At 68.4% G+C, this 55,593-nt stretch carries 52 protein-coding genes (2 of these 52 cut by a window edge); 21 read left to right on the top strand and 31 right to left on the bottom strand.

Annotation, left to right across the window (positions count from 1 at the left end; translation table 11 throughout):
- The 3 genes from M5C98_RS16745 to M5C98_RS16755 all read left to right on the top strand — a co-directional run.
- Positions 1–61, top strand: the end of a protein-coding gene (locus M5C98_RS16745) for a DUF1272 domain-containing protein (protein WP_272548582.1). It extends 248 nt beyond the left edge of the window; 61 of the gene's 309 nt are visible here — the last part of the coding sequence; the start codon falls outside the window, past its left edge; it ends in the stop codon at positions 59–61.
- Positions 58–1,053, top strand: coding sequence for a GlxA family transcriptional regulator (locus tag M5C98_RS16750; RefSeq protein ID WP_272548583.1), 996 nt, complete (start codon positions 58–60; stop codon positions 1,051–1,053). Before M5C98_RS16745 ends, M5C98_RS16750 begins: the two co-directional genes overlap by 4 nt.
- A 180-nt stretch (positions 1,054–1,233) precedes the next feature.
- Complete coding sequence (locus tag M5C98_RS16755) at positions 1,234–1,866, top strand: LysE family translocator (RefSeq protein WP_272548584.1); 633 nt, start codon at positions 1,234–1,236, stop codon at positions 1,864–1,866.
- Positions 1,867–1,935: 69 nt separating this feature from the next.
- On the opposite strand, the gene argC is transcribed toward M5C98_RS16755, so the two are convergent.
- Positions 1,936–2,865, bottom strand: a complete 930-nt coding sequence (argC, locus tag M5C98_RS16760) for an N-acetyl-gamma-glutamyl-phosphate reductase (protein ID WP_272548585.1) — start codon at positions 2,863–2,865, stop codon at positions 1,936–1,938.
- 82 nt (positions 2,866–2,947) lie between these two features.
- Here argC and M5C98_RS16765 point away from each other — a divergent pair, with 82 nt between their 5' ends.
- Entirely contained in the window at positions 2,948–3,838 is an 891-nt protein-coding gene (locus M5C98_RS16765; RefSeq protein ID WP_272548586.1) for a LysR family transcriptional regulator, read from the top strand.
- 148 nt (positions 3,839–3,986) lie between these two features.
- Complete coding sequence (locus M5C98_RS16770; protein WP_272548587.1) at positions 3,987–4,463, top strand: ribosomal maturation YjgA family protein; 477 nt, start codon at positions 3,987–3,989, stop codon at positions 4,461–4,463.
- A 57-nt stretch (positions 4,464–4,520) separates the two neighbouring features.
- Here the strand turns inward: M5C98_RS16770 and M5C98_RS16775 are convergent, their stop codons facing one another.
- The 6 genes from M5C98_RS16775 to M5C98_RS16800 form a co-directional block, all read right to left on the bottom strand.
- A complete protein-coding gene (locus M5C98_RS16775; RefSeq protein WP_272548588.1) occupies positions 4,521–5,753 on the bottom strand; it encodes a Y-family DNA polymerase in 1,233 nt (410 codons plus the stop codon).
- 80 nt (positions 5,754–5,833) lie between these two features.
- On the bottom strand, positions 5,834–7,780 hold the full coding sequence (locus M5C98_RS16780) for a methyl-accepting chemotaxis protein (RefSeq protein ID WP_272548589.1): 1,947 nt from the start codon (positions 7,778–7,780) through the stop codon (positions 5,834–5,836).
- 264 nt (positions 7,781–8,044) lie between these two features.
- Positions 8,045–8,587: a group I truncated hemoglobin gene (locus M5C98_RS16785; protein ID WP_272548590.1), complete on the bottom strand. Its 543-nt coding sequence runs from the start codon at positions 8,585–8,587 to the stop codon at positions 8,045–8,047.
- A 31-nt stretch (positions 8,588–8,618) separates the two neighbouring features.
- Positions 8,619–9,569 (bottom strand): DUF3034 family protein, encoded by a 951-nt coding sequence (locus tag M5C98_RS16790; RefSeq protein ID WP_442867190.1) that lies wholly within the window; start codon positions 9,567–9,569, stop codon positions 8,619–8,621.
- A 107-nt stretch (positions 9,570–9,676) separates the two neighbouring features.
- Positions 9,677–10,483 (bottom strand): anti-sigma factor, encoded by an 807-nt coding sequence (locus M5C98_RS16795; protein WP_272548592.1) that lies wholly within the window; start codon positions 10,481–10,483, stop codon positions 9,677–9,679.
- 9 nt (positions 10,484–10,492) lie between these two features.
- On the bottom strand, positions 10,493–11,068 hold the full coding sequence (locus M5C98_RS16800) for an RNA polymerase sigma factor (RefSeq protein WP_272548593.1): 576 nt from the start codon (positions 11,066–11,068) through the stop codon (positions 10,493–10,495).
- A 176-nt stretch (positions 11,069–11,244) separates the two neighbouring features.
- Here M5C98_RS16800 and M5C98_RS16805 point away from each other — a divergent pair, with 176 nt between their 5' ends.
- A complete protein-coding gene (locus tag M5C98_RS16805) occupies positions 11,245–11,421 on the top strand; it encodes a hypothetical protein (protein WP_272548595.1) in 177 nt (58 codons plus the stop codon).
- A 145-nt stretch (positions 11,422–11,566) separates the two neighbouring features.
- Here the strand turns inward: M5C98_RS16805 and M5C98_RS16810 are convergent, their stop codons facing one another.
- The 10 genes from M5C98_RS16810 to M5C98_RS16855 form a co-directional block, all read right to left on the bottom strand.
- Positions 11,567–12,214 (bottom strand): MlaA family lipoprotein, encoded by a 648-nt coding sequence (locus M5C98_RS16810; RefSeq protein WP_272548597.1) that lies wholly within the window; start codon positions 12,212–12,214, stop codon positions 11,567–11,569.
- 199 nt (positions 12,215–12,413) lie between these two features.
- Positions 12,414–13,832 carry a sensor histidine kinase gene (locus M5C98_RS16815; protein WP_272548599.1) on the bottom strand — a complete coding sequence of 473 codons (1,419 nt, stop codon included), beginning with the start codon at positions 13,830–13,832 and terminating at the stop codon, positions 12,414–12,416.
- Positions 13,795–14,481: a response regulator transcription factor gene (locus M5C98_RS16820; RefSeq protein WP_272548601.1), complete on the bottom strand. Its 687-nt coding sequence runs from the start codon at positions 14,479–14,481 to the stop codon at positions 13,795–13,797. The genes M5C98_RS16815 and M5C98_RS16820 overlap by 38 nt, the downstream gene beginning before the upstream one ends.
- 49 nt (positions 14,482–14,530) lie before the next feature.
- Complete coding sequence (locus M5C98_RS16825) at positions 14,531–14,875, bottom strand: hypothetical protein (protein ID WP_272548603.1); 345 nt, start codon at positions 14,873–14,875, stop codon at positions 14,531–14,533.
- A gap of 163 nt (positions 14,876–15,038) precedes the next feature.
- A complete protein-coding gene (locus M5C98_RS16830; protein ID WP_272548604.1) occupies positions 15,039–15,872 on the bottom strand; it encodes a MipA/OmpV family protein in 834 nt (277 codons plus the stop codon).
- A 297-nt stretch (positions 15,873–16,169) separates the two neighbouring features.
- A complete protein-coding gene (locus tag M5C98_RS16835) occupies positions 16,170–17,330 on the bottom strand; it encodes an alpha-hydroxy acid oxidase (protein WP_272548605.1) in 1,161 nt (386 codons plus the stop codon).
- Between the two features lie 156 nt (positions 17,331–17,486).
- On the bottom strand, positions 17,487–18,347 hold the full coding sequence (locus M5C98_RS16840) for a DMT family transporter (RefSeq protein ID WP_272548606.1): 861 nt from the start codon (positions 18,345–18,347) through the stop codon (positions 17,487–17,489).
- Between the two features lie 94 nt (positions 18,348–18,441).
- The gene (gene pbpC, locus M5C98_RS16845) at positions 18,442–20,688 is read right to left on the bottom strand and encodes a penicillin-binding protein 1C (protein WP_272553312.1); all 2,247 of its coding nucleotides are present in this window, start codon (positions 20,686–20,688) and stop codon (positions 18,442–18,444) included.
- Between the two features lie 652 nt (positions 20,689–21,340).
- The gene (locus M5C98_RS16850; RefSeq protein ID WP_272548607.1) at positions 21,341–21,829 is read right to left on the bottom strand and encodes a nuclear transport factor 2 family protein; all 489 of its coding nucleotides are present in this window, start codon (positions 21,827–21,829) and stop codon (positions 21,341–21,343) included.
- 186 nt (positions 21,830–22,015) lie between these two features.
- A complete protein-coding gene (locus tag M5C98_RS16855; RefSeq protein WP_272548608.1) occupies positions 22,016–22,357 on the bottom strand; it encodes an HPF/RaiA family ribosome-associated protein in 342 nt (113 codons plus the stop codon).
- Between the two features lie 501 nt (positions 22,358–22,858).
- Here M5C98_RS16855 and M5C98_RS16860 point away from each other — a divergent pair.
- Positions 22,859–23,290, top strand: a complete 432-nt coding sequence (locus M5C98_RS16860) for a TerB family tellurite resistance protein (RefSeq protein WP_272548611.1) — start codon at positions 22,859–22,861, stop codon at positions 23,288–23,290.
- A 76-nt stretch (positions 23,291–23,366) separates the two neighbouring features.
- Here M5C98_RS16860 and M5C98_RS16865 read toward each other — a convergent pair whose 3' ends face one another.
- Entirely contained in the window at positions 23,367–24,260 is an 894-nt protein-coding gene (locus M5C98_RS16865) for a LysR substrate-binding domain-containing protein (protein WP_272548613.1), read from the bottom strand.
- A gap of 108 nt (positions 24,261–24,368) precedes the next feature.
- Between M5C98_RS16865 and M5C98_RS16870 the strand changes: the two genes are divergently transcribed.
- A complete protein-coding gene (locus M5C98_RS16870; RefSeq protein ID WP_272548615.1) occupies positions 24,369–24,779 on the top strand; it encodes a hypothetical protein in 411 nt (136 codons plus the stop codon).
- Between the two features lie 118 nt (positions 24,780–24,897).
- On the opposite strand, the gene M5C98_RS16875 is transcribed toward M5C98_RS16870, so the two are convergent.
- From M5C98_RS16875 to M5C98_RS16885, 3 genes are all read right to left on the bottom strand, one after another.
- Positions 24,898–25,872, bottom strand: a complete 975-nt coding sequence (locus M5C98_RS16875) for a TRAP transporter substrate-binding protein (RefSeq protein ID WP_442867291.1) — start codon at positions 25,870–25,872, stop codon at positions 24,898–24,900.
- A 79-nt stretch (positions 25,873–25,951) separates the two neighbouring features.
- Entirely contained in the window at positions 25,952–26,485 is a 534-nt protein-coding gene (locus M5C98_RS16880) for an STY0301 family protein (RefSeq protein ID WP_272548616.1), read from the bottom strand.
- A gap of 28 nt (positions 26,486–26,513) precedes the next feature.
- Positions 26,514–32,483 (bottom strand): alpha-2-macroglobulin family protein, encoded by a 5,970-nt coding sequence (locus tag M5C98_RS16885; protein WP_272548618.1) that lies wholly within the window; start codon positions 32,481–32,483, stop codon positions 26,514–26,516.
- A 185-nt stretch (positions 32,484–32,668) separates the two neighbouring features.
- Here M5C98_RS16885 and M5C98_RS16890 point away from each other — a divergent pair, with 185 nt between their 5' ends.
- On the top strand, positions 32,669–33,868 hold the full coding sequence (locus M5C98_RS16890; protein ID WP_272548620.1) for an OpgC domain-containing protein: 1,200 nt from the start codon (positions 32,669–32,671) through the stop codon (positions 33,866–33,868).
- A 39-nt stretch (positions 33,869–33,907) separates the two neighbouring features.
- Here M5C98_RS16890 and M5C98_RS16895 read toward each other — a convergent pair whose 3' ends face one another.
- Complete coding sequence (locus tag M5C98_RS16895; RefSeq protein WP_272548622.1) at positions 33,908–34,750, bottom strand: SGNH/GDSL hydrolase family protein; 843 nt, start codon at positions 34,748–34,750, stop codon at positions 33,908–33,910.
- 113 nt (positions 34,751–34,863) lie between these two features.
- On the opposite strand from M5C98_RS16895, the gene M5C98_RS16900 reads away from it, so the two are divergent.
- Positions 34,864–36,204 (top strand): tetratricopeptide repeat protein, encoded by a 1,341-nt coding sequence (locus M5C98_RS16900; protein ID WP_272548624.1) that lies wholly within the window; start codon positions 34,864–34,866, stop codon positions 36,202–36,204.
- A 118-nt stretch (positions 36,205–36,322) separates the two neighbouring features.
- On the opposite strand, the gene M5C98_RS16905 is transcribed toward M5C98_RS16900, so the two are convergent.
- The 3 genes from M5C98_RS16905 to argH form a co-directional block, all read right to left on the bottom strand.
- Complete coding sequence (locus tag M5C98_RS16905; protein WP_272548625.1) at positions 36,323–37,798, bottom strand: rhomboid family protein; 1,476 nt, start codon at positions 37,796–37,798, stop codon at positions 36,323–36,325.
- 83 nt (positions 37,799–37,881) lie between these two features.
- Positions 37,882–38,847 (bottom strand): Bug family tripartite tricarboxylate transporter substrate binding protein, encoded by a 966-nt coding sequence (locus M5C98_RS16910; RefSeq protein ID WP_442867292.1) that lies wholly within the window; start codon positions 38,845–38,847, stop codon positions 37,882–37,884.
- Positions 38,848–38,931: 84 nt separating this feature from the next.
- Positions 38,932–40,401 carry an argininosuccinate lyase gene (argH, locus tag M5C98_RS16915; protein WP_272548627.1) on the bottom strand — a complete coding sequence of 490 codons (1,470 nt, stop codon included), beginning with the start codon at positions 40,399–40,401 and terminating at the stop codon, positions 38,932–38,934.
- A gap of 50 nt (positions 40,402–40,451) precedes the next feature.
- Between argH and M5C98_RS16920 the strand changes: the two genes are divergently transcribed.
- Both M5C98_RS16920 and M5C98_RS16925 read left to right on the top strand, forming a co-directional pair.
- Complete coding sequence (locus M5C98_RS16920; protein WP_272548628.1) at positions 40,452–41,513, top strand: sensor histidine kinase; 1,062 nt, start codon at positions 40,452–40,454, stop codon at positions 41,511–41,513.
- A gap of 17 nt (positions 41,514–41,530) precedes the next feature.
- Positions 41,531–42,277, top strand: a complete 747-nt coding sequence (locus M5C98_RS16925; RefSeq protein ID WP_272548629.1) for a LytR/AlgR family response regulator transcription factor — start codon at positions 41,531–41,533, stop codon at positions 42,275–42,277.
- A 112-nt stretch (positions 42,278–42,389) separates the two neighbouring features.
- Here the strand turns inward: M5C98_RS16925 and M5C98_RS16930 are convergent, their stop codons facing one another.
- Both M5C98_RS16930 and M5C98_RS16935 read right to left on the bottom strand, forming a co-directional pair.
- Complete coding sequence (locus tag M5C98_RS16930; protein WP_272548630.1) at positions 42,390–43,235, bottom strand: ZIP family metal transporter; 846 nt, start codon at positions 43,233–43,235, stop codon at positions 42,390–42,392.
- 138 nt (positions 43,236–43,373) lie between these two features.
- On the bottom strand, positions 43,374–44,282 hold the full coding sequence (locus M5C98_RS16935; protein ID WP_092740739.1) for a dienelactone hydrolase family protein: 909 nt from the start codon (positions 44,280–44,282) through the stop codon (positions 43,374–43,376).
- Positions 44,283–44,471: 189 nt separating this feature from the next.
- On the opposite strand from M5C98_RS16935, the gene M5C98_RS16940 reads away from it, so the two are divergent.
- From M5C98_RS16940 to M5C98_RS16960, 5 genes are read left to right on the top strand one after another with little or no spacing between them, the layout of a single operon-like run.
- Entirely contained in the window at positions 44,472–45,038 is a 567-nt protein-coding gene (locus tag M5C98_RS16940; RefSeq protein ID WP_272548631.1) for a GbsR/MarR family transcriptional regulator, read from the top strand.
- 55 nt (positions 45,039–45,093) lie between these two features.
- Positions 45,094–45,564, top strand: coding sequence for a thiol-disulfide oxidoreductase DCC family protein (locus M5C98_RS16945; protein ID WP_272548632.1), 471 nt, complete (start codon positions 45,094–45,096; stop codon positions 45,562–45,564).
- A 31-nt stretch (positions 45,565–45,595) separates the two neighbouring features.
- Positions 45,596–46,495, top strand: coding sequence for an NAD-dependent epimerase/dehydratase family protein (locus M5C98_RS16950; RefSeq protein WP_272548633.1), 900 nt, complete (start codon positions 45,596–45,598; stop codon positions 46,493–46,495).
- On the top strand, positions 46,492–46,860 hold the full coding sequence (locus M5C98_RS16955; RefSeq protein ID WP_272548634.1) for a DoxX-like family protein: 369 nt from the start codon (positions 46,492–46,494) through the stop codon (positions 46,858–46,860). The genes M5C98_RS16950 and M5C98_RS16955 overlap by 4 nt, the downstream gene beginning before the upstream one ends.
- The gene (locus M5C98_RS16960; RefSeq protein WP_272548635.1) at positions 46,857–47,333 is read left to right on the top strand and encodes a DUF2269 family protein; all 477 of its coding nucleotides are present in this window, start codon (positions 46,857–46,859) and stop codon (positions 47,331–47,333) included. The genes M5C98_RS16955 and M5C98_RS16960 overlap by 4 nt, the downstream gene beginning before the upstream one ends.
- A 7-nt stretch (positions 47,334–47,340) precedes the next feature.
- Here the strand turns inward: M5C98_RS16960 and M5C98_RS16965 are convergent, their stop codons facing one another.
- Both M5C98_RS16965 and M5C98_RS16970 read right to left on the bottom strand, forming a co-directional pair.
- A complete protein-coding gene (locus M5C98_RS16965) occupies positions 47,341–48,138 on the bottom strand; it encodes an aspartate/glutamate racemase family protein (RefSeq protein WP_442867191.1) in 798 nt (265 codons plus the stop codon).
- A gap of 26 nt (positions 48,139–48,164) precedes the next feature.
- Positions 48,165–49,052 carry an amino acid ABC transporter substrate-binding protein gene (locus M5C98_RS16970; RefSeq protein WP_272548637.1) on the bottom strand — a complete coding sequence of 296 codons (888 nt, stop codon included), beginning with the start codon at positions 49,050–49,052 and terminating at the stop codon, positions 48,165–48,167.
- A gap of 273 nt (positions 49,053–49,325) precedes the next feature.
- On the opposite strand from M5C98_RS16970, the gene M5C98_RS16975 reads away from it, so the two are divergent.
- Positions 49,326–50,549: a D-amino acid dehydrogenase gene (locus M5C98_RS16975; RefSeq protein WP_272548638.1), complete on the top strand. Its 1,224-nt coding sequence runs from the start codon at positions 49,326–49,328 to the stop codon at positions 50,547–50,549.
- 48 nt (positions 50,550–50,597) lie between these two features.
- On the opposite strand, the gene M5C98_RS16980 is transcribed toward M5C98_RS16975, so the two are convergent.
- On the bottom strand, positions 50,598–51,524 hold the full coding sequence (locus M5C98_RS16980) for a LysR substrate-binding domain-containing protein (RefSeq protein ID WP_272548639.1): 927 nt from the start codon (positions 51,522–51,524) through the stop codon (positions 50,598–50,600).
- Between the two features lie 196 nt (positions 51,525–51,720).
- Between M5C98_RS16980 and M5C98_RS16985 the strand changes: the two genes are divergently transcribed.
- From M5C98_RS16985 to M5C98_RS16995, 3 genes are read left to right on the top strand one after another with little or no spacing between them, the layout of a single operon-like run.
- On the top strand, positions 51,721–52,263 hold the full coding sequence (locus M5C98_RS16985; RefSeq protein WP_272548640.1) for a hypothetical protein: 543 nt from the start codon (positions 51,721–51,723) through the stop codon (positions 52,261–52,263).
- A complete protein-coding gene (locus M5C98_RS16990; RefSeq protein WP_272548641.1) occupies positions 52,250–52,909 on the top strand; it encodes a hypothetical protein in 660 nt (219 codons plus the stop codon). The genes M5C98_RS16985 and M5C98_RS16990 overlap by 14 nt, the downstream gene beginning before the upstream one ends.
- Positions 52,910–52,955: 46 nt before the next feature.
- Positions 52,956–53,387 (top strand): hypothetical protein, encoded by a 432-nt coding sequence (locus M5C98_RS16995; RefSeq protein ID WP_272548642.1) that lies wholly within the window; start codon positions 52,956–52,958, stop codon positions 53,385–53,387.
- A gap of 42 nt (positions 53,388–53,429) precedes the next feature.
- Here the strand turns inward: M5C98_RS16995 and polA are convergent, their stop codons facing one another.
- On the bottom strand, positions 53,430–55,593 hold the 3' portion of the coding sequence (gene polA / locus M5C98_RS17000; protein ID WP_272548643.1) for a DNA polymerase I. It continues 656 nt past the right edge of the window; only the last 2,164 of its 2,820 coding nucleotides appear in the window; its start codon lies off the right edge, out of view — the gene reads right to left on this strand; the stop codon is at positions 53,430–53,432.

Genomic DNA, 55,593 nt, shown 5'->3' on the forward strand with positions numbered 1-55,593 from the left:
CCCGGCTGCCCACGCGGCGTTCGCCGCCACCCTGCGGCAGATCCCACCCGCGCAGCGATGAGCAGCGCCGGCGCGCGCCCCATCCACGTCTTCTTCGCGCTGCTGCCCGGCAGCCTGGTGCTGGACTGGGCCGGCCCGGCCGAGGCGCTGCGCATCGCCAACCAGGTGCTGCAGGCACGGGGTGCGCCACCGGGCTTCGTGCTGCACTTCGTCAACCCGGCGCCCGAATCGGTCACCTCGGTCGGCGTCTCGCTGACAGGGCTGGCCCCGCTGCCGGCGACGCTGCCGCAGCCCGCCTGGGTGGTGCTGGTGGGCCTGCCCGGGCAGCGCATCGACGTGCAGCGCAGCGAGGCGCGCGAACTGCTGCACTGGCTGCGCGGCCTGCGGCTGGCCACGGGGCGGCTGGAACTGGTGACGGTGTGCGCCGGCGCCGTGCTGGCCGCGCACGCCGGGCTGCTGGCCGGCCGGCGCGCGACCACGCACCACCAGCACCTGGCCGAACTGGCCGAGGTGGAACCCCGCTGCGACGTGGCGGCCAACCGCGTCTTCGTGGCCGATGGCGCCCTGCACACCAGCGCGGGCGTGACCACCGGCATCGACCTGGTGCTGCACCGCATCGCCGACACCTGCGGCCCGGCCATCGCCGCCGAAGTGGCGCAGACCATGGTGGTGGCCCTGCGGCGCGGTCCGCACGACCCGGAAATGTCGCCTTTCCTGCACCACCGCAACCACCTGCACGGCGCGCTGCACCGCGTGCAGGACGCCGTTGCCCAGCAGCCCCAGGCCGACTGGAACGTGCCTGCCATGGCCGAGGTGGCGCACGCCTCGCCACGCCACCTGACCCGCCTGTTCCTGGACCATGCCGGCATCGCGCCACTGCAGTACCTGCGCCGCATCCGCCTGGCCACCGCCGAGGCCGCGCTGCGCGCCGGGCGCAATGTGACCGAGGCGGCGGAGATGGCGGGGTTCAGTTCGGACACGCAGCTGCGACGCGCATGGAAACAGTTCGGGCAGGGCGGGACACCGTCGCAGGCGGGGCCCGCGGGCGGGTGATCGGGACGGCCTGGCATGCGGGGCGGAACCGGCCAACGCCCTCCCCATCGCTCGACGCATTCCAGGTTGTTACGCCTGCATTGAGGGAGATCTGTATCTGTCCAGACGGCGCGGGCTTGCCTATTCTTGCGTTTCCCCCCAGCGCGGCGATTGAGTGCTCTTCGAAACAGGACCCAGCCCATGCCAGAAATATCCAGTCTGTTCGCCTTCGGGCTCGTCTCGCTCGGCATGGTGCTCACGCCCGGCCCCAACATGGTGTACCTCATTTCGCGCTCCATCTGCCAGGGAAAGGCGGCCGGGCTGATCTCTCTGGGCGGCGTGGCGCTGGGTTTTGTCTTTTACATGGTGTGCGCCGCTTTCGGCATCACGGCCCTGGTCATGGCGGTTCCGTATGCCTACGACGCGCTGCGGATTGCCGGTGCGGCCTATCTCTTGTATCTGGCCTGGCAAGCGGTCAAGCCGGGCGGGCGCTCACCCTTCGCGGTGCGCGACCTGCCGAAAGACAGCGCAGCCAAGCTATTCGCCATGGGCTTCGTGACCAACCTGCTCAATCCCAAGATCGCGGTGATGTATCTGTCCCTGCTACCGCAATTCATCAGTCCCGAACGTGGCAGTGTCCTTGCGCAATCCCTGGTCTTGGGCATGACCCAGATTGCCGTGAGCGTCAGTGTCAACGCCATGATCGCCTTGCTGGCTGGCTCCATCGCCGCTTTTCTCGCAGCGCATCCGACCTGGCAATGGCTGCAGCGCTGGCTGATGGGAACCGTGTTGGCCGGACTCGCCGCGCGCATGGCCCTGCAAAGCCGGACCTGATCACCCTCCGCTGGCCGCGCGCCCCCCGAGCGCGCCCCCGTTCGCCCGACTTCCCCTTTCCGCTTCGAATCACGGCGTGGGCCGTAAAGCACCCGCCATCCATCGCAGGTTCTGCACCGCCGCGCCCGCGGCCCCTTTACCCAGGTTGTCCAGCACCGCGCTCAAGACGACCTGGCCTGTGCGTTCATTGCAGGCAACGGCCAGGCTCATGTCGTTCGAGCCGTTGTGGACTTGCGGGTCCAGTTCGATCACCGGCTCGGCAGGCGACATCGGCCGAACGTGCACATGCGCCGCACCGCGGTACCGCTCCGCAAGGCATTCGTGGATGCGCAGGCCCGAAACACCCGAAGGCAACATTCGCAGATGCAACCCGATGGTGAGCACGATGCCCTGCCGGTAACTGCCATAGGCCGGCACGAAGATGGGCCGCGCCGCCAGGCGGGCGTAGGTCTCGATTTCAGGCACGTGCTTGTGTTCCAGTGCCAGTCCATAGACCTGGAGCGAATGCGCGCCCGCGCCGGCCTCGTGCGCTTGCGCTCCAGCACGGCCCATGCCCGAATAGCCGGAAACGGCATGGATGGCCAGCGGATAGTCGGCGGGCAACAGGCCCGCGTCCGTCAAGGGCCGCAGCAGGGCCACCGCAGCGGTGGGATAGCAGCCGGGGTTGGTGACCCGCGAGGCCGAGGCGATGCGTTCGCCTTGCTGCGCATCCAGCTCCGGCAGGCCATAGACCCAGCCCGGACTGGTGCGGTGGGCAGAGCTCGCGTCGATGACGCGCACCGACGGGTTCTCGATCATCGCCACCGCATCGCGCGCCGCGGCATCGGGCAGGCAAAGGATGGCAATGTCGCACGCGTTGAGAGCGGCCCTTCGGGCGGCCGCATTCTTGCGTTCGTGCGCCGGCAAGGTATGGATGCGAAATTCGCTGCCTCGCAGCCGGTTCTGCAGGTCCAGGCCAGTGGTTCCCTGATCGCCGTCGATGAAGATTTGGTGGTTCATGGGGCGCGATCGTAGGGAGACTGCGGCAATGGCTCCAGCTAAATATAAGCAACCTCGAATTAAGAAAATTTAAACTGGCGGCATGCGAGAACTGAGCCTTGACCATCTGCGCACCCTCGTCGCCATCGCCGACCTCGGCTCCCTGGCCAATGCCGCGCGCGCCCTTCACCTGGCGGCGCCCACCGTCACCGTCCAGATCGCGGAGCTGGAGTCGCGCCTGGGCGGGCAGTTGCTCGTTCGCGGGCGGGGCCCCGCGCAAGCGACCGCTTTGGGAGAACGCTTCATCGCGCGTGCGCGCAGGCTGCTGGCCGATGCAGACGACGCCGTGGAGGATGTTCGACGCCAGCTCGCCGGCCAAACCGGCCGCGTGCGCGTGGGTGCCTCGACAGGCGCCATCGCGCACCTGCTGCCGCCGGCGCTTGAACGCCTGGCGCAGCACCATCCCCGTGTCGATGTGAACGTGCAGGTGCTGACGTCCAACGAAAGCATGGCCCGGCTTGCCGCAGGAAGCCTGGACCTGGCGATCGTGGCGCTGCCGCAAATGCCCCTGCGCGGCGTCCATGTCACGCCCCTCAAGCGCGAGGCGGTGGTCGCCTTCCTGCCTGCGGCCTGGAAAGCGCCCAAACGGCTGACCCCGCAATGGCTGGCGCAAAAGCCGCTGATCATGAACGACGCCTCTACCCGTCTCTACCGGCTGACGGCGGAGTGGTTCTCCGCAGCGGGCGTCCATTGCCGGCCACGCATCGAGCTCAACTACAACGATGCGATCCGAACGCTGATCGCCGCCGGCTACGGAGCGGCGCTGTTGCCACAGGAATCGTATGAGCCGGCGCTCGATCCGCGCATTGCCGTTCGCCCGCTCCGCCCCGCTTTGTGGCGGCAACTCGGCCTCGCGGTCAGTGAGCGGGGTGCCAGCGGGCCGACACGCTTTGTGCTCGATGCTCTGCTGCCTGAAAAGGATCTGCCTGCGTGAGTTGGCTAAGGGCACTGGGCAGCGCGCTAGCCGGCGACCGGGCGAAACAGCGGGTGGCCGCCTGGCGCCAGGGCGAACTCGCCGTTGGATACTGTGCACCGCGGTCTTTCGCTTAGCCCTTCATCTGCCCTCTTCTTTCAGCCTTCGCATGGTCCATCCGTCCGTCCCGCCTGCGGCCTTTCAGCCCAGCCTCTCCGCCCCACGCCATCGCGCCGTGCTGGTAGCGGGCATCGCCATCTCCATCGCCCTGGGGCTGGCATCGCGCCGATGGCCCGGCGTACTGTTTCCCGAAGCGCTCGGCAAGTACCCCGGCGATGCGCTGTGGGCGCTGATGGTGATGTTCGGCTGGGCCTGTCTGCGGCCGCGCATGGCTGCGGGGCGGCTGGCCTTGCTGGCACTGGCGACGTCGTTCGCGGTGGAGTTTTCGCAGCTGTACCAGGCGCCATGGATCAACGCGATCCGAAGCACCACGCCGGGCCATCTGGTGTTGGGGTCTCGGTTCGGCGCGATGGATCTGGTGGCCTATGCCGTGGGGGTGGCGTTCGGCCTGGGTCTGGACGGGCTCTACGGGGCCTGGCTGCGCCGAAGGAATGGAAACCAGGCTTCGGCCGCACGCGCCAATTGAGCGGCCAGTCGGCCCTGCGCGAAGGCCCTGCCCATCTGGACGCCCGCCAAGCCTGGCTCAGTCGAAAAGCCCCGGCGTCATCGGGCTTTTGCGCGCCGCAGCGGGCTCCCGCGCGGCTTGCTCGGTCAGCAAATTTCCCACCCGCACGCCCAGCAGCCGCAGGCGCTTATCCAGTGGAACTCGCTTGAGGCACTGCCCGGCTGCCCGGCGGATGGTGGCCGCGTCCTGCGTGGGGTGGTCGATGGTGAGGTCGCGCGTGGCGATCTTGAAGTCGTCGTAGCGCAGCTTGATGCCGATGGTCTTGCCCACGTAGCCCTTGCGCTGCAGATCGCCGGCCACGCGCTCGCACAGGTCGGTGAAGATGCGGCCCAGCTCGGCACGGTCGCGCACGGCGTGCAGGTCGCGGTCGAACGTGGTCTCGCGGCTCATGGAGACGGGCTCGCTTTCGGTGACCACGGGGCGGTCGTCGCGGCCCCAGGCGGCCTCGTGAAGCCAGGCGCCGCTGGCCTTGCCGAAGTGGCGCACCAGCCACTCGCGCGGGCGCGCGGCCAGCTCGCCCACCGTGTGGATGCCATGCGACTGCAGCTTGGCGTCGGCCTTGGGGCCGATGCCGTTGATCTTGCGGCAGGCCAGCGGCCAGACCATGGCTTGCAGATCGCCCTCGTGCACGATGGAAATCCCGTTGGGCTTGTTGAACTCGCTGGCCATCTTGGCCAGGAGCTTGTTGGGTGCCACGCCGATCGAGCAAGTGAGGCCCGTGGCGTCGAGGATGCTTTTCTGGATGAGCCGCGCGAGCGACCGGCCACCGTCGCGCTGGCCGCCCGGCACGTGCGTGAAGTCGATGTACACCTCGTCCACGCCGCGGTCTTCCATGACCGGTGCAATGGACAGGATCACTTCCTTGAACATGCGCGAAAAGCGCCGGTACGAGGGAAAGTCCACCGGCAGCAGGATGGCCTGGGGGCACAGGCGCGCGGCCTTCATGAGCCCCATGGCCGAGCCCACGCCGAACTGCCGCGCGGGGTAGGTGGCGGTGGTGATGACGCCCCGCCCCACATAGTCCTTGAGCCGCGGGAAGGCCGCGACGGGAATCTCCGCCTCGCGGCCGGCGTACTCGGCCACCAGTGCTTCGTCCTGCGCCCGCCGGCCGCCGCCGATGACGGCGGGTAGCCCTTTGAGCTGCGGGTAGCGCAGCCACTCCACCGAGGCATAGAACGCGTCCATGTCCAGGTGGGCGATGCGGCGTGGCAGGGGTGCGGCGGGCTCTTCGGGGGCGGTCACGTCCGCCATTGTCCACGCGCTATCCACCAGCTGCGCGCGCCCGGCGGGATGACCCTGGCAGCGGCTGCCAGCGCCTGCCCGATGGCTGATCAGCGAACGCGCAGCGCGCCTGACTGGCCCGCCAGGCGGAACACGGCCACCGTGTCCACCAGTTGCTGCGCCTGGGCCTTGAGGCTTTCGGCCGCGGCGGCGCTTTCTTCCACCAGCGCCGCATTCTGCTGCGTGACCTGGTCCATCTGGCTGACGGCCTCGCCGACCTGGGACACGCCAGAGCTTTGCTCGGCAGTGGCGGCGCTGATCTCGCTCACGATGTCGCTCACGCGCTGGATCGACGACACGATCTCGCTCATCGTGGTGCCAGCCTCGTCCACCAGCGCGGTGCCGCGCTCGACGCGCTCCACGCTGTCGGTGATGAGGGCCTTGATCTCCTTGGCGGCGTCGGCCGAGCGTCCGGCCAGGCTGCGCACTTCGCTGGCCACCACGGCAAAGCCCCGGCCCTGCTCGCCGGCGCGGGCGGCTTCCACGGCGGCGTTCAGCGCCAGGATATTGGTCTGGAAGGCGATGGAGTCGATCACGCTGATGATGTCGGCAATGCGGCGCGAACTGTCGTTGATGCCCTTCATGGTCTGCACGACCTGGCCCACGACTTCGCCGCCGCGCACCGCCACGCCGGACGCGCTGCGCGCCAGCTGGTTGGCCTGCTGCGCGCTGTCGGCGTTGTGCTGCACTGTGGAGCCCAGCTCTTCCATCGACGCGGCGGTCTCTTCCAGCGAGCTGGCCTGCTCTTCGGTGCGCTGGCTCAGGTCGGCATTGCCCTGCGCGATCTGCACGCTGGCGTTGGCCACGCTTTCGGCGTTGCCACGCACCGAATCCACCACGGCGCTCAGGCGGTCATTCATGGTGCCGAGGGCCTGGAGCAGGCGCGCGATCTCGTCGCGGCCCTCGGTGCGCACGCTGGTGCTCAGGTCGCCCTGCGCCACCGCTTCGGCCAGTTGAACGGCCACGGCCACCGAACGCGTGGTGGCGCGGGTGACGATCCACATCACCCAGGCCGCCAGCGCGGCCAGCAGGGCCACGGCGCCCACCATCAGCAGCATGTCGCGGCGCAGCGCCTCGATCCGGTTGCCCAGCGTATCGCTCAGCACGTCGAACGACACGGCCACGAGCGCGAACTGGGTGTCGATGATGCGGGTCATCTGCGCCACCCACTGCGTGGAAGGCATCGACAAGGTGGCCGCCTGCACGATGTTGTCGTCCGCGAGCTTGAAGCCCTCTTCGGCGGCGGCCAGCGCGGCCTTGCGTGCGGCTTCCACTTGCGGCGGCAGTTTGCCGCCCGAGGCCAGTTCGAGCGTCTTGCGGGCATCGCCATAGTGCTGGCGGGCCCGGTCGGCCAGGGTTTCGATGCGCGCGCGCTCTTCGGGCGACGCATCGCCCCGTGCGAGCACCAAGGCCCCGCGCGCCCGCATCTGGCCCAGGGATTCGGTGAGGTGCGGCAGATGGGCCAGCGCGGCCCGCTGAAGAAAATAGCTGGCCGGCTCCGAATCCAGGGAGATGCCCGAGCTGTTGGCCACATCGTCGATCAACCCCAGTTCGCCGGCCACCAGGGCGGCGTGGCGGGCATTGCTTTGGGCACCGGTGATGGATTTGGCCCCGACGCCCGCGACCAGGGTGCGCCACTCGCCGGACAGCGCGTCCAGCTTGGCGGAAAGCTCCCGATCCTGCAGTACCGCAGCGGCGCCCTGCGCCCGCACGATCGCGGCTTCAACCTCGGACTGCTTGGCCTGGCGCGGCGTGTTCAAGGAGGCATCGCCGCCCAGGAAGGCCGCCGACAAACCGCGGTGCTGCTGCGTGAGCTGCACCAGCTTGAGCAGTTCCTTGGCGGGGGCGATGCCCAGGTTTTCGCGCTCCACCGTGCGCAGGGTGTTCCAGTTCAGTTGCACCAAAAGGGTGGTCGGAATGGCGAACATGAAGAATGCCAGCGCGCCGATCAGCAAGAACTTGCGCGAAATCCGGAGGTTGTTGATCCAGTGGGTCATAGGTCAATCTCACTGGCAAACGGCGTCACCAGTTGTAAAAATTAAAACACCACGGATTTGATAGAAATATCCAATTCGAGGCCGTAGGAGAACGCCTTATTTTGCCGATTGGCAGCTAAATTTAGCGATTCCATCATTTTATTGATGCGGCCGGCCGAACGCTGGAATCTGACGCATTGGGCGTACAGATACACAAAGATACCAAAAAATTTGACTTTTCACCACATCGGTGCATACGCATCGATCGCACCGCGTTGGTGCTTTTCAACGCACAGTGATGATGTCCCGGTGCATGGGGGCCAGCAGCGCCAGCAAACGGCTTTGCTGGGTGAACGCAATGCCCTGTTCGTCCATGGAATCCTGAAGCAGCTCCACCAGTACGTTGAAGTCGCGCTTTCGGATTGGTAAATCGGCATGCGCCGACTTCATGTCGGCCCCTTCGTAGCGGCACGGGCCGCCGGAGAGCACGCAGATCTGGTCTGTCAGGCTGTCCTTGAGTGCCTGGGGCTTGGTTTCCTTGAACAACGGGCCGATGCGCTCGTCCTTGAACGCCCGGTCCACCAAGCCATTCATGATGCGGGCGATGCCGGGCTTGCCGCCCAGCGCGTCGTAGAGGCCTTCCGGCGCGGCGGTGGCCGGCACCGCAACGGATGCAGCAGCACCGGGTGGCGTGGCGGCGGCGGCAGGCTGTTGCGCCGCAGCGGGCAAGGCCGTGGCGAGGGCCGCGGCCAGCGCAAGCGCCAGGGCGGCGGCACGCGGCGCACGGCAAGACAGCAACGCGGAGCGGGGGGTGGCATGGATGGGCATGGGGCCTCCTCTCGTATTTGGACCCGGCGGTTCAGTAGGCTGCCTGCACTGAAAGGTACAAGCCGTTCTGCCGGCGGTAGCCCGTCACTCCCGGCACGATGAGGCCCAGGTTGACGTAGGCCAGGGTGATCGACATGTGCTTGTTGGGCGCCCAGGCGATGAACAGGTCGCGCCAGTCGTCTTCGCGCAGCGCGGCGCCCAGGCCCGCCGAGGCGCCGATGGCCTGCAGGTTGTTGGGCTTGAAGCGGTATTCGGCACCGATCGCCAGGTCACGTCGCAGCAGATAGGCCACCGAGAATTCGGGCTGCAGGCTGCGGCGGCTGCGCCCCGGGGCCGAGCCGCCGAAGCCCAGCAGGCCGTTCTGATTGGCGTTGGTGGAGCGCAGCGTGGCGCTCAGCACCAGGTTGCGGTCCAGCAGCAGCTTGGTGGCGGTCACATAAACATCGGTGCCGCTGGTGTCGGCGCCCAGAAAATCGAGGACCCTGCCGGCCGAGGCGGGGTCGAGCCGTTTGTGCTCCACGCCGACGGCCACCTGCGGCATGGCGTTGTCGGCGTCCAGCACGGCATCGCCGAGCAGGCGAACCTTGACCCCGACGATGTCCATCTTGAGGTGCAGATCGGGCTCGACGCCGAAGGCCGCGATGCCGTTCAGCGCGACGGCGGGTGCGGCATCGAAGTTTTGGCGTGCCACCGACACCTCCACCCGCTCGTTCCAGCCCATCGCAGCGCCGTAGCTGCTGAGGCCGTAGTCCCGGGTGCGGGTGCGGGTGGTGAAGACGCTCATGCCGATTTCGCCTTCGGTGGCATTCGAGCCCACCACCGCCCAGGGGGTGAGCCCGCCGCCGGCCGAGCCCGAGATGTTGCTCACACCGCCGGTCAGCAGCAGCTTTCCGGTTTCCGCCCGCGCGGTGCCTGCAGCAGCTGCCAGCATGCAAAGTCCGGTGGTCCATGCCACCGTGGAGATCCAGTGAGTTGAGTACATGAAGGGTCCCGTCGCAAAGGAGCGCCACCTGCGCTGTAGCAGAGTGTTACTCAAATCCGCGTCAAACGAAACCCCCATTCCGCAACGCAGAATCCACGGCGCTTCCGCTACAGCATGCGTTCGATCAGCGCACCCGTGAACAGCACGGGTCCGGTCGGGCCCTTGTCACCCGGCACCCCGCCCTGCGGCTCCAGGCTGATGGCCAGCGTGGGGACGTTCTTCACCGCGCTCTCGGGCGTGGCCAGCGTGAGCAGCGCCTGTGGGCCCAGCACGCCCAGCGAGCGCGGACCGCCCCCCGGCGGCAGCGCCCACAACTGCAGGGATTTGTCGCTGCCTTCCTGAAAACCGCCCACGCGCTGCAGCACCAGTGCGTTCTTCTGGGCATCGAAGGTGACCAGCATCGAGGGCGCCGCCTTCGCATCGGCCAGCACTGCCACGTAGCGCACCTGCGGCGTCGCGGCCAGTTGCTGGCGCAGTTGGGCAATCTGCGCCCCGCTTTCCTGCTGCAGCCGCTGGTGCGTCTGCAGCCCCACGACCACCGCCGCCACGGTGGCCAGCGCGCCCAACGCCGCAGCGCCGCGCCACAGCAGCACGCTGCTCAGCCATCCGCCGGAGCCAGGGCTGACAGCGGGCGCGGTCGCGGCGCCTTGCCGCGCCGCACGCATGGCCTCGCGTTCCTTCTCGGCCTGCACGAGGTTGTGAATGCGCAGCCACACTTCGGGCGGCGGGGCATGCTCGGCCTGCAGCTCGGTCAGGCCGGACCAGCGCGATTGCCAGACCAGCGCAGCCGCCCGCACACCGGCATGCTCGCGCGCCAGGGTTTCGAAGCGGCGCCGCGCACCGCCACGCAGCGTGCCCAGGGCATAGGCCGCCGCCAGGCGGTCCACCAGTTCAGGGGATTTCAAAAGATTCATGGCAGCACCTCACGCATAGCGCGACAGGCAATCGCGCAACTGGCCCAGGCCCCGGCGGATCCAGGTCTTCACCGTGCCGAGCGGCAGCTTCAGTTGCTCGGCCAGTTCGCTGTGGCTCAGATCGCGCAAATACGCCAGGCTGACCACTTCGCGGTGGCGGTGCTCCAGGCGGCCCAGGCACTGGTGCAGCGCGGTGGCTTGCTCGCTGGCATGCGCGATGTCCGCTGGCGAAGGCTGGTCGGCCTGCAGTGTCTGCGCCATTTCGTCGTCGAACTCCTGCGTGAGCTGTGCCCGGTCGGCCGTGCGCCGGCGCAGAAAATCCAGTGCCCGGCTGCGCACGATGAGCCCCATCCAGGCCATGGGCGGGCTCAGGGTTTCGCGGTAGCTGCCGGCCACGCGCCAGATGGTGAGGTAGGCCTCTTGCAGCACGTCCTCGGCCCACTCCCGGTTGCGCAGCACACGCAGGGCCACGCCGAAGAGGCGCGACGACGTGTGGTCGTACAAACGCTTGAGGGCAGCATCGTCACGCCCCGCGACTTGGTCAATGAGGGCCATCAGTTGGGTGTCCGTGAGGGAGGTGCTCATGCACGCATTGTGTGTGAGAAAGATCGGTTTCAGTCATGCAGCGGGGTACGGTGGGTGTGGGTTGGCGGATACAAGCCCCTCACGCCGACACGGGCTCTGAATCCAATCCGCCACCATCGGCGTATGAAGAAAACCTGCGGAGCGCAGCCTTCTTTCCCCATCCACCAGGAGACAGCATGCGAGACAACCGACCCAAGGCCCTTCCCCTCGGCGACCTGCGTTCCATGAAGCGCCGCGCCACCTTCGCTGCCGGCGCGCTGCTGCTGGCGGCCGGCGCGTTCTACGCTGCCAAGAGCGCGGTCGCGCAAGAGCTGCCGGCCGCGGGCGTGGCCGCACAGGCCGTGACAGGCTGACCCAGCGCCTTTGCTTTGTAGTGGCGGCCTTGAGCCGCAATGCCCTGCGCTGCGGGCATGCCTGCAGTGCGGCGCATGAAATGGCCCGACGCACCGTTTGACGCGCCGGCCGCCCGTGCGCTCGATCAAAACGAGGGAGCATCCTTCATGGCGTTGCCGGCCCTTCCATCGCCACCTGACCGACGTTGTCCTTCGCCTGGGCCGCCCGGTTGCGCTTTTTGAGATGCGTGTCCCGCATCAGCAAATACTTGTCCAGCGCCACCTGATCCGCCAGTTCGCCGGCACCGAGATAATTCGCGCGCTGGCTGACTACCTGGATGGCGGTCATGCTGTTCTTCACAGAGACGCTGGAAATCTGGTTTTTCGGGTTGCCCAGGCCATCGACCTGGGACGCGAACACATCCCTGGCATTGGACGGCCCGAACAGCGGCATCACCAGATAAGGCCCCGTTCCCACGCCCCAGGTGTCCAGCGTCAGTCCGAAATCCTCCTTGCGGTTGGGCATGCCCCAGCCGCTGGCCACGTCCACGAAACCGAGCGCGCCCACCGTGGTGTTGGTGCCAAAGCGCGCCAGGGTCGTCATGCCTTCGCCCACCCGCCCTTGGAGCATGAGGTTGACCGACGACCACGGGTTCTGCCAATTGGAAAAGAAATTGTTCACGCCGGTCTGGGCCACGTCAGGAACCACGGTTTTGTAGGCCTTGGCGGCCGGCTGTAGAACGACCTTGTCCACGCCTTCGTTGAAGGAAAAGATCTTGCGGTTGACGGGCTCCAGCGGGTCCGGCTGCGCCAAGGAGGCGCATCCGGTGCTGAGGACCGCCAAGGCGCAGACGGCATACCGGACATTCGACATGCGGCGGTTCAAGGGTTCTGAGGGGTGCAGGCAAGAGGGCATTCGTACCTCCGTTGAAAGTGAGTGATGGGGACCTAAGGGATGGAATGCATCGCATCCCACGGGCCGCCATCGTCACCGGGCCTGCATTGCTGAATCCTTACTGTGCGGGGTCGGGAATCGATGCGTGCGTGACGCGCACTTCCAGCCCCACGGCCCCGTTGCGCGCTTCGATGGTCCAGCCGTGGGCGGTGACGATCTCCTGGCAGATCGACAGGCCCAGCCCGGCCCCTTCATCGCGCCGTGAGGCGCCACGCCAAAAGCGCTCGAAGAGTTTGCCCAGGTGTTCCTGCGCAACCCCCGGGCCTTCATCGGACACCACGAACCCACGGCCGTGCACCTGCAGCCGCACCGTGCGATGGGGCGGGCAGTGCTGGATGGCGTTTTCCAGCAGGTTCTTGAGCAGGGTGAAGAGCGCCCCCCGATCGACGTGCCAGGGACCGACGCCCTCGTCGAAAAGAAGTGCGATCTGGACCTGGCCGCGCTCAGCCACGCGGTCCATGAAATCGCTGGCCTCCAGGATCGTGGAGCGCGGGTCGCACCGCTCGATCCGGTAGTTTCTCGGCTCGCTGGCCTCGGCCAGGTGCAGCAGCTGCTGCACCTGGCGAGCCATGCGGTCGATGTCCTGGAGCAGGTACGGACTTTGGCCGCTGCCGCTGCCGCTGCCGTTGTCACTGGCATGCCCCCCCATCTCCACCTGCGCACGGATCAACGAAAGCGGTGTTTTCAATTCATGCGCGGCGTTGGCCAGAAACTCCTGCTGCGTCTGAAACCCCAGCTGCACGCGGTCCAGCGCCCGGTTGAAGGCATCGACCAGCGGAACCAGTTCGCTGGGCAGGTCCTGCAGCTCCAGCCGGTCGCCCAGGGACTGGGGCGTGATGCGCTGCGCCTGCCGCGACGCGACCCGCAGCGGCCTGAGCACCCGGCGCAGCGTCAGGTGCGTGGTGATGAAAAAGATCACCAAAAACGTCAGGCAGGTGGCCACGATGCCCTGGCGCAGCGCCGGCAGTCCGATGCTGTGCTGCATCAGCAAAACGATGCGGTCGCTGATGGCGAACTGCACGTACCAGGTCCGGCCGGGCCTTTTCAGGGGCACCGTGGCAGCATGCATGGAAACACCGTCCTTCTCCATGACGAAACCTTTTGCCAACGGATCGAACCCGCTGCCCACAGGCGCCAAGGGGGCCCGTTGTCCATCGGTGGTGTAGAACGCCGTGCCGTGCGGATCGACGATGCGCAGCACCACTTCCTCGCTCAGGCTGGCGAAGGGCCAGTCCTCGATGCGGGCGCGATCGGGGCCCAGCGGCAGGCCGGCGGCATCGAAGCGGATGATCTTGGCAATCTGCTCGGCCCGGTCGATCACGCTGTGCTGCAGCATGTAGCGCTCGAAGGGTTCGAGCAGCACCATGACCGCGGCCATGACCAGCCCCCCGCTCAACAGCATGCCGGCCACATAGACCAGCAGCAGTCGCCCGCGAAAGCTACGGGGCCAGTGGCTTTTCACGAATGGAATATCCATGGGTTCTGATGTTGGCGATTTGAACGGTGGACCCCACCGCGCTGATCTTGCGCCTCAGCCGGTGCAGCGCCACATCCAGCGCATTCGGCGTCACGGCCTCGGAGATGCCCCAGGCCGCGGCCTCCAGCTCCGAGCGGCGCACCACCTGATCGGCCTTGCGCAGCAGGCACAGCATGATCTGCACCTCGGTGGGCGGCAGCGCCACGGTTTGCCCGGCGCACACCAGGCACCCCCGGCCCGCATCCAGGCGCAGGTCGCCATACGCCGGGTCCAGCGCCTGCAGGTGGGTGGGCCGCCGCAGCAGCGCCCGCACCCTGGCGATCAGTTCCTCCATGGGGAACGGCTTGGTCAGGTAGTCGTCCGCGCCGGATTCGAGGCCATCGACCCGGTCGTGCAGCGCATCCCTGGCCGTCAGCATCAGGCAGGGCACGGACTGGCCCCGCGCGCGCAGCCGCCGCACCAGCTGCAGCCCGTCGCCGTCCGGCAATCCCCGGTCGATGACCACCGCGCCATAGGGGATGTCACGCAACGCGGCCCAGGCCGATTCGACGCCGGTGAATGCGTCCACGGCGATGCCGGCGCCCGCCATGGCCTGGCGGATGAGGTCGGCCAGCCGTTCGTGGTCTTCTACCAGTGCGATGCGGTTCATCTTCGGATCAACAAAAAAAGGCACGCCGCCAGGCAGCGTGCGCTGAACATCAGGAGGCCGTCAGCGCCAGCAGCCTGGCCACCAGACGTCCGAGGCGGCAGGCATCGGACACCCGCCCCTGCACGAGATCGAGCCGAAAGCCTTCGATGGCATCGCGGCACATCCCGTGCATTGCGAAATCCACCGAATCCGTGGCGCACATCTCATCGACGAAATCCGACCAGATCGCCGCATACTGCGGATCGCCGAGCACGGAGGCAAGCGCCCGGCGCTGGTGCCTTTGCAGGGCGGCCATGCTCGCCCCCATGGCGCGGACATAGGCACGCAAGTGCCGCGCCGGCCCACGGGGCTCCGCGGCCAGGGCCGGGTCCAGAAAGCGGCGAAAGTCTGCCACGTAATCGTCGAAGACCTCCTCGGAAAAGCCCTTCGCCCGGTTGCGCCGCTCCCCCCGCGCGCACGCCCGACCATGGGGCCGCCCCCATGGCATGCCCGTGCCTGGCGTGAAGGCCTGCCCACCCGGTCCCGGCCTGCCGGGAATGCGCGCAGCGCCACGCATCTCAGAACCGGTAGATGTAGCCGACGGTGGCGCGCGACATGCTGGAGCGTCCCACGATGGGGCTGTTCTTGATCTCGTCGGGCAGGCTCGTCGTGCTGATATCGAGGAACACCATCTGCCTGGGCTGGATGGCGTAGTCCAGCCGCACCCCCAGCTCCATCGTGGCGGCCGCCTTGCCGGTGTATTGCGCGCGGCCGGGCATCGCCTCGTTGGGCCGAACGCCGAAGTAGTAATCCACGTACTTTTCGTCGAGCCACTGCGCCTGCACCCGGGGCGTCAGCCCGAAACTGCCGAAGCCGAACCGCCGGTCCACCTGCAACTGCAGCTTCTGGCCCTTGCTTTTGCTGGACAGGTCGGAAAGCCATTCTCCCGAGATGCGGGCGATGCCGGTGTTCCAGGTGACGGCGGCGCCACCCCAGACGCTGCCATCCCGGTCGGCCATGCCGGAGAGCCTGGGCGAATCGCCGGCCTCGTAGCCGCCGTCCTCGTACTTGATCCGCCCGGTCAGGCCGATGGCGTTCTGCGGGCCGAACTCTTTTTGCAGCAGTTTCACATCGGCGGTGGCACCACTGACGCGAAGCCAGCGGTTTTCATAGAACAGCAGCGGCACGGCCATGTTCTTGCTCTCCATCCCTGCATAAGGGCGCCGGACGGTCGAGGCGCCGATGCCAACGCCCCAGGTGGACGACGCAGCGTCCGCAGAACCCGACGATGCCGCATCGGCAGGCCGCACCTGCGCGGACGCCTGCGCCGCGGCCAGGAGGCAGAAGGTGGCAGCGAGGGTGCCCAGGCAGGCGGATGGCCGTTTTTGGAGGGGCGTGGCGAAGAAGGTCATAAGCTGGAATAAGGTTGCTGAAGGCACCGATGTTCGGCGGCCCCGCATTACCGGCAACTTACTGAGCGCCTTCAAACGCACCCTCGCACTCGCCGCCCGCAAGCCGTCGCTGAATGCCGGCGCTCCAACGGGCTCCGGGCCCGCTCACCGTGATGGTCGCCAGAAAGCGCCGACCAGCGCGCCCGTCGCCTCGACCCGATGCTTTCTGCACCCTCTGCACGCGAACGAATGCTATATTTTTAATAGCGCATCGCCCTAGATCTATATGCGCCAGAGCCCTTTTTTACTCAAACCGGCTCACACCGGATAGGTGCCCGGCAGCAGGATCGAGCGGTCCACGCGGTGGATGTCCGTGTGGCCGCAAAAGGCCATGGTCACGTCCAGCTCCTTCTGGATGATCTGCAGCGCGCGGGTCACCCCGGCCTCGCCGAACGCCCCCAGGCCATAGAGAAAGCTGCGCCCGATGAGCGTGCCGCGCGCGCCCAGCGCCCAGGCTTTCAGCACGTCCTGCCCACCGCGGATGCCGCCGTCCATCCACACCTCGATGTCTTTGCCCACGGCCTCGACGATGGCCGGCAGCGCGTGAATCGACGAGGGCGCGCCGTCGAGCTGGCGGCCGCCATGGTTGCTGACGATCAGCGCATCGGCACCGCTGGCCACGGCCAGGCGGGCGTCCTCGGCGTCCATGATCCCTTTCAGGATCAGCTTGCCGCCCCAGCGCTTCTTGATCCACTCCACATCGCGCCAGTTGAGCTGCGGATCGAACTGCTCGGCCGTCCACGACGACAGCGACGACAGATCGCCCACGTCCTTGGCATGGCCTACGATGTTGCCGAAGCTGCGCCGCTGCGTGCCCAGCATGCCCAGGCACCAGCGCGGCTTGGTCGCCAGGTTGAGCAGGTTCGCCACCGTGGGCTTGGGCGGCGTGGACAGGCCGTTCTTGATGTCCTTGTGCCGCTGGCCGAGGATCTGCAGGTCCAGCGTGAGCTGCAGCGCCGACACGCCCGCCGCCTTGGCGCGGTCGATCAGGCGCTCGATGAAATCGCGGTCGCGCATCACGTACACCTGGAACCAGAAGCCCGGCCCCGCGTGCCTGGAGACGTCCTCAAGCGAGCAGATGCTCATGGTGGACAGCGTGAACGGCACGCCGAACGCCTTGGCCGCGCGCGCGCCCAGGATCTCGCCGTCGGCATGCTGCATTCCCGTGAGCCCCGTGGGCGCGATCGCCACGGGCATGGCCACCTCCTGCCCGACCATCCGCGTGCGCGTGGTGCGGCCTTCCATGTTGACCGCCACGCGCTGGCGCAGCTTGATGCGCTGGAAGTCTTCGCTGTTGGCGCGGTAGGTGCTCTCGGTGTAGGAGCCCGAATCGGCATAGTCGTAGAACATGCGCGGCACGCGGCGCTTGGCGACGACGCGCAGGTCTTCGATGCAGGTGATTTTGGACAGGTCGGGCACGGGAAACGCTCCTGGGTGTTTTTATGGAATGGGGGTGCCACGCCCCTGCACGGCAGAGGGAGGGCGCGGCGCACGGGCATCGTAGCGGCGGCCCGCCCGGCCCGGTGCTGAAGACTTTTCCCCGGCCCCTGAGATTTTTTGACGGACCGGGTGCGCCTACCGGCGCGCGAGCGCCACGCCCAGGATGGCAACGACGAAACCCACGATCTGCAGGCCGGTGAGCGTCTCGCCGAAGATCCACCACGCCTGCAGCGCCGACAGCGGCGGCACCGCCAGCACCAGCGCCGCGGTGCGGGTGGCCTCGCCGTGGCGCATGAGCCAGATGAGCAGCGTTGCGCCGCCGATGGACAGCACCAGCACGGCATACGCCAGGTAGCCCCACAGCAGCGGCGAGCCGTCCCAGCGCGGCTCGCCGAAGACCAGCGCCATGAACACCAGCACCGCGATGGCGCCCACGTTCTGCACCGCGCTGGCGCTGCGCAGGTCGCCGGTGGCCAGGGGCGACTTCTGCACCATCGACCCCACGGTGAGGGCCAGGATGCTCCCGGCCGCCGCCAGCAGCACGGGCAGCGACAGCCCGGCCGCACCGGCACTGACGGCCAGGCGTGGCCACAGCACCATCGCCACGCCGCTGAATCCCAGCGCCAGGCCCGCCCAGGTGGCGGCCCGCAGGCGGCCACCCAGCAGCGTGACCGCGATGAGTGCGGTGAACAGCGGCTGCAGCGCACCGATCAGCGCCATCACGCCCGAGGGCAGGCCCTGCGCCATGGCCCACCAGCTCGGCCCCACGTACAGGCCGCTCATGAGCGCACCGGCCACCAGGTGCAGCGCGATGCGGCGCGGCCCGCGCGGCCACTCCACGCGCGCCCACAGGGCGGCTGCGCCGAAAAGCAAGGCCACCCCGATGAAGCGCACGGCCAGGAACCAGAACGGATCGGCGTGCGCCGAAACACCCCGCCCCACCAGGAAGCCCGTGGACCAGATGACGACGAACAGCAGCGGCGCGATGGCGGTCATGCGGCCCTCCCGCGCGTGGCGTCGGGCGCGCCGCATCGCAGCGTGCGCCGGCAGGCGAAGCGCGCGGTGTGAACGCCGCGAACGAAGCATGTTTTCATTTCTTGAGTCCCGCGCCCCGCACTTCGAGGCTGATCGTGTCCAGTACCTGCCCGCCCCCGTCCAGCAACTCCACGCGATGCCGCCCGGGCCACGGGAGCCAGGCCCATTGCGAACCCCGGCCCTGCACCCGGCCGTCGATGCGCCAGCGCAGGTCGGACCGCGCCTTGGGCTGCACCGAGGTGGCAGCGAACTGCAGCCGCTGGCGGTCGGGCGGAATGTCGGGGTCCAACGCCACGATGGTGCCCGGCGCGGGCGAGAGGATGCGCGGCGCCGGGGCCTGCAGGCCATCCTCGGTTGCGCCGGGCCCAGGGTTTGGGCGATTTTGGCCCGATGCCGCCGTCTTGATTGGTTGTTCCGCTACGTTATCGATAGCAAAAAGGGGTTGCTGCGTGCCGGCGATGAACCATTCCTGCCGCGCGCTTTCGATCAGGCGGGCGCCGCCGGGCTCGGGGCCGAACCGGACGGCGGCCTGCACCATGCCCTCCGGTGGCGCCGGGGAGCGGCTGCGCACGCCCGGGCCCGGGCCGCCGCGGTGCAGCCAGCCCATGATCTCGGCCCACACAGGCGCGGCGCCGCTGGTGCCGCTCACGTCGTGCATGGGGGCGCCGCTCGCGTTGCCCACCCACACGCCCACCGTGTAGCGGCGCGACCAGCCCAGCGCCCAGTTGTCGCGCATGTCCTTGCTGGTGCCGGTCTTCACGGCGGTCCAGAAGCGGGTGGCCAGCACGCTGTCGGTGCCGAAGGTGCGCGCACGGGCATTGCCGTCCGACAGGATGTCGCCCACCAGGAAGGCCGCGCGCGGGTCCATCGCCGGCGCCGCCGCGGCCGCGCGCGGTGCGCCACCGCCTTGCGCCGGGGTGACGGCCACCGGCCCGTAGCGCCCGCCATTGGCCAGCGCCCGGTACGCATTGGCCAGGTGCAGCAGCGGCACCTCGGCGCTGCCCAGCGCCAGGCTGTAGCCAAAGTAATCGCCGCTCTCGCGCAGCGGCAGCCCCAGCGCGCGCAATTGGCGAAAGAACGCATCGGGCGACACCATGACCAGCGTGCGCACGGCCGGCACGTTGAGCGAGGCGGCCAGCGCCGTGCGCGCGGACACCCAGCCCTTGAACTGGCGGTCGTAGTTCTGCGGAATGTAGAGCCCGCTGGCGGTCGGGATGTGCGCGCTCGAATCCTCGATGAGGGACGCCGCGGTCAGGCGCTGCTCGGCGAACGCCTGCGCATACAGGAACGGCTTGAGCGTGGAGCCCGGCTGGCGCGGGGCCAGCACGCCGTCCACCTCGCCCGCCTGGCTCAAAGCGCCGGACGAACCCACCCACGCCAGCACCTCGCCCGTGGCGTTGTCCAGCACCACCACGGCGCCGTCCTCCACATTGCGGCCTTGCAGTTCGCGCAGGTGCTGGTGCAGTGTCTGCACCGCAAAGCGCTGCAGCGGCGCGCTCAGGGTCGATGCGACGCGCTCACGGCGCTGCGGCGCGGCATCCCCCGACTCCGCTGCCACCGGCTGGCGCAGCAGATAGCGCGCGAAATGCGGGGCCACGCCGTCGGCCCCGTCGAACGCACGGCGCTGCAGCGCTGCCGTGGTGAACAGGTCCAGCGCGTCGCAGGACGGCACCACCGGCTTTTGCATCTCGCGCAGCACGCCGCAGGCCCGCTGCGCCACCAGCGCGGGCCGGGCATTCGGTGCCCGGACCAGCGCGGCGGCCACGGCGGCCTCGCGCTCGTCCAGCCCGTGCGCGGCCTTGCCGAACAGCGTGCGCGAGAGCGCATCGATGCCCACGATCTCGCCACGGAACGGCACCAGGTTGAGGTAGGCCTCCAGCACCTGGTCCTTGCGCCAGCGCCGCTCCAGCACCTGGGCGGCCACGGTCTGCCCCAACTTTTGCACCACGCTGCGCCCACCGGCGCCCTGGCGCCAGTCGCCATCGAGCAGACCGGCCAATTGCATGGTGAGCGTGCTGGCACCGCGCGTGCGCTGGTTCCACAGGTTGCCCCAGGCTGCGGCCGACACCGCACGCCAGTCCACGCCGCTGTGCTCGTAAAAGCGCTTGTCCTCGCTGAGCACCAACGCCGTGCGCAGCGCGGGCGACACCTCGGCCAGCGGCACCCACTGGCCACGCCGCACGGTGGCATCGGTGCGCAGGCGCTGCAGCACCTCGCCCTCGCGCGAGAGCACCAGCGTGTCCGATGGGCGGAAGTCCGCGCGTACCTCGCCGAAAGTGGGCAAGGCCCAGGCCGATGGCATCGCGCCGCCCACCAGCACCACGGCGGCCAGCGCCCGGGCCACGGCGCCGGGGGCCCCTGCCGCGCCGCCGATGGCACGGACCGCATGGCGTCGAAGGGCATCGATGCTGCGCGGCACCGCAAGGAAAGGCATGGCCATGGAAGGTGCAGAGGTGATGGGAGGGGCAACAAGAAAGGTCTGGGGCCAGCCGGCGCTGGCGCAGCCTTGGATTGTCGCCTCCCTCGGCGGTGCCTTGTGCAGCGCGGCTTGCCGCCCGGGCGGCAAGCCGCAGGCGCGACATTGCCCGCTCCCAGCCCCTTCCAATTCTGCGGCAGGAAAGGAGGCTGCGCGCAGCGCAAAAGGACCTGAACAAACCCTGGGGTTTTTGCCACAGGCGCCGCCCGCTGGTGTAGTCTTTGCCCCAACGCCGCTTCGCTCCTGCATTGGTCACGGAGCCAACCGGCGGGTCCTCTTCGGTGGGACTTGGTGCCTGCTTCAGGGGGCTTTCGATTTCGTTCCTGCTGGTCGCGGCAAGCGCTGCGCTCCCCACCGTCCGTGTGCCCTGACAACCCATGTCCGGCACACGCTGCGCGCACGGCGCACCCTTCCCATCCATCGCCAAAGGCTGCAGCCATGCGCAGGCCGCGAGCGCGGCCCGCCCCATGGCAATGCGTCAGTTCTTGGTGGCAGCGTCCCAATGCTCGGCGATCTTGCCGTTTTCGATGCGGAACATGTCGAACCAGGTCGTCGTGTATTTCTTGGTCGGGTCCTGCGGGTCCGTCATCTCGCGCACGAAGCTCAGGATGACCTTGTCGCCCTCGGCCGTGATGGCGACCAGCGGCGCCTTCACGCGCGGCTCGATGGGCGTGGGCGGCACAAACTGCGAGAAGAATTCGATGAACGCCGCGCGGCCCGTGGCCACCGTGGGGTTGTGCTGGATGTAGTTCTCGGCCATGTACTTGGGCGCCAGATCCATGTGCCCCGCTTCGAACACTTCCCGCCAGAAGTTATAGACCAGCCGCTTGTTCCAGGCGAGCCGCCAGTCATGGCTCATGAGCAGTTGCTCATGGTCCGGCTGCTCCACCACAGGCACCTGGGCATGGGCCGCTACCGGCAGGACGATCGCTACCGCGAGAACGCATCGCGCAAGCAGTTGTTTCATGAAACCCCCTTTGAAAATCGATGGACACGGCGGATTTATATCTCCCGCTGGCCTCGGCGGCGCACGCCCATCGGTCTTTGTGGTGAGGCGATGTTTCAATCCTCAAATTTGCTCAGCGCACGGTAAAAGGCGGGGATAAAGAGGCAGGCATTCCCCGCCTCCGGTGCAGCGATGCGGCTGCGCCGGCTATGCCTTGATTTCGGGCACGCGCCGGCTCGGCCTGCGGGCAGCGTTGGCACGGCGCCAAACGCGCAGCACATGCCGGGCCGCGCGGGCCAACGCCCCATCGAGCGCCGTGCGCCAGTCCCTGGCAACGGAAGAAACCACCACCGGGCCCGCGCCATCCGTGCGCAGCTCGATCTGGCAGCGCTTGTCCACCCCGCCACGGGGGCCGTTCACATCGATCAGCTGAATGTCGGCACGCGGCACATGCGCACTCAAGCGCCGAAGAAAAAAACGCACGCGGCGATCCACGGTTTCGCGCATCAAGCTGGCTTCGGGATGGCGGGACTTGAACAGTATCTGCATCAGCGTTCTCCTTGGTTGGAAAGCCGAACCTTATCTGGCACGCCCTGGAGGGCACAGCAGTTTTTTTCTGCAGGCCACCTCTTAAAAACCTGTTTCCTCGCAGTCTCTCGGCAACGGCCTCAGCGTGTCTTGGATTCGGCTCGACCGATGCAGCCATCTCAAAAAACCTGCTTCTTGAATCGCCAGCCAGGCCACACATTCAAGGCTCACCCACTACCAGGAACCGCTTCATGAAATCACGGCCCCTCGCCCCCTCGCTGCTTGCCTTGTTGCGCGACCAGGCTCTGCGGTGGCTCCGTAGCCTGTCGCAAGAAGTCAAAGCGCTGCGGTCCCCGGCGCTCGTCCCCGTGCGGATCGATTCCGCTGCACGACGCGAACACCCGGCACGCCACCGCTCCTACCGCGAATGACGCAGGCGCCGCCGGCACCCCGCCAGCTCGCCATCCAAGCCCCGGCCATCTCCCCACTTCCTCCACCAAAACACTTCACAAAGGAAACACCATGCGCAACTACCCCACCAACAGCCCCGAAGCCGCAGCCCGGATCGTCGGCCTGCTTCTGATCTCGGACGGCCATGTCAGCCGTTCGGAAACGGATGCCCTTCAGCGGCTGAACATCGAGCGCGAGCTGGGTCTTGCGCCCGGCGCCTTCGGCCACGTGCTGCACGCGCTGTGTGAAGACCTGTTGATGGGCGCACGCGAGCGCCGCCTGCTGACCGGCAACCTGGACGAGGCCGCCCTGGCCGCCCTGTTGGCGGAGGTGACCGATCCGGAACTGCAGCAGCGCGTGCTGCACTTTGCCTGCACCGCTGCCACCGCGGACCACCATATGGCGGCAGCCGAGGCATGGATCATGGAAGCCGCGCTGAAACACTGGCGCATCGGCGAGGTGACCGCCCGCCACGAAGCCACCACGCCAGCGGCTGTACCCTGAACACCACGGCGCCGCCGGGTTGGGCGGATGGCGGCGACCCGCTGCTGGCCGCAGGCGGCCACAGCGTGCCCTGGCGCTAGGCAGCCGCCCCGGCGTGGGCCGCCGCCACCAGCTGGCGCACCAGCGGATGGTGCTGGCCACGGCGCGACCAGATGGCATGCACTTCCTCGCCGATGTCGGGGCAGTCCCCCAGCAAGCGCAAACCACGCACCAGCCCGACGTCCTGGGCACCCAGCTGGCTCACAGGAAACACCCCCAGCCCGCGGGCCGCGAACACGGCCAGCAGCGCGCTGTCTTCGAACTCGCCCACCACCTGGGGCCGCACGCCAATGTCCTGGAACCAATGGTCCAGCGTGGACCGCAGCGGTGAATGGAACGTGGGCAACAGCACGGGAAGGTCCTTCAGCGACTGGGGAAACCGGTCGCGCGCCGGTTTCCTGACCAGCGATGCCGGGCCGTACCACTGCAGCGTGGAGCGGGCGATGCGCTCGCTGGTCAGGCGCTGGTTGGGGTTGCGCGGCGCGGCCTGCCCGGCCAGCACCACATCCAGCTGGTGCAGGGCCAGCTCCGACAGCAGTTCGTCGAACTCGCCCTCGTGGCACACCAGCCGAAGGTGCGGGGTGGCCAGAACCGGCTCCAGCAACGCGTGCGCCGCCAGCTTGGAGATGCCATCCGACAGCCCCACCGACAGCCGCGCGACCTTGGCGCTGGCCGCCTCGCGCACCTCCTCGGGAATGCCCTGCCCCAGCTGGAAGATTTCCTCCGCCCGCGCATAGGCGGCCTGGCCGGCTTCGGTCAGCACCATCCCGCGGCCCGAGGGCTTGAGCAACTGGTGGCCCAGCGATTGCTCCAAATCGCGCACCTGCGCACTGATCGTCTGAACCGCCATCTCCAGGCGGTCCGCAGCGCGGGCAAAGCCGCCTTCCTTCGCGACCATCCAGAAATAGTAGAGATGGCGGTAGTTCAGCATGCAGGCTCCAGATCGGAAAAACCGAATGCTAAGTTCGGCTGAGCCTGGTGTCCATTGCAGGCCGCCTTGCCCATACTCGGCGCGTGCCATTTTGAAAGGACGCATTCCATGTTTTATGCCATTAGCTGGTTTCTCTCGTTTTTCCTTCTCGCCCTTTGGTCGTTGACCTGCTGGGGACTGCATGCCGTGACGGTCTGGGCCATTTCCAGCGCAGGGGTGATGGCCGGGGGCGCCTCTGCGGTGAACGCAGTCCTGGTGCCCGACTGGCTCAGGGGCTGGATACCGCCCGAGCTGGCCAGGGAGTTCGGCGCCATGATCGCTTCGGCGGGCCCGATGGTTCAGTCTGCGCTGGAAGCGGTGCCGGCCCTGTCCGGCGCCGTCACGGTGCTGGCTTGGGGCATCTGGGGACTGGGCGCCGTGGTGCTGGTGGCGCTGGCCATCGGGGCGCATGGGCTGATCGCGTTGCTCCAGCGCCGCCGGGCCGGGCTGAACGCACCCCACGCTGCCGTCGTCCGATAACGCGGCCCGATGCCGGCGCGGGGCAAGGGGAATGGCTCGCTGGCCCGGCCCCGGCCGGGTCAGCGAATGGCCTTGGCGCCGCCGCGCCGGGGCCGTGCGGTGCAGTGCAGTGCAGTGCTTACTGATTGGAGATGATGGTGAGCAGATCACCCCGCACATCGGGGTTGTCCGTGTACTTCTTGTACAGCGGCGCCATGCGGCGCACATAGGGCGAGAAGTCGGACACGGTGACGAATTGCACGCCTTCCTTCGCGACATTGGCGCGGGCCGAGACGACACGCTTTTCCCACAGGTTGCGCATCAGCACGGCGGAGGCCCTGCCCGCCTTCTGAAAGGCCTGCTTGTCTTCCGCGCTCAACTGGTTCCAGACCTTGGTGGATACCACCAGCGCCTCGGGCGAGATGGTGTGCTGGTCCAGCAGCATGTACTTGGCGAGCTTGTAGTGGCCGGTCGATTCGTAGGAAACCAGGTTGCCTTCCGCGCAATCGATGGTGCCGTTGCGAAACCCATCGAGCACTTCCTTGTACGGAACGACCACCGGCGTGGCGCCGAGCAGTTTCACCATTTCGATGTAGGTGTCCGACTGCTGCACCCGCACGCGTTGGCCCGCCAGGTCTTCGCGCCGGGCGATCGGCTTGTTGGCGCAGTAGAACGAGCGCGCGCCGCCGTTGTACCAGCCCAGCACCACGAAGCCGGACGCCTTCAGCTTCTCCGACAGGCGCTCGCCCATGGCGCCATCGAGGTAGCGGAACATGTGGGCGGCATCGCTGAACAGGAAGGGCAGGTTGAACGCCTGCAGGCCCGGCGCGGCCTCGGCCAGCGGGCCCAGGTTGAATTCGGCCAGGTCGATTTCGCCGGCCTTCATCATGGTGACCGCCTTGCCCTGGTCGCCCAGCACCGCATCGGAAAACAGCTTGATGGTGTAGCGGCCCTTGGTGGAGGCTTCCACTTCGCTGATGAAGCTCTTCATCGCTTCGGTGACCGGGTAGCCGTCCGGGTGGGTGTTCCATGCCCGCAGCGGGGTCTGCGCCCACGCGGGCGTTGCCGCAGCCATGGCCATCACCGCCGCCGATGCAAGCACCGGCCAATTCATCTTGCGCATCGTCTTCCCCAGTTCAGAAAAATACCTGTCCAAAAGCACCGCGCCGTGGGGCCATCCCACCGCACGGGCATCACACCCCCGCAAGACATTTCTCCTTGGGGTGCGCCAGCATGGCATGGGCATTCTCCGAGGGGCGCCCAGCCCTAGCAAGCGCTTCACGCGGGCGATGCGACGGGCAAACCACAGCCCCTCGTTTAGAGCAGTTGGCGAGCGGGACCGGATGTGATAGCCGCATCAATGGCGGCACTCCGTGCCGGCTACCTGCAGCGCAGATCGAGCGTTTTCCCGGTGTCGATCGGTAGTGGCAGCGCTCCACTTTCTTGGTCAGCGCGACGTCCACCGTGCGCCCGTCGGCGTAGTGGCACCGCACGTTGACGGTGCGGCCCGCCGCATACACGTAATCCAGTTGCCATCGCCCGAAACGCTCTTTGGCGATGTCGGGCACCAGGGTCGCCAGGTCTTCGACCGGACCGTCGAACACCTCCACCTGCCGCAGGGGCTGGCCGGGTTGTGCGGGGCACACGCCGGCCGCCTGGGCAGGCAGCACGCCGCAGCCCGCTGCCGCGGCCAGCAGCAGCCAGAGAATGGGCGGACTCCACGGCATGTGAAGGCGAACGGCGAGGGCCGTGCCGTCAACGGGCAGCGGCTTCCACCTTCACCCGGGCGTTCGGCGTCTCGCCGAACATCTCGGGCGCGTACATGGCTTCCACGCGGCTCGGGGGCAATGCGAAGTCGCCCACGTTGTTCAGCCGCACGGTGTACTCCGCCTTGATCGTGCCCTTGGGCAGGTACTCGTAGTAGCTGCGGTAGGCCTCGAAGCTGCGCTCCTCGAAGGCCGCCCAGGCGCTGCCCGAGCGCTTCTCGCCCTGCGTGGCGATCTCGGAATCGCGCCCCAGGCCGCTGCCCAGGATGGTGGCGCCGCCGGGGATCGGGTCGGTCAGCGCGACCCAGGTCATGTCGGCGCTGGCGTTCACCTCCAGCGTCACGCGCAGCACGTCGCCGCGCGTGTATTTGCCGGGCACGGCCTGCTCGACCGGGGTGATGGTCTTCTTGATGGCGTAGCCGGCCGCGAACGGCGCCTTGAGCTGGATGGCCGCGACCGACTGCAGCGTGAGCCACGGCTTGCCAGGGCCTTGATGGGTGACCGCCAGGTTCTCCTTGCCGCCCGTGGCCGACCAGGGCAGGAACATGCTGTTGTTCTTGAAGTTGCCGGGCGATGCGGGTGCGCCGAACCAGGTGGTCTGGTGCGCCGCGCCCGTGGCGTCGCTCGCCTTCACGCGCTCGACCTTCGCCCAGTCCACGCTGGCGTTGCCACTGCCCAGGGCCGCTCGGGTGACGCCGGCAACGGGCGTGGCCTCGAACTTGGCGCTGAATTTCTCCAGCGCCAGGCCGCCCCACAGGTTGGCGGTGGTGGTGTGCCATGCGCCGTTTTGCTGGCGGCTGATGAAGCCGTTGGCCAGGCGTCCCATGTCGTCCTTCCAGGCCGGGTCGTCCATCACCGCGAGCATGAGGCGGGCGGTGTTGACGTCGCCGTTCTGCATCAGCCACCACCAGTAGTCGTCGCGCTCGGTGCTGAAGATGAGCTTGGTGCCCTGGTAGCTCAGGCGGGCCTTCAACACCTGCGTGGCCTCGGCCAGCCGCTGGTCGCGCTGGGGCACGTCGTTCACGCGCTTGAGGATGTTCAGCCAGTCGATCACCGTGTGCGTGGGCCACTGGTTGGGCGCGATGGTGACGCTGCCCAGCATGCGGCCGGAGGCCTTGCCATAGCGCGACAGCGCCTCGATGGCCGCGATCTTGCGCATGTCCAGGTCCTTGCGCGGGCTCCAGAACTCCCGCTGGATGCGCCCTTCCACGAACGCGGTCAGGCCGCGCTCCATGGCGGCGCGGGCTTCGTCCGGCAAGGCGAACTCGGGGTGCAGGCTGGAAGCCTCGTGCGCCGCCGACAGCAGGTAGGCGGTGAGCGTGTCGCTGCCCCGGTTGGCGCTGCCGGCCTGCGGCGGGAAGTAGTTGGCCAGACCGTCGCTGTCCAGGTAGGTGGGCAACTGCGCCACCACGGTCTGCCAGAGGGCGCCATCGCGCAGGCCCACGGCCTTGCTGGTCTTTTGCTCCAGGCAGGCGAAGGGGTAGTTGGCGAACCAGTCGCGCACGCCCGGCAGGCCTTCGGCCAGCTTGGGCTGCAGCGACATCTTCAGCCCGCCGCGGCCCGGCAGCGCATCCGCCGGCGGGTTCACGTCCAGGTTGAAGCTGCCGTCCACCTGCACCAGCGTGGCCTGCTGCACCGTGAGCGGCACCGCGGGGATGATGCGCTGGGTGGCCTTGAGCGCGTCGCGCGCGCCGTTCGCGCCGGCCGTGTCGCGGGCCTCGATCTCCCACAGGATGGCCTCGGTGCGCGTCTGCGCCAGTTGCGCGGGGGCGGTCACGGTCCAGGCCACCTCGCGGGATTCGCCGGGCGGGATGTCCACGCTTTGCTTGTCCAGCTGCAGCAGGGTGGCGCGGGCGGCCACTTCGACCTTCATCGCGGCCTGCGTGGTGTTGCGCAGGGTGATCTGGGCGCGGAACTGGTCGTCCTCGCGCACCAGCGGCGGCAGGCCGCTGATGATCTGCAGGTCCTGCGTGGCGCGGATCTGGGTCGCGCCGGTGCCGAACAGGCCCGTGCCCGCATCGGCGACGGCCACGATCTTGAAAGTGGTCAGCGCATCGTTGAGCGGCACGGTCACCTTGGCCTGGCCGTTGGCATCGAGCTGGATCGCCGGCTGCCACAGCAGCAGCGTGTCGAGCAGTTCGCGCGCCTGGCTGTGGCCGCCCCCGCCGCCCGCGGCCACGGCCTTGCGGCCGTAATGGCGCCGGCCGATGATTTCCATCTGCGCAGTGGAGGTCTGCACGCCCCAGGAGCGGCGCTGCAGCATGGCATCGAGCAGGTTCCAGCTGGTGTTGGGCATCAGCTCCAGCAGCGCCTGGTCCACGGCGGCCAGGGCCACTTCGGCGCCAGCGGCGGGCTTGCCGCCGGGCAGCGTGGCCGTGATGGTGACCTGCGCCTTGCCGCGCACGGGGTAGCTTTCCTTGTCGGCCACCACCTTCACCTGGATCTGGTGGGCCTGCGTGCCCACGCGGATCTCGGCCACGCCCAGGCGGTAGGCGGGCTTGGACAGATCGACCATGGCGGTGGGCGCGACGTATTCCTTGCCTTCGTACCAGAAGGCGCTCCACCACTCGGTCGGCGCCTTGAAGCCCCAGGTGAAGAAGCTATACCACGGCACCTCGCGCAGCCGGCCGCGCAGGGCCAGCACGCTCACATAGACGTTGGGGCCCCAGCCCTCCTCGATCTTGACCTGCACGGTCGGGTCCTGCCCGGTGAGCTGCACCACGCGCGTGTCGATGATGCCCTCGCGCTCCACGCTCACCAGCGCCGTGGCCTGGCGGAAAGGCATGCGCACCTGCAGCTTGGCGGTCTCGCCGGGCTGGTAGCTTTTCTTTTCGGGCAGCAGGTCGATGCGGTCGTGGTCTTCGCCGCCGAACCAGATCTCGCCCTGGCGCGTGACCCAGACGGACGAGGCCGCCTCGGAGGTGTTGCCGTCCTTGTCGCGCGCGGTGGCCACCAGCTCCACTTCGCCGGCTTCTTCGAGCTTGGTCTCGCACAGCAGCAGGCCGCGCGAATCGCTCTTGCCGGTGCACACGGTGCCCAGGTCTTTCGTCTCGGTCTTGTTGTCGTAGCTGTAGAAGCCGCCCACCATGCGCTTGCGGCTGGTGGTGGTGATGCGGGCGATGGCCTGCACCTGCAGCGGCACGCCCTCCTGTACCTTGCCGTCCAGCCCCAGCGCGAGCGCCTGGAAGCGGATCTTCTGCGCGGCGGAAACCCAGCCTTCGGTCTTGATGCCGGCCACCACGGCGGCGGGCCACAGGGTCTGCGTGCTGCGCAGCGTCTGCACCTCGCCGCTCGGGTCGGCGTAGGTGGCCTCCAGCACCAGCTCCTGCGGCTGGCGGGCCAGGGGCACGTTGTCGATGGCCAGCTTGCCGGCGCCGTTCTTGTCGAGGGTGAGGGGCAGCTTGTCGGCGATCACCCGGGCGTCCTGGCCGGCGGCGGACTCCTCGTCGTCGCTGTGGCTTTGCGACTGCGCGCCGCGCTGGCTCGGCGGCGTGAAGCTGAAGGCGTCGAAATCACCCCACTGGGCGGACTTGCCGCGCACCAGTGCCGACACGCGCACCGGCAGGTTGGCGGCGCCGCCACCGGCCACATAGTTGACCTGAACGTCGGTGGGCACCGAACGCACACGCACCAACGGTTTCTTGTCGGTGGGCGTGATGCGGCCTTCCAGCACGGGCAGGCGGAACTCCTCGACCCGGAACTGGCCCGACTCGAAGCTGTTGCGGCTGTGCGAACCACCCTGCAGTTGCACCTGGTACACGCCGAGCTTGGCGGCGGGGGGCACGGCGAAGGTGTTCTCTGCGCTCAGGCCACCCGTGGCGGTCTTGCGCCAGGTGAGGTCCTGGGTGTACTGCTGGCCGCTGCCCACGTGGGTGATGACCAGGGTGTCGGGCTGCTCGTCCGGCAGGCCGAAGCCCTTGCGGTTCTCGGTGCGCAGCAGATGCTTCATCGACACGGTTTCGCCGGCGCGCAGCAGCGTGCGGTCGAACACGGTGTGAGCGCGCTCGTCGGGGCGGGGTTCCATGCTGGTGGGCACGTTGAAGCGCCAGGGCTCGATGCCGCGCTGCCAGTCGCTCCAGGTGAAGGCCATGTCCTGCGAGCCATCCGCGCCCGGGGCACGTGCGCTCACGAAATAGGCCTGTTCACCGCCGTCTTCGCCCTGGCAGGACGGCGGCTCGGGCGAGAGACCGTCGAACAGGGCCACGCCCTGCGCGTTGGTGGTGCCCGTGGCCAGTTCGCGGCCGTTGCAGTCGGACACGCGCACCTTGGCGCCTGCCACCACCTGCCCCTTGTCCAGTGTGGTCACCCAGGCGGCCGCGTTTTCGCGGCCCAGCTTGAAGTGAACGCCCAGATTGGTCACCAGGGCCGAAGTGCGCACGTACATGGTGCGGCCTTCGCCGTGGCGTTCATCCAGCAGCGATTTGCCCAGCAGCGGCGAGGCGATTTCGACCACATGGAAGCCCGTGGGCAGCGGAATGCCCACCACCTCGAAGGGCCGCGGGTCGTTGTTGACCGGCTTGGGCAGGTCCAGCGTCTTCACGCCGCCCTGGCCCGACAGCAGCGAGACCATGCGCGACTGCACGTAGTCGTTGCTGTCGCTCTCCAGTGAAGCGGGCAGAGCGCCCTTCACGTCGCGGCGGGCGCTCTTGCGGCTCACCAGGTAGCCGTCGTAGCGGCGCACCTTGCGATACCAGCCAATGATGTCGGCATCGCTGCTGGGCTGCAGGGTGCTCACCTTGGAGGGGGCCGCGCCATCGGCGGGCTTGCCGGCTTCCAGGCCCTGGACCTTGAGCGCGGCCTCGACATTGCGCAAGGTCACGGGCAGCAACGCGGGCTCCTTGGGGCCTTCGGCATAGCGCTCGACCACGCCGAAGGGCGAGGCGGCGAACTTGGCCAGCGGCGGCATCGCGCCCGTGCCCACCTTGAGCGGGAAGCTGTCGGCGTTGCGCAGGGTGCGGCCCGAGGCGTCCTTGAAGTCCTTGGGCAGTTGCACCGTGAAAGCCGTCTGCGCCGTGAAGGGCGGATCGAAGCGCACGCCGTTCACCACGGTGTCGCCATCGCCCTCGCCGTCGATCCGGGGCTTGAGCGTTTCCTTGTCCGAGCGCAGGCGCACCGCCTCGGCCAGCTTGCGCGGCACGGGCGCGTTGAACGACAGGAACATCGGGCGGATCGGCAGGCAGGCCGACTGGGCGTTTTCGCGCTCGCAGCGAAAATCGGCCGCAAAGGGCTCGCGCACCTTGTATTCGTAGCGCTTTTCGACGGTGTTGCCGACTCCGCTCGGCGTGGCCACGCCCTTGCCGAACACCAGCTGCACCCGCCCGCCCGAGGTCAGCCGCCGGTTGCAGGCCAGGGTGACGTATTTGAGCGGCTCCTTGGCGGCCGTCTTGTCCAGGCTCTGGGAGGCCAGCAGCCCCTCGCGCTGGGCGCCCTCGATCAGGCGCACCGGAACGCGCTCGCCCACGCCGTCGGCCACGCACCAGACGTTGGCCTGCACGCTGGCCAGGGTGGCCGGGCCATTCAATTGCAGCACGAAGAACTGCTCTTCGTCGATGGCCTGGTAGGTGCCGGGGCGGATGTTCTGGACGTAGGGGCCACCGCTATTGAATTGATAGCTCTTCGTGCCCGACAGATCTGCACCGGAGGCCGATTTGAATCCGGACTTCACCTGGGCCGTGCAGCGCACGCCGGGCGGCAGGTCGCCCTTGAAGTCATAGACCCACTCGCGCTCGCTGGTCCATCGGCCCGTGCCCTGGCCGGCTTCTGCGTCAGAGCAGCTCACGGTGAGCGGCGCCGGGGCCTTCGGGTCGCCGAAATTGACCGCCGGGCCATCGAACTTGGCCACGGCCTGCCGAACGCGGGAGACCTCGCCCTGGGGCGAAAAGCTGATGATGGACAGGGCGTGGGCCTGGGCGGCCACGCCCATCGCCGCGGCGAGCGCCAGGGCGCGAAGGGAATGCATTGTTGTTGTCATGGCTTTTGGAACGGCGATGGACCGGGCCGACCGGGGCCGGCTCCTCTCGAACCCGGCAGCGTAGCCCATCGGCAGGCTGCCAACCACCAGCGGGGTGACGCAGTTGTAAATGGCCTACACCGCCCGAGCCCATCCGTCCGTGAGAATGGTTTCAATTCCACCCCGGGCGCGCCATGCCACCCCCCTCTTCCACCCGCCGCTGGGAAATCGATGCCATCCGGGGCCTGATGCTCGCCCTGATGACCGTCACACACCTGCCCACCCGGCTCACGCAGCCGCTCGGGCAGCCGTTCGGCTTCGTCTCGGCGGCCGAGGGTTTCGTGCTGCTCTCGGCGTACATGGCGGGCATGGTCTATGGGCGGCTGGCCTGGCGCAAGACGGTGGCGGACATGCGCCAGGCCTTCTGGCGCCGCGCCCTCAAGATCTACGGCTGCCAGGCGGCCACGCTGCTGTTCCTGTTCACGGTGATCGCCTTCATCGGCATCCGCGTGGACGAGCCCGCCATCAAGGGCATGATGACTTTCTACCTGCTGCACCCGCTGGAGGCCCTGGTGGGCGGGCTGCTGCTGGTGTATGAGCCGCCGCTGCTGGACATCCTGCCGCTGTACGTGCTGTTCATGCTGGCCAGCCCCTGGCTGATGACGTTCGCGCTGCGGCGCGGCTGGGCGCCGATCATGGCCGGCAGCGTGCTGTTGTGGCTGCTGGCGCAGTTCGGGCTGTCGCGCTGGTTCTACGACGGCTTCGCGGCGGTGCTGCCGATGCCGATTCCCTTCACCGAAACCGGCGCCTTCGTGATGTGGAGCTGGCAGTTCCTGTGGGTGCTGGGCCTGTGGATGGGCGCGAGCCGCAACGACCCCGACGCACCGCCGTTCGAGTTCCCGCGCTGGTCTCTGTGGGTGGCTGGCGCCATCGCCGTGGTGTGCATGGCGTGGCGGCATGCCGTCGGCCAGGTGCCGTTCGGGGATGCGAACCCGCAGCTCAACCTGCTGTTCGACAAATGGGCGCTGGGGCCGCTGCGGCTGATCGACCTGATGGCCCTCACGGTGCTGACCATCCGCTTCGGGCCGACGCTGGCCGCCAGACTGCCGCGCCAGCGCTGGCTGGAGACCCTGGGCGCGGCCTCGCTGCCCGTGTTCTGCGCCCACCTGATCGTGGTGCTGCTCACGCTGGTGTTCATGGGTGCGGACTACGAGCGTCCCTGGCCGCAGGACATCGCCCTGCTGATCGTGTGTTTCGCCACCCTGTACGCCGTGGCCCGCGTGACCCTGTGGGTGGACAAGCCGCCCAACGACGATGGCCGACCGGTGCAGACCGTGGCCCCTGTTGCGCCTTCGGCCCCCACAGCCGCCGCAGCGGCCAATCAGGCGCTGTAGCCGACGCGGCGCTGGCGAAAAAGAGGCGGCCGTCGAAGGTCAGCGACCGGCGCTCACCCGCACCAGCGCGGGGGTGCCCGCGGTTTTGCCACTGGCCACCGTGGCGGCGGGCACGGCGGCGGTGGTGATGGGCGAGGCAGCGCCCGCCTGCATCGTGGGGACCGGCGACACGAACGCGCCGATCACCGTGCGCCACAGGTCGTAGCCGGCATCGTTCATGTGCAGGCGATCGGGGCCGAACAACTCCGCACGGGGCGTGCCGGAGGCATCCAGCATGGCCGAGAAGACGTCGATGTAATCGCTGTTGGGCACGGTGCGCACGTATTGCGCCAGCAGGGCGTTGGCCTGCTGCATTTTCGGCATGAGCGCCACGCGCGAGGGGCTGGGCTTGATGGAGATGTAGCTGATGCGCGTGTCGGGGAGTTCGGCGCGCACGGTTTCCACGAACGAACGGAAGCTCTCCAGAATTTGCTCGGGCGAGCGCCCTTCGGCGAGATCGTTGTCGCCGGCATAGACCATCACATGGCGTGGGCGGTACTGGAGCACCAGGTTTTTCACGAAATGGTTGCAGTCCGCCATGGTGGAGCCGCCGAAACCGCGGTTGATCACCACGGGCAACTGGCGGAAATCCTCCGCCACGTCGGTCCAGAAACGGATGGTCGAGCTTCCGACGAAAAGGACGCCGCCGGCCTGCGGGAGCCGCTCCTTGTCCGCGGCGGCGAAGGCGTCCATGCTGGACTGCCACCGCGCGTAAGCCGAGGGGGACGTGGCCGCTACCGACGGCGCGGTAGAGTCGGCGGGCGTCGCCTGGGCGGCGAGGCCGGCACAGGCGAGGGCCAGGGTCACAAGGGAACGCGTCGGGAAAGCCCGAAGAGAATGCATGGCGACTCCAAAAAGGACTGCAGCGGCGTGTGAGCGATTGTGCTGCCCAGCGTTCCGTACGCATACAATTTTTACAAATTTACACTACAACCGCCCGCCGGATCTTCACCGACATGTCCTCCGTCTTCCAGGCCCCCGCGGCCCCCGTGCCGTTCTGGCGCCGGCTCAACCAGTTCTTCGCCTTTCCCTTGCAGCGCAAGCCGCTGTTCTACTGCACCGTGCTGGCCGTGTGCAGCATGTTGTTCGGCGTGCTGTTTTTCCTGCCGGACGTTCTGGCCGTGCTGCTGGTCGAGGTCGGCATTTTGCTGGCCGCCTCGCGCTACGGGTTCAAGGTGGTGGCGATGGGCTCGCGCGGCCTGCAGCGGGCCGAGGACTTTCCCGATCGGCTCGATGACGAATGGACCGCCCTGCCCTGGAAACTGTTCGGCATCCTGCTCGTCCAGGGCATCGTGGTGGGCTGGCTGCAGCGGGTCAGCACCGGCCTGGCGGAACTCGCCTGGCTGGCCGTGAGCTTTCTGCTGCCCGCCACGATGATCCTGCTGGTGCAGACGGGCAGCCTGTTCGCGTCGCTGAACCCCGTTGCCGCCTGGAGCGTGGTGCGAATCATCGGCTGGCCCTATGTGCTGCTGTGCTTTTTCCTGTTTTTGCTCAGCCAGGGCGCGGCCATTGCGCTGACGCTGCTGATGCCGCTGTTCAAGGGCTGGCTCCTGCTGCCGCTGGGCAACTGGCTGTTCATCTACTTCGGCTGGGTGATGTGCAGCCTGCTGGGCTACGCCATGTACCAGAACCACGAGGCGTTCGGCATCGACCTGCTGCCCGGCGGCGGGCTGGACGAAGATGCCCCGCCCGACCGGCGCACGCCCCGGCAGATCGCGCAGGAGGCGACCGATGCGCTGGTGGCCCAGCAGATCACCGACGGCGACCTGGCCGGCGCGCTGGGCACGGCCTACGAAGACCAGCGCATGCATGGGGACGAATTGCCCGCCCAGCGCCGCTACCACCGCGTGCTGGCGCTGACCGACAAGACCGACACCCTGCTGCTGCATGCCCAGCGCTTCATTCCGCTGCTGCTGAACTCGGGCCAGACGACCGAGGCGCTCAAGGCGTTTCTCGCCTGCCGCGAGCGCGACGCCCAGTTCGTGATCGCGGACGCGGGCCACACACTGGCCCTGGCCACCACGGCATGGAACGGCGGCGATGCGAAGCAGGCCATCGCGCTGCTGGGCGGGTTCGACCGGCGCTTCAAGGGGCATGCGCTGGTGCCCAAGGCCTACGAACTGGTCGCGCGCGTGCTGCTGCAGGGCATGAACCGCCCCGACATGGCCCTCAAGGTGCTGGCGACCCTACAGGCGCGGCATGCGGACAGCCCGTCGGTGGCGGAGGTGCAATGGCTGCTGCGCGCCCATTTGCCGCAGCCGGTGGCGGCAGGCGGCGAAGCGCCCTCCACGCCTTGAGGCAACGCAGACAGGCGCCATCGATTTGCTATTAAATTAATAGCTATATGCCCTAGTCCTTATTGCGCTGGACAGGTTTTTTGCTTCAAGGCCAGGGTTGCATGGCAGGCTGCCGGCCTTATCGGCCTTCGAGCAGCCGCAGCGGCGCGCTGCCGGGCGCCAGCTGCTGCAGCTGCGGCAGCCAGGCCATGGCCTGCTCGCGCCGCCCGGACTGCAGCAGCGCCGTCACCAGCATGCCCACCAGCTCGCCCAGCGCCGCATGCTGCGGCGCCGTGCGGTGCAGGGCCGTGAGCAGCTTTTCGGCATCGCTCCACTGGCCCGCGCGCACGAAGCGGCGCGCCAGCGCCGCCATGTCGTCGGGCACCAGGCGGGCGCTGGGCCGGGCGTGGTCCAGGTAGGTGCGGTAGCTGGCGTGCTGGAAGTCCAGCGTGGCGGCGTCCTGCCCCGGCAGCCGGAAGATGCGGCGGGCGGCGCGGTGAAAATCCTCGCCCGCCGGCCACAGGCTGGCGGTCTTGAACCAGGCGCTCAGCACCGGCACATCGCGCGGGCGCAGTTGCGCGGCGGCCCGCCACTGCACCAGCGCGCGCTCGAACTGCATCGCCTGCGCCAGTTGCCTGGCCTGGGCCACATGGGCATCGAAACCGTCGTCCGGCTCGGCGGGCGCATCGGGCGGCGGGGCCTCGATCGCCTTGCGCCGCACCAGGCCGGCGCCCCACATCAGCGCGGCGCCCGTCAGCAGCCCGCCCAGGTGGGCCATGTAGGCCACGCCCCGGCCGCTGAGCCAGTGCTGCAGCAGCTCGTTGGCGATCCAGGCCGGCAACAGCAGCAGCGCGGGCGCGGTGACGTAGTTGAAATAAAAGAACAGCTGGTAGAAGAACCGCACGCGGCGCAGCCGGTACAGCACCGCGTACATGCCCATGAGGGCCGATACGGCACCCGACGCCCCCAGGCCGTAGCTGCCTTGGCCCGCATACGCCCACCCGGCCATCAGCGAACCGCCCACGGCTCCCAGCAGGTAGAAGGCCAGGTACCGCCACCGCCCCAGGGCCAGCTCGACCGAAAAGCCGAAGAGGAACAAGAACACCATGTTGCCCAGCAGGTGCCCCGTGCTGGCATGCAGGAAGGCGGCGGTGAGCCAGGTCACGGGCCGCGGGGGCGCGTCCTTTTCGTAGCTCTGCGCCCAGCGGCGGGTGAAGGGCTCGGGCAGCGCTGCTTCATAGCGGGCGCGGGCGGCCTTCCAGTCGGCGTATTGCGGGTCGTCCGCGCGCACCACCAGGCCGGCGTGCAGGCGCTTTTGAAAACTTTCCTCGTGCTCCATCCACCGCAGCAGCGCATGCTCCCGGTGCACCGCCAGCATGCGCTGCGCCCGCTCGGCATCGCGGTGGCCGGAGTCTTTCAGCCACTGCACGAAAGGCGGCAGTTCGATGCCGGGCAAGGGGCTGTCCAGATAGACCTGTGCCGCCCGGTCCACGGCCTTGGCCTCCCAGCGCTGCGGGCCCCAGAAGACCAGCAGGTTCACGAGAATGATCAGCACCGTCATCCATGGCGGGTTGCGCCAGGTGGGGCGGTTGTCCAGCGGAATGGCATAGAACATGGCGGGCCTGCGTCACCTCAAGGCGGGCAACGCCCGGCCCACCGGGCCGGCCTGCGGCGCCGCTGCGGGACAGCGCGCCCCCTTCACTGGGGCACGAAACCGCTGCGCTGGATGATGCGCGTCCAGGCCTGGGTGTAGGCCTGCTGGCGCGCCGCCAACTGCTGGGGCGTCATCGACGCCACCGTGAGGCCCAGGGCCGTGAGTTGCCGGTTCACGTCGGGCTGGGCCACCACCTTGGCCAATGCCTGCGAGAAGCGGGTGACGAACGCGGCCGGCGTGCCGGTGGGCGCGTAGAAGCCGTAGTAGGGCAGGTCCTCGAAGCCTTTCAGCCCCAGCTCGTCGAACGTGGGTACGTCCGGCAGCGCGGCCTGGCGCTGGGTGCCCAGCACGGCCAGCACGCGCACTTTGCCGCCCTTGTGGTTCTCGATGAAATCCTGCACCGAGGCCACGCCCGCGGGAATCTGGTTGCCCAGCATGTCGGCGATCATGGGCGCGCTGCCGCGGTAGGGCGCAGCCACCAGGTCGATGCGGTATTTCTCGCCGATGAGCTTGACCAAAAATTCCGGCGTGGAGGCCGGCGCCGGAATGCCCACCGCGCCCTTGCCCCCGCCCTGCGTGGCGATCCAGTGCACGTAGTCGTTGAACGACCTGGCCGGCGACGCGCCGGACACCGCAAACGCATTCACGAAGGTGGCCACGCCGCCCACCGGAATGAAGTCGGTCACCGGGTCATAGCCCGGGTGCTTGACCACCTGCGGCAGGATGGAGATGGTGTGGTCATGCGACAGGAACACGGTGTGCCCGTCGGCCGGCGCGGCCTTGAGCGCCTGGGCGGCGATCTGCCCGCCCGCGCCGGGGCGGTTGTCCACCACCACCGGGGCGCCCAGCTCGTCCTTGAGCTTGTCGGACAGCAGCCGCGCGATCGCGTCGGTGCCCCCGCCCGGCGGAAAGCCCACCAGGATGCGGATCGGCGGACCGGCCGGCGGCGTCTGGGCTGAGGCCACGGCGGCGACCGCCGTGGCGCCCACCCAGACCGCGGCGCGGGCCATGCGCAAGACCCAGTGGCGGCGCGAGGAAGAACGATGCATGGTCGGCTCCGTGGAAGTGTGCAGAAGGGGTGGGGTGAGCAGAAATCAGGCCAGCCGGGCGCGGTGGCGGGCCAGCTGGGCGCGCACCTGGGCCGGCGCGGTGCCGCCCAGCGTGTTGCGGGCGTTGAGCGAGCCGCGCAGGCTGAGGGCGTCGAACACGTCCTTTTCGATCTGCGGGTGAAAGCCCTGCAGCACGGCCAGGGGCAGCTCCGACAGGTCCACGCTGTGCGACACGGCGGCCTTCACGGCATGGGCCACGGTCTCGTGCGCATCGCGGAACGGCAGGCCCTTCTTGACGAGGTAGTCGGCCAGGTCGGTGGCGGTGGCGTAGCCCTTGAGCGCGGCCTGCTCCATGGCGGGCGCGTTGACGGTGATGCCGCCTTCCTTCTTGCCGGTGGCGGGGTTCGGCTGGCCGCCGACCATCTCGGCGAAGATGCGCAGCGTGTCCTTGAGCGTGTCCACGGTGTCGAACAGCGGCTCCTTGTCCTCCTGGTTGTCCTTGTTGTAGGCCAGGGGCTGGCCCTTCATGAGGGTGATGAGGCCCATCAGGTGGCCGACCACGCGGCCGGTCTTGCCGCGCGCCAGTTCGGGCACGTCGGGGTTCTTCTTCTGCGGCATGATCGACGAGCCGGTCGTGAAGCGGTCGGCGATCTTGATGAAGCCGAAGTTCTGGCTCATCCAGATGATGAGTTCCTCCGACAGGCGGCTCACGTGCACCATGCACAGGCTGGCGGCGGCGGTGAACTCGATGGCGAAGTCGCGGTCGCTCACGGCGTCCAGGCTGTTCTGGCACACGCCGTCCATGCCCAGGGTTTTGGCCACGCGCTCGCGGTCCAGCGGGTAGGTCGTGCCGGCCAGCGCGGCGGCGCCCAGCGGCAGCACGTTGACGCGGCGGCGCACGTCCTGCATGCGGTCGGCATCGCGCGCGAACATTTCCACATAGGCCAGCATGTGGTGGCCGAAGCTCACCGGCTGCGCCACCTGCAGGTGGGTGAAGCCGGGCAGGATCACCTCCACGTTCTGCTCTGCCACATCCACCAGCGACACCTGCAGTTCCTTGAGCAGGTCGGCGATCAGGTCGATCTCGCCGCGCAGCCACAGGCGCACGTCGGTGGCCACCTGGTCGTTGCGGCTGCGGCCGGTGTGCAGGCGCTTGCCGGCGTCGCCCACCAGTTGCGTGAGGCGCGCCTCGATGTTCAGGTGCACGTCTTCCAGGTCGAGCTTCCAATCGAAGGCGCCGGATTCGATCTCCTCTTTGATCTGCGCCATGCCGCGCTGGATGGAGGCGTGGTCGGCGGCCGAGATGATGCCCTGCGCGGCGAGCATGTCGGCGTGCGCGAGGCTGCCGGCGATGTCGGCCTGCCACAGGCGCTTGTCGAAGAACACGCTCGACGTGTAGCGCTTGACCAGGTCGCTCATGGGCTCGGAAAACAGCGCCGACCAGGCCTGGGCCTTGGTGTCGAGCTGGTTGTGGGAGGGGGCGGGCGCTGGGCTGGTGGCTGGGCTGTTGGACATGGAGGGCAATAATCCGGTGGTTCAGACACCCGGAACACCCGGATGCCGCAATGCAAGAGACGCAAATTTTATCGACCCGGCCGCAGGCCCTGACCGAAGACCCCCGCCAGCCCCTGGGCCGGCGGGTGCTGGTGTTCGACGCCTGCCATGTCGGGGTGATCCTGCGCGCGGTGCTTTTCGTGGAGGCGGTGCTGGGCGTGGGCGCCCTCTTCAACGCCGCCACGCCCCTGGAATGGCTTGGCCGGCTGTCGCTGCTCACTGGCGGCGCCCTGCCCGCCACGCTGGCCTGGCTCGTCACCGCCTGCAGCCTGAAAACCGTGCTGCAGCGCCTGCCGGTGGCGCTGCAATACGCAGCGGGCGTGGCCCTGGGCACGCTGTCGGGGCTGTATGCCTGCGGCATGCTTGCGCTGGTGGGCGTGGCGGCCGATCCGCCCTGGCTCGCCAGCGCCGCCAGCGGCGCCCTGCTGTCGGCCGCGCTGGTGGCGGCGCTCGTGCTGCGCGCCCGGGCCCGCACGCCGGCGGCCACCACGGCGCGGCTGTCGGAGCTGCAGTCGCGCATCCGCCCGCATTTTTTGTTCAACACGCTCAACAGCGCCATCGCCCTGGTGCGGGCCGAGCCCGCCAAGGCCGAGGCGCTGCTGGAAGACCTGAGCGATCTGTTCCGCCACGCCCTGGTGGACCAGGGCGAGGCGGCCACGCTGGGCGAAGAGATCACCCTGGCGCGCCGCTACCTGGACATCGAGCAGGTGCGCTTCGAGGAACGGCTGCGCGTGCAGTGGTCGCTGGATGCCCGCGCCGACGGCGCCCGCCTGCCCCCGCTGCTGCTGCAGCCGCTGGTGGAAAACGCGGTCAAGCATGGCGTGGAACCGAGCGCCACGGGCGGACGGCTGCGCATCGTGACCGAGCTGCGCGGCAGCCGCGTGATCGTGGTCATCACCAACACCGTGCCCGCCGCGCCCCAGCGCGAGGGCGGCAGACCACGCGGCCATGGCATTGCGCTGGCCAACGTGCGCGACCGCCTGCGGCTGCTGCACGACGTGCAGTGCGAGTTCAGCGCCGGCATGCAAAATGGCCGCTACCAGGTGCGCATTTCGCTGCCCGCACGGTCCTGACCTCACCCTTTTTGCCCATGCACATCCTGATCGTTGACGACGAAGCCCTGGCCCGCAGCCGCTTGCGCACCCTGCTGGCCGACTGCGACGCGCGGCACACCGCCGCCGAGGCCGCCAACGCCGCCGACGCGCTGGCGCAGTTGCAGCCCTCGGGCGGCCGAGCGTTCGACACCGTGCTGCTGGACATCCACATGCCGGGCCAGGACGGCCTGGCGCTGGCGCATGCCGTGCGCACCCTGCCCTACCCGCCCGCCATCGTGTTCGTGACGGCCCATGCAGACCACGCCGTGAGCGCGTTCGAGCTGGACGCGGTGGACTACCTCACCAAGCCCGTGCGGCGCGAACGGCTGGAAAAAGCCCTGGCCAAGGCCCTGCGCGCCCGGCACCCGGGCGCCACGCCCGCGCCCACGGCGCCCCTTCCCGATGGCGAAGCTCTGTTGATCCAGGACCGGGGGCGCACCGAACGCGTGCCGCTGGCCGAGGTGCTGTACTTCAAGGCCGAACAAAAATACCTGACGGTGCGCACCGCCCTGCGCAGCTACATCCTGGACGGCTCGCTGAGCGAACTGGAGGCGCGCCATGGCGACCGGTTCCTGCGCATCCACCGCAACGCGCTGGTGGCCCGCCGCGCGGTGCGGGCGCTGGAAAAACACTACGACCCCGAGGAAGGCGAAGGCTGGGCCGTGCGGCTGCACGGGCTGACCGAACTGCTGGCCGTGTCGCGCCGGCAGGTGACCGCCGTGCGCGAAGAACTGGCCGGCTGAAGACTGAGGGTGTTTCAGGCCGCCAGCGCAATCAAAACGCCGGCATGCTGCTATTTATTTAATAGCAAACCCCGGACCCGGCCGCGCCGCCGGCCTGGGCCCCCGCAGCCGGTCAGTGCGCGTGGGCCATGCCGCTCACCAGCGTGACCACCGTCATGCCCGCCACCAGCCAGGCGATCTGCGCCACCGTCTGGCCGGCGCTCAGGCGCTTTTGCAGTTGCGGGATCAGGTCGGCCAGCGCCACGTAGATGAAGCTGCTGGAGGCGATGGCCAGAAAGTACGGCAGCCAGTCCTGCAGCTCGCCGACCAGGAAATACCCCACCACCCCGCCCAGCGCGGTCACCGCGCCGGCCAGCGACACCTTCAGCAGCGCCGTGCGGCGGTTGGCGCTGGCCTGGCGCAGCACCACCAGGTCGCCCATGTGGTGCGGCACCTCGTGCGCCAGCACCGACAGCGCCGCCACCACGCCCAGGCGCAGGTCGGCCATGAAGGCCGAGGCGATCAGGATGCCGTCGCCGAAGCAGTGCACGCTGTCGCCGGTGAGCAGCGCCCAGCCGCCGCCGCGACGCTCTTCGCCGTCGCCGTGGGTGGCTGAATGGGCATCGGCATGACCATGGGTATGACCATGGGTATGGCCGTGGGAATGCCCGTGAGAGTGTCCATGGCCGTGCTCATGCCCGTGGTGCCACAGCTCGGCCTTGTCCAGCAGAAAGAAAAACACCAGCCCCACCAGCAGCGTGGCGAACAGGTCATGCGCGCCGGCCTGGCTTTCGAACGCTTCCGGCAGCAGGTGCATGAAGGCCGTTGCCAGCAGCGCGCCGGCCGCCAGACTCAGCAGATGCTGCGGCCCCACGCCACGCCGGCCATCGCCCAGGCCCGCCTGCATCAACAGGGCGGCGACCCACACGCTGCCGATGCCCGCTGCCAGCGTGGCCAGGATGATTGCTACCAAAGTCATAGCTTCTTGCGCTTTCCCTGCAGGGCCTGTCGGCCTTGGATTGTCGAATCGATGCGGCGCGCCCGGCGCGCAAAAAAAGCCCCGAAGGGCTTTGGCGAAATGGCCGGGGCGTTGCCGCCACCGCGAAGGTTTTCTTCCTCAGGCCACGCCGTGGGTCTTGAACCACTCCAGCGCCCGCTTCCATCCGTCCTCGGCGGCTTCCTTGCGGAAGCTGGGCCGGTAGTCGGCGTGGAAGGCATGGGGCGCATCCGGATACACGACAAACTGCGACGCCTTGGCGGCGGCGGAGCCGGTCTGAAGGGCCGCTTTCATCTTATCAATCGTGTCAAGGGGGATGCCGCTGTCTTTTTCGCCGTACAGGCCCAGCACCGGCGCCTTGAGGATCGGGGCGATGTCCACCGGGTGCTTGGGCGTGAGTTCGCTGGCCTGTCCCACCAGACGGCCGTACCAGGCCACACCGGCCTTGACGGGGCCGTGGGCGGCGTAGAGCCAGGTGATGCGGCCACCCCAGCAAAAGCCGGTGATGCCGACCTTCTTCAGGTCGCCGCCGTTCTCGCCCGCCCATTTCACGGTGCCGTCCAGATCGGCGAGCACCTGGGCGTCGGGCACCTTGGAAACCAGCTCGCTCATCAGCTTGGCGGCTTCGGTGTATTGCAGCGGGTCGCCCTGGCGGGCGTACAGCTCGGGCGCGATGGCCAGGTAGCCGGCCTTGGCGAAGCGGCGGCAGGTGTCGGCGATGTATTCGTGCACGCCGAAGATCTCCTGGATCACCAGCACCACCGGCAGGTCGGTCTTGCCGGCGGGCGCGGCGCGGTAGGCCGGCACCTTGAAGCCGTTGACCTCGATGCTGACCTTGCCGGCCGTCAGCCCGTCGGCGGGCGTCTGGATGGCGGTCTGCGCCATCACGGGCATGGCCGCGGCGGCATAGCCCACGCCGAAACCGGCGCCCAGGGCCACGCGCATGGCGGTTCGGCGGGTGGCTCCCGCCTCGGTGCTCTGGCCCGGCAAGAGGGCGTCGAAGTCGGTCTTGAGGTCGTCACGCAGCATGGTCTGGCTCCTGGTTGGGTGAAAGGATCGGCAGCGCAAGAGTCTAGGGCCTGCGGCGCGCGGCGGCATGACCCGCAGGGCCGAACGGGTTTGCAGCCGTTCGCCCAGGACCGGTGCAGCGAAGGTGTCGTGATGGAATCGCCTTTATTTCCGTCTTGACAGAAATAAAAGAAAACCTAAACTGCCCCCATGCAACTGACCGACATCGCCCAACGCTTCGTGGTCCACTGGGGAGAGATGGGGACCGCCTGGGGCGTGAACCGCACCGTGGCGCAGATCCACGCACTGCTCTTCTTCCATGGCCGACCGCTGCACGCCGAGGAAATCTGCGAGACCCTGGGCGTAGCCCGGTCCAACGCCAGCAACAGCCTCAAGGAACTGCTCAACTGGAACCTGATCCGCACCACCCACGTGCTGGGCGACCGGCGCGACTATTTCGAAACCTCCACCGACGTGTGGGAGCTGTTTCGTACCGTGGTGCGCGAACGCAAGGAGCGCGAGTTCGACCCCACCGTGCGCATGCTGCGCGAACTGGTGGCCCGCCCCGACTTCGCCAGCGAAACCGCCGATGCCCAGGACCGGGTGCGCGAAACGCTGCACCTCATGGATTCGCTGGGCGTGTGGGCCGACGAAATGCTGCGCCTGTCCCCGTCCACGCTCGACAAGGTGCTGCGCCTGGGGGCCAGCGTGCAGAAGTTCGTGCGCGGGGGCCCTACCGACAAGGCGCCGCCGCCCCCCCAGCCACCCGCTGGCTGAGCCTTTTTTTGCCCCTCAATTTCTGTTTTCAATGAAATTTCGGAAGAATCGAACCATGAACTCCGTCCCAGCCCTGAATCCGGCGGTCTATCCCCTCACCCTGTACTTCGATTCGCGCTGCCGCCTGTGCGCCGCCGAGATGGGCAACCTCATGCTACGCAACACCGGCGGCCTGCTGCGCTTTGCCGACGTGTGGGCGCCGGACTTCGAGGGCCCGCCGGCGGGAACAACCCAGGACGACCTGCTCACCCTGATCCATGCGCGCCAGGCCGACGGCCGGCTGCTACGGGGCGTTGCGGTGTTCCGTGCGGCGTACGAGGCGGTGGGCCTGGGCTGGGTGACCGCCGCCACGCGCTGGCCCGTCATCGGGCCGCTGGCCGACCGGGTGTACCCGGTACTGGCGCGCAACCGCTACCGCCTGCCGCAGTGGCTGGTGCACGGCCTGTTCGAGCGCGCCAGCAGCGCAGCCGCCCGACGGGCCGCGGCCCGCCGCTGCGGCCCGGGCGATGACCAGTGCCGCCTCTGACCGCGGCCATTCACTTTCACGGAGCAACTCCATGCACATGCTTCTTACCGGCTCCACCGGCTTCATCGGCCGCGCGGTGCAGAGCGCACTCGAACGCGCGGGGCACACCGTGCACGGCGGCATCTCGCCGCGCCGCGCGGCGGGCCGCCCCGGCCAGGTCGCCATGGACTTCGCGCACGACACCACGCCCGCGGTGTGGCTGCCGCGCCTCGAAGGCATCGACGCCGTGGTGAATGCCGCCGGCGTGCTGCGCGACACCCGCACCCGGCCGATCGACGCCTTGCACCAGCACACGCCCGTCGCCCTGTTCGATGCCTGCGCCCAGGCCGGCGTGCGGCGCATCGTGCAGATCTCGGCGCTCGGCATCGCCGGCAGCGCCACGCGCTACGCCACCACCAAGCGCGCCGCCGACACGCACCTGCTCGGCTTGACCGAACAGGGCGCCGTCTCGGGGGTGGTGCTGCGGCCCAGCATCGTGTTCGGCCGGGGCGGCGCCAGCAGCGCGCTGTTCATGAACCTCGCACGGTTGCCGTTGGTCGTGCTGCCCGGTCCGGTGCTGCAGGCCCGCGTGCAACCCGTGGCGGTGCACGACCTGGCGAGCGCCGTGGCCGCGCTGATGGGCCCTGCGCTGGACACCACCGGCCTCATCGAATGCAGCGGGCCCGAGGCGGTGCCCATGGCCGAACTGATCGCCAGCCTGCGCCAGCAATCGGGCCACGGGCCTGCCCGCGTGCTCCGCCTGCCGGATGCGCTCAGCCACCTGAGCGCCCGCGTGGGCGACCAGGTGCCGGCCATGCCCTGGTGCAGCGAAACGCTCGCCTTGCTGGGCAGCGACAACACGGCGGACCCGGCCGCGCTGCGGCGTTTGCTGGGACATGACGCAACGCACTATCGCCGCCTGGTCGAGAGCGCCTGGAAGGCAGCGGGATGAACGCCGACACGGCCCGCTGGCTGCGCGGCAGCCTGGTCCTGGTGTGGCTGGGCACGGCGCTCGCCAGCGCCATCGAATCACAAGGCCAGGGGCGTGATCTGCTGGTGCGCGGCGGGCTGCAGAACGAAGTGCTGATCCAGGCGCTGGTGTGGGGCGGCATTGCCGCTGACACGGCCATCGGGCTGGCGCTGTGGCTGCGCCCCGGCCGGGCCGCCGATGCCATGGCCCTGGCCTTGATGGGCGTGATGACCGGGGTCGCCACGGTGCTGCTGCCCACGCTGTGGCTGGACCCGCTGGGGCCGCTGCTCAAGAACCTGCCCATCGCCGCCATCCTTGTCGTCCTCCTGAAAGCACCACGCGCATGAACACCTATCTCGCTCTCAAATGGGTCCACATCCTGTCCAGCGTGCTGCTGGTGGGCACGGGCTTCGGCTCGGCGTTCTACCTGTTCTTTGCCAACCGCAGCGGCAGCGTGGCCGCCCAGGCCGTGGTGTCGCGGCTGGTGGTGCGGGCCGACACCTGGTTCACCACGCCGGCCGGCATCGTGCAGCCGGTGACCGGCGCCGCCATGGCGATGATGGCCGGCTGGCCGCTGTCCACGCCGTGGCTGGCCGCGTCGATCGCGCTGTACGCCCTGGCAGGCATCTGCTGGCTGCCGGTGCTTTGGCTGCAGTGGCGCATGGCCGCCATGGCGCGCGACGCGGCTGCGCAAGGCACGCCGATGCCGGCGCTCTACACCCGCTATGCGCGCTGGTGGGAGGCGCTGGGCTACCCGGCTTTCGCGGCCATGCTGGCCGTGTTCTTTCTGATGGTGCACAAGCCCGCGCTGTGGGGCTGATCGCCGCTCAGGCGATGGCGTCCGCGCCCGCACGCGCCGGGGCAGGCGGCCCGATTCCGGCATAGGCGCAGCGCGCCAGCGCCTCGGCCAGCACCTGCGATGGGTTGACCAGGCGGGCGCCCGCCGCGGCCTCGTCCAGGGCCAGCGGGATTTCGGTGCAGCCCATGATGAGGATCGACACCCCGTCGCGCTCGCGCAGGGTGTGCGCCACAGACGCGAAGCGGTTGCGGGCCAGCGCATAGTCGCCGGCCTTCACGCCGTCGTAGATGCCCTGCATGAGCAGCTCGCGCTCACCGGGCTGCGGCAGTACGCAGGCCACCCCGTGGCGCCGCAGTTCGGCCTGGTACAGCCCGGTGTCGTAAGACCCTTGCGTCGCCAGCAGCCCCACGCGCGGAACCCGCGCGGCCGCGAGCCCGGCCGCCACTTCACGCATGCCGTGCAGCACCTGCAGTTGCGGAAACCGCTGCTGCAGGTCCCCATGCCACGCATGGGCCGTGTTGCACGCGATCGCCACGGCCTGCACCCCCAGCGCCGCCAGCCGGCCCGTGGCCTGCGCCATCGGCTCTGCCGGCTGGTGGGCGCCGGACGTGCGGTCGCCCAAGGCCGCCGTGCGATCGGGAATGGGCACCTGCGCCAGCCAGTGCTCGGGGTACGCCTGGTCCCGCACGGGAATGCCGAGCGCGGCCATGCGCCGCGTGCACGCCTCCACGAAGAGCCGCACGAAATCGGCCCCCGCAGCCGGGCCCATGCCGCCCAGAATGCCCACCATGCGGGGCACCGGGGAGATCGCTGGCATGGACAACATCCGGAAAGCGCTGGCGCAAAGGTCGATCAGTTGGCTGGCTTGTCGCTTTGCGCCACGAGGTTGTCGCGCAGTTCCTTGGACATGGGCAGGCCCAGGTTCTGGCCCTTGGGCGGCACGGGCGACATGAACCACTTGGTGTAGAGCTTTTCGAACTCCCCGGACTTCATCATGCCGCCGATCACGCCGTTCACCAGCGCCTGGAACTGGGGGTCGTCCTTGCGCAGCATGCAGGCATAGGGTTCCACTTGCAGCGAGTCGCCCACCACCACCCAGTCCGCGGGGTTGCGCGCATTGCCCTTCAGGCCGAACAGCAGGATGTCGTCCATCGCGAACGCTTCTGCCCGGCCCGAATCGACGAGCAGCATGGAATCGTCGTGGTCCTTGCCCAGCACGATGTCCATCTCGAGGTTGTTCTCGCGGCTGTACTTGCGGATCACCTGCGCGTTGGTGGTGCCGCTGGTGCTGGCGACCTTCTTCTTGGCCAGGTCGGCATAGTTCTGCACGCCCGAGGTCTTCTTGGTGAGCAGGCGCGTACCGGTGTAGAAATAGTTCACGGCGAACTGCACGTCCTTGCCGCGCGCGGAGTTGTTGGTGGTGGAGCCGCATTCGAGATCCACCGTGCCGTTGGTGATCAGCGGAATGCGGTTTTGCGACGTGACGGCCTGCAGTTCCACCTTGATCGCCGGGTTCTTGAGCTTGGCACGCACCGCATTCACCACCGCGTTGGAGATGTCCACCGAGAAGCCGATCGGCTCGCCCGGGCCGGCGAGGTAGCTGAAGGGCACCGACGATTCACGGTAAGCCAGCGTGATCTTTCCCGAGTCGGCGATCTTCTGCAGGGTGTCGGCGTGGGCCGCGGTGGCGGCAGCGCACACGCCGCAAGCGAAGAGGGCGGCAGACAGGAATGGCTTCATGGAAAACTCCTTGACGGGAACAAAAAGGGGTTGGAACAGTGCAGGTGCCCAGGCACTTTAGGAACTCGGTGCGGCTTTGAACAATTCATTCGGCAGCATGGGCCATGACGAAAAGTTATGCCATCCGCATCGACCATAGGACCCCGAAGCAATCTTCGCGCCCGGCACCAGCGCATAACTTCCCGGCATGCCTGCTCCGCGGTTTGGCATTGTTCAAAGGCCGCGCCCGTCCCTAGAGTGCCCAGGACGGACAACCAACGGGAATCGAGCGATATGGATGCATGTGTGATGGGTGCGGGCATCGTGGGCCTGGCCACGGCCTACGCGCTGCAGCGCCAGGGAATGCGCGTCACGGTGATCGACCAGGGCCCCGTGGGCGGCGGTGCCAGCGGCGGCAACGGCGCACAGCTGAGCTACAGCTACGTCCAGCCCCTGGCCGACCCGGGCCTGTGGGCCCAGTTGCCCCAGTTGCTGATGTCGCGCGAATCGCCGCTGCAGGTGCGGCCGCAATGGGACCCGCACCAATGGCGCTGGGCCCTGCAGTTTCTGGCAGCCTGCAACGGCACCACCTCGCGCCACACCACGGCGCAATTGCTCGCGCTGGCGGCCCGCAGCCGCGCCGGGTTCGAGGCCATGCGCACCCGCGAGGCGCTGGACTGCGACTTCTCCAGCACCGGCAAGCTGGTGCTGTACGGCACGCGCGATGGCCTGGCCGCGGCCGAGCGCCAGATGGAACTGCAGCGGGCCTGGGGCAGCGAACAGGACTCGATCTCCGCACAGCGCTGCGTGGAACTGGAGCCGGCGCTCGCCCACCACGCGCCCTACATTGCCGGTGCGATCCATACCCCCAGCGAGTGCGCGGCCGACTGCCTGAAGGTGTGCGAAGGGCTGCATGCCCTGCTGGCCGGACGCGGCGTGCGCTTCGAATTGGGCGCACAGGTGCAGGGATTCGACCGCGCGCAGGGACGCATCGCCGCGGTGCGCACCAGCGCCGGCACCATCGAGGCCGACCGTTTCGTGCTGGCGCTGGGCAGCGGCAGCGTGGCGGTGGCCCGGATGCTGGGCCTGCACCTGCCCGTCTATCCGATCAAGGGCTACAGCATCACCCTCGACGCCCCGGCCGACGCGCCCTGGGCGCCCCGCATGAACGTGACGCACGCGGGGCGCAAGGTCGTGTTCGCCCGCCTGGGCCAGCGCCTGCGCGTGGCCGGCATGGCGGAGCTGGTGGGCAACGACCGCCGCATCCGCCCCGAGCGCATCGAGAGCCTGCGCGCCACGGTGCGCACCGTGCTGGGGCACGAAGCGCCCGCCGCATCGCTGCACCCCTGGACCGGCATGCGCCCCGCCACGCCCACGGGCCTGCCCATCGCCGACCGCGCCGCCGAGGCCAGCAACCTGTGGATCAACACGGGGCACGGGGCGCTGGGGTTCACCTTGGCGTTCGGTACGGCGGCCATCGTGGCCGAACAGATGCTGCAGGCCTGCGCTACCGCCTGAGTCACAGGGAGCCAAGACGGCCGCGCGTTCGGCCTGAGACGCTGCAACTCAATCGCGCTCTGCCAGGCCAGCCGACGCCAGCGTCTGCGCCACCGCATCGCGCATGCAGCGCACCATGGTGTCCGCCAGCAGCGATGCGGGCCGGTTCACCATGCGCAGCGCCTTCACGGGCACCGCGATGCGCGGCGCGAGCGCGAGCACGTCCACCCGCGTAAGGTCGGCCGAGGCCGCGGTGCACACATCCACCAGCGCCACGCCCAGCCCATGGTGCGCGAGCGCGAGCGCCGCATGGTAGGTCTGCACCGTGAAGGCCGCCTGCAGGCCCACGTCGGCCTCGCGGCTGGCGTGGTTCACCATTGTGCCGAGCGGGTCGTTCGCCTCCAGGCGGATCACCGGCGTGTGGGCCAGATCGGCCAGGTGCACCACGCCGGCCTGCACAACGTCCGCATCCAGCGTGCCCTTGGGCGCGACGCACACCACGCGGCCTTCGGCCAGCGTCTCCTGCGCGAGCGAAGGATGCACCAGCGCGCTGAACACGAAGCCGATGTCGGCCTCCTGCAGCACCAGGGCCGAGACGATCTGCGGCGAGTGCAACGCATCGATGCGCACCACCACGTCCGGGTGCTGCGCGCGAAAGGCCCGCAGCGCGCGCGGCATCACCTCGTGGCTCAGGGCCAGCACGCTCAGCACATGCAGCTCGCCCTCGCGCTGCTGGCCGCGCAGGCTGTTGGCCAGGCGCTGCACATCGTCGAGCTGGTTGAACAACCGCTCGATGTGCGGGTACAGGGTTTGCGCCTCGCGCGTGGGAACGAGCCGACCCTTCATGCGGTGAAAGAGCGCAAAGCCCAGTTGCAGTTCGGCATGCGCGAGGATGCGGCTCACGGCCGGCTGGGTGACGTTGATGAGCCGCGCGGCGGCGCTCACGCTGCCGGTGAGCATCACCGCATTGAAGACTTCGATGTGGCGCAGGCGCATGGCGATGGCAGGCTTTTGGGGAAGGGGCGAAGCCGGGCATATTGCATCAAAAAGCATCCGCGCCCCTTGCACAAGAGATGCATTTGGAAACAAATGTCGCCGCGCAGTCACCGGGTCCGGATAGGCTCGCCGCGTTCAACCCTTTCCCTGGATTTTTCATCCAGCCCCTTTCCCACCTTCAGAAAAGAGACAAGGCATGGCAGATTCAAGTGGCAGCGCGTGGGTTGCCCGATTCCCGACCAGTACCTCCACCAGCGACCTGATCGCCAGTTTTCGCACCAAGGTGGACACGTTCATCGCCGCGCTGGAAGCCGGGGGCGCATCGGTTTCCATCTCCGCCACGCTGCGCCCGCCGGAGCGCGCCTACCTCATGCATTACGCATGGCGGATCGCCCGAGAAAGCCTGGACGCCGCCACGGTGCCCGCGATGGCGGGCGTGGACATCGAATGGGTCCACCGCGGCGCCACGGGCGCGGTCAACGCAGGCGCCGCCCGGGTCGCGGCGAGCCAGATGGTGTCGGGCTATGGCATCGTGTATGCGCCGGCACTCACCTCGCGCCATTCCGAGGGCCGTGCCATCGACATGACGATCACCAACTATTCAGGGAAGGCTTTCAAAGATGCCACAGGCACCAGCACCACTGTCACCACCGCTGCGCAATTGCATGCCCTCGGTGCCACCTACGGGGTCTACAAACTCACGTCCGACCCACCGCACTGGTCCGATGATGGTCACTGATCGCAGCAGCACCCGCCGCCCCAACAGTGGCGCGACAGGCCACAGGGCCGATGGCCGTTTTTTCAACCGGTCAACGGCCTCGGTCCTTCTGGCGCTGGCGGGGCTGCTCCTCGGCAGCACCAGCGCGCAGGCCGATACCGGGCAGCCCGTGCCATCCGCCCCATCCGTGTCCTCGCGCGTGGGCCTTCTCGACGCCCGCCGGCCCGATGCGCCACGCCTGGTCCTGGGCCAGCCGCAGCCCGAAGGCGAGGCACTTCCCTACCTTCGGCTGTCTCCGCCCATGGGCAAAAAGCCGGAGTGCTGCGTCCAGGCAGGCGCGGCGGCACAGGACGCTTCCATCCTGCAATACCGCGGCGAAGACGCGGTGCCTGCGGACGAGCGCGATGCGAAATTCCAGAAGGCGCCCGAAGAAGGCTTCGTGGGCCTGCTGCTGGCGAAGAACGCCGTGGTCTCGCGCACCCATGCCCACCGGGTGGTACTGCGATGGCCGGACCGCAAGGCCCGCGTGCGCGTGGACCATTGCCTGTCCAGCGAAGGCATGCACGTGAAGATCGCAGAGAGCGGTGCGAAGGGGCAATGGATACCGAAGGCTCACTACTACCTCCCGCTGGGAGCGGACGTGACGCCGGACTGTCCGGCCTCCTGAAGCGGCTTTCGACCTGGCATCGAAAAGAAACGCTCCGAGTCGCCCTTTGCCTTTGAACGCCTCAAGGCTCAGCGCCATTGGCATGCTCGCCTGCACGGCCGCCGGCCTGGGCGCGCTTTGGACGGCTTTGCCGAGCCCCCGTGCGCTGCCGGTGCACGTGGATTCTGAAGGCGTTCAGCGGCATGAGGACCGTGGGGCAGCCGACACCATGGGCTGCGAAACGCTGTCCCTTACGCCAAAAGACGTAGCCACCTATTTCTCGACCGCCACCGAAGTCTCTGCCGAGACATTCCATGCCGAATCGATCATCCTTCCATGCAGTTTCTCCGGCACGCTCCTGAAGGGCGGGGCGAAATACGCGTGGCGCATCCACGCGGCCGGAGCGGGCTACCTGACGGCCGAGGCCACCGCACAGACGCAGCGGTTCCTCTGCCAGGCCGCGTGCGAAAAGGCGCTGCCCGCGTTGATGGGGCAGTAAAGCCGAAGCCGGGCAGGCCCTGCTCCGCCCAGCCCACCCGCTTCAGTGCGCCTTGTCCCAGTTCGGCCCCACGCCGACCTCGGCCAGCAGCGGCACCTTCAGGTCCGCCACGCCCGCCATCAGCCGGGGGATCTCGCGGCGCACCCAGTCCACCTCGCTCTCGGGCAGCTCGAACACCAGTTCGTCGTGCACCTGCATGATCATCAGCACACCGGGCTTTTCGGCGTCCAGCACGTCCTGCACGGCGACCATGGCCTTCTTGATGAGGTCGGCAGCGGTGCCCTGCATGGGCGCGTTGATGGCCGCGCGTTCGGCGCCGCTGCGGCGCGGGCCGTTGGGCGAGTTGATCTCGGGCAGGTACAGGCGGCGGCCGAACACGGTTTCCACATAGCCCTTGGTCTTGGCCAGGGCCTTGGTGTCGTCCATGTACTGCTTCACGCCGGGATAGCGCTGGAAGTAGCGGTCGATGTAGGCTGCGGCAGCCTTGGTCTCGATGCCCAGGTTCTTGGCCAGGCCGAAGCTGCTCATGCCGTAGATGAGCCCGAAGTTGATGACCTTGGCGTAGCGCCGCTGCTCGCTGCTGACCTGGCCGACCTCGACGCCGAACACCTCCGCCGCCGTGGCGCGGTGCACGTCCAGCCCTTCGGTGAAGGCGTGCAGCAGCGAGGCGTCGCCGCTCAGGTGGGCCATGATGCGCAGCTCGATCTGGCTGTAGTCGGCGCTGGCGATCACGCGCCCGGGCGGCGCCACGAAGGCCTCGCGCACGCGCCGGCCTTCCGCCGTGCGGATGGGAATGTTCTGCAGGTTGGGGTCGTTGCTGGACAGGCGCCCGGTCACCGCCACGGCCTGGGCGTAGTGCGTGTGCACGCGGCCGGTGGAGGGATGGGCCAGTTGCGCCAGCTTGTCGGTATAGGTGCCCTTGAGCTTGGAGAGGCTGCGGTGCTCCAGCAGCTTGGCGGGCAGGGGGTAGTCCTCCGCCAGCTTTTCCAGCACCTCTTCGTCTGTGCTGCGCGCGCCGGTGGCGGTCTTCTTGACCACGGGCATGCCCAGCTTGTCGAAGAAGATTTCGCCCAGTTGCTTGGGGCTGCCCAGGTTGAAGGGTTGGCCCGCGATCTCGTACGCCTCGGTTTCCAGTTGCAGGATGCGCTGGCCCAGCTCATGGCTTTGCTGCGCGAGGATGGGCGCGTCCACCAGCACGCCGTTGCGCTCGATGCGGTAGAGCGCCTCGCTGCTGGCCATCTCCAGTTCGTAGATGCCGCGCAGCTTGTCGTCGGCCTGCAGCTGGGGCCACAGCACGCGGTGCACATCCAGGGTCTGGTCGGAGTCTTCGCACGAATACTCGGCCGCCAGCTTGATCGACACCTGGCTGAACGGAATCTGCTTGGCGCCCTTGCCACACAGGTCTTCGTAATGGATGCCGCTGCGGCCCAGGTGCCGCTCCGCCAGGCTGCCCAGGCCGTGCGGCCGGTGCACTTCGAGCACGTAGCTCTGCAGCATGGTGTCGTGTTCGTAGCCCTGCACTTCGATGCCGTGGTTGGCCAGCACATGGCGGTCGTACTTGACATGCTGGCCGAGCTTCTTGCGCGAGCCGTCTTCCAGCCAGGGCTTGAGCCGCGCCAGCACCTCGTCACGGGGCAATTGCGCCGGGGCGTCGGGGTAGTCGTGCATGAGCGGCACGTAGGCGGCCGTGCCGGCCTCCACGCTCCAGCTGATGCCGACGATCTCGGCGCGCATCTCGTCGAGCGAGGTGGTCTCCGTGTCGATCGCCACCAGTTCGGCCGCCTGCAGGCGCGCGAACCAGGCGTCGAAAGCCTCCCAGGTGAACACGGTGTCGTACTGCAGGTTGCTCACCTTGGCCGCGGCCACTTCGGCGGGCTCGTCGAACAGGCCGGGCGTGGGGTCCACTGCGCCGCCACGGCCCTTGGACGCCTTGGATGCCTTGGCGGCACCTTCCTCCAGCAATTCGGGGGCGGCCTCCTGAATGTCGATGGCCCGGGCCAGGCCCTTGAATCCGTGCTTTTCGTAGAAGGCCTTGAGAGCGGCGGCATCCTGCGCGCCGCTGGCCAAGGCGTCCAGCGCCGGCAGGCCGGCCACATGCCCCGCCAGGTCGCAGTCGGTGCGAATGGTGACCAATTGGCGCCCGGTGGGCAGCCAGTCGCGCGCGTTGCGCAGGTTCTCGCCCGCCACGCCCTTGATCTCGGTGGCG

Source organism: Acidovorax sp. NCPPB 3576 (assembly GCF_028473605.1).
Classification (GTDB): Bacteria; Pseudomonadota; Gammaproteobacteria; order Burkholderiales; family Burkholderiaceae_C; genus Paracidovorax.

Coding starts and splice junctions, on each gene's coding strand:
- M5C98_RS16815 (WP_272548599.1), bottom strand. CDS start 13,832: ATGGATATTCCATTCGTGAAAAGCCACTGGCCCCGTAGCTTTCGCGGG.
- M5C98_RS16910 (WP_442867292.1), bottom strand. CDS start 38,847: ATGGCCCGCGCCGCGGTCTGGGTGGGCGCCACGGCGGTCGCCGCCGTG.
- argC (WP_272548585.1), bottom strand. CDS start 2,865: ATGAACCACCAAATCTTCATCGACGGCGATCAGGGAACCACTGGCCTG.
- M5C98_RS16975 (WP_272548638.1), top strand. CDS start 49,326: ATGGATGCATGTGTGATGGGTGCGGGCATCGTGGGCCTGGCCACGGCC.
- M5C98_RS16970 (WP_272548637.1), bottom strand. CDS start 49,052: ATGAAGCCATTCCTGTCTGCCGCCCTCTTCGCTTGCGGCGTGTGCGCT.
- M5C98_RS16890 (WP_272548620.1), top strand. CDS start 32,669: ATGCCACCCCCCTCTTCCACCCGCCGCTGGGAAATCGATGCCATCCGG.
- M5C98_RS16935 (WP_092740739.1), bottom strand. CDS start 44,282: ATGCTGCGTGACGACCTCAAGACCGACTTCGACGCCCTCTTGCCGGGC.
- M5C98_RS16775 (WP_272548588.1), bottom strand. CDS start 5,753: ATGGCGGACGTGACCGCCCCCGAAGAGCCCGCCGCACCCCTGCCACGC.
- M5C98_RS16800 (WP_272548593.1), bottom strand. CDS start 11,068: ATGAGCACCTCCCTCACGGACACCCAACTGATGGCCCTCATTGACCAA.
- M5C98_RS16990 (WP_272548641.1), top strand. CDS start 52,250: ATGATGGTCACTGATCGCAGCAGCACCCGCCGCCCCAACAGTGGCGCG.
- M5C98_RS16865 (WP_272548613.1), bottom strand. CDS start 24,260: ATGCTGAACTACCGCCATCTCTACTATTTCTGGATGGTCGCGAAGGAA.
- M5C98_RS16930 (WP_272548630.1), bottom strand. CDS start 43,235: ATGACTTTGGTAGCAATCATCCTGGCCACGCTGGCAGCGGGCATCGGC.
- M5C98_RS16750 (WP_272548583.1), top strand. CDS start 58: ATGAGCAGCGCCGGCGCGCGCCCCATCCACGTCTTCTTCGCGCTGCTG.
- M5C98_RS16945 (WP_272548632.1), top strand. CDS start 45,094: ATGAACTCCGTCCCAGCCCTGAATCCGGCGGTCTATCCCCTCACCCTG.
- M5C98_RS16790 (WP_442867190.1), bottom strand. CDS start 9,569: ATGTACTCAACTCACTGGATCTCCACGGTGGCATGGACCACCGGACTT.
- pbpC (WP_272553312.1), bottom strand. CDS start 20,688: ATGCCATCGGCCTGGGCCTTGCCCACTTTCGGCGAGGTACGCGCGGAC.
- M5C98_RS16785 (WP_272548590.1), bottom strand. CDS start 8,587: ATGCCCATCCATGCCACCCCCCGCTCCGCGTTGCTGTCTTGCCGTGCG.
- M5C98_RS16820 (WP_272548601.1), bottom strand. CDS start 14,481: ATGAACCGCATCGCACTGGTAGAAGACCACGAACGGCTGGCCGACCTC.
- M5C98_RS16805 (WP_272548595.1), top strand. CDS start 11,245: ATGCGAGACAACCGACCCAAGGCCCTTCCCCTCGGCGACCTGCGTTCC.
- M5C98_RS16855 (WP_272548608.1), bottom strand. CDS start 22,357: ATGCAGATACTGTTCAAGTCCCGCCATCCCGAAGCCAGCTTGATGCGC.
- M5C98_RS16860 (WP_272548611.1), top strand. CDS start 22,859: ATGCGCAACTACCCCACCAACAGCCCCGAAGCCGCAGCCCGGATCGTC.
- M5C98_RS16925 (WP_272548629.1), top strand. CDS start 41,531: ATGCACATCCTGATCGTTGACGACGAAGCCCTGGCCCGCAGCCGCTTG.
- M5C98_RS16940 (WP_272548631.1), top strand. CDS start 44,472: ATGCAACTGACCGACATCGCCCAACGCTTCGTGGTCCACTGGGGAGAG.
- M5C98_RS16985 (WP_272548640.1), top strand. CDS start 51,721: ATGGCAGATTCAAGTGGCAGCGCGTGGGTTGCCCGATTCCCGACCAGT.
- M5C98_RS16850 (WP_272548607.1), bottom strand. CDS start 21,829: ATGAAACAACTGCTTGCGCGATGCGTTCTCGCGGTAGCGATCGTCCTG.
- argH (WP_272548627.1), bottom strand. CDS start 40,401: ATGTCCAACAGCCCAGCCACCAGCCCAGCGCCCGCCCCCTCCCACAAC.
- M5C98_RS16885 (WP_272548618.1), bottom strand. CDS start 32,483: ATGCATTCCCTTCGCGCCCTGGCGCTCGCCGCGGCGATGGGCGTGGCC.
- M5C98_RS16830 (WP_272548604.1), bottom strand. CDS start 15,872: ATGACCTTCTTCGCCACGCCCCTCCAAAAACGGCCATCCGCCTGCCTG.
- M5C98_RS16920 (WP_272548628.1), top strand. CDS start 40,452: ATGCAAGAGACGCAAATTTTATCGACCCGGCCGCAGGCCCTGACCGAA.
- M5C98_RS16765 (WP_272548586.1), top strand. CDS start 2,948: ATGCGAGAACTGAGCCTTGACCATCTGCGCACCCTCGTCGCCATCGCC.
- M5C98_RS16795 (WP_272548592.1), bottom strand. CDS start 10,483: ATGAATCTTTTGAAATCCCCTGAACTGGTGGACCGCCTGGCGGCGGCC.
- M5C98_RS16905 (WP_272548625.1), bottom strand. CDS start 37,798: ATGTTCTATGCCATTCCGCTGGACAACCGCCCCACCTGGCGCAACCCG.
- M5C98_RS16950 (WP_272548633.1), top strand. CDS start 45,596: ATGCACATGCTTCTTACCGGCTCCACCGGCTTCATCGGCCGCGCGGTG.
- M5C98_RS16770 (WP_272548587.1), top strand. CDS start 3,987: ATGGTCCATCCGTCCGTCCCGCCTGCGGCCTTTCAGCCCAGCCTCTCC.
- M5C98_RS16875 (WP_442867291.1), bottom strand. CDS start 25,872: ATGAATTGGCCGGTGCTTGCATCGGCGGCGGTGATGGCCATGGCTGCG.
- M5C98_RS16980 (WP_272548639.1), bottom strand. CDS start 51,524: ATGCGCCTGCGCCACATCGAAGTCTTCAATGCGGTGATGCTCACCGGC.
- M5C98_RS16955 (WP_272548634.1), top strand. CDS start 46,492: ATGAACGCCGACACGGCCCGCTGGCTGCGCGGCAGCCTGGTCCTGGTG.
- M5C98_RS16895 (WP_272548622.1), bottom strand. CDS start 34,750: ATGCATTCTCTTCGGGCTTTCCCGACGCGTTCCCTTGTGACCCTGGCC.
- M5C98_RS16880 (WP_272548616.1), bottom strand. CDS start 26,485: ATGCCGTGGAGTCCGCCCATTCTCTGGCTGCTGCTGGCCGCGGCAGCG.
- M5C98_RS16840 (WP_272548606.1), bottom strand. CDS start 18,347: ATGACCGCCATCGCGCCGCTGCTGTTCGTCGTCATCTGGTCCACGGGC.
- M5C98_RS16960 (WP_272548635.1), top strand. CDS start 46,857: ATGAACACCTATCTCGCTCTCAAATGGGTCCACATCCTGTCCAGCGTG.
- M5C98_RS16780 (WP_272548589.1), bottom strand. CDS start 7,780: ATGACCCACTGGATCAACAACCTCCGGATTTCGCGCAAGTTCTTGCTG.
- M5C98_RS16755 (WP_272548584.1), top strand. CDS start 1,234: ATGCCAGAAATATCCAGTCTGTTCGCCTTCGGGCTCGTCTCGCTCGGC.
- M5C98_RS16965 (WP_442867191.1), bottom strand. CDS start 48,138: ATGTTGTCCATGCCAGCGATCTCCCCGGTGCCCCGCATGGTGGGCATT.
- M5C98_RS16900 (WP_272548624.1), top strand. CDS start 34,864: ATGTCCTCCGTCTTCCAGGCCCCCGCGGCCCCCGTGCCGTTCTGGCGC.
- M5C98_RS16870 (WP_272548615.1), top strand. CDS start 24,369: ATGTTTTATGCCATTAGCTGGTTTCTCTCGTTTTTCCTTCTCGCCCTT.